The sequence below is a fragment of the Halomonas sp. PBN3 genome, from assembly GCF_000475415.1.
Classification (GTDB): Bacteria; Pseudomonadota; Gammaproteobacteria; order Pseudomonadales; family Halomonadaceae; genus Halomonas; species Halomonas shengliensis.
The window spans coordinates 1-40,665 of sequence record NZ_AXCA01000068.1 but is presented as its reverse complement, the minus strand read 5'-3'; the positions used below and the strand labels follow the sequence as shown (position 1 = coordinate 40,665).

Sequence of the window (40,665 nt, the reverse complement as noted above, 5' to 3'; positions counted from 1 at the left end):
TGCTCCTTGCTCCTTGCTCCTCGCGCGAAGTGCGGTCAGTGCCGCCCGTGATGCCCCTCGAAGCGCTGCACGTTGGAGAGCTTCGGGTTGGCCCGGGGGTTTCTGCGGTAGAGCAGCGCCATCTTGCCGATCTTCTGGACCAGCTCGGCGCCGCTGGCGGTGACCAGCTCGTCGAGCATGGCGCCGCGGTCGTCGCGCTCCGGCAGGGCGAGCTTCACCTTGATCAGCTCATGGTCGGCCAGGGCCCGCTCGAGCTCGGCGAGCACGCCCTCGGAGATGCCGTTCTCGGAGACCGTGACCACCGGGTTGAGGTGGTGGCCGATGCTGCGGAATGCTTTCTTTTGTGCCTGTGACAAGCTCATGGTATCTTGCGTCTTCCCGGTTGCGCGCAGCCGCCCATGGTACGCGGAAAACGCCGCGTCGGAAAAGCCATCGGCGCGACATCTGCGCAGGTCGCCTCGGTCGAGGCATACCCCCCGGCACCCCGCTCTCGCCCCGTTCGTTCCCGTTCCACCCCAGGTGATGCCGTGGCTCGTTCCCGCAACCCGTCTCCCGATGACGCCAGGCGCTCCGCCGGCAAGTCCAGTCCCTCCAGCAAGACCAGCAAGGGCTGGCTGAAGGAGCACTTCGACGACCCGTACGTGCAGCGCTCCTGGCAGGAGGGCTATCGCTCGCGGGCCAGCTACAAGCTGCTGGAGCTGGACGACAAGGATCGCCTCTTCAAGCCCGGCATGACGGTGATCGATCTCGGCGCGGCCCCCGGCGGCTGGAGCCAAGTGGCAGCGGAGAAGGTCGGCCCCGAGGGGGTGGTGATCGCCTCCGACATCCTCGAGATGGACGCCCTGGCTGGCGTCGACTTCATCCAGGGCGACTTCACCGAGGAAAGCGTGCTTGCGGCGATCCTCGATGTGCTCGGCGAGCGCCCGGTGGACCTGGTGATGTCCGATATGGCCCCCAACATGAGTGGCATGGCCGCCATCGACCAGCCCCAGGCGATGTACCTGGTGGAGCTGGCGCTGGACCTGGCCGGCCAGACCCTGCGCCCCGGCGGCAGCTTCCTGGCCAAGGTGTTCCAGGGCGAGGGTTTCGACGACTATCTCAAGGCGCTGCGCAGCGCCTTCACGCGGGTGGTGACCCGCAAGCCCGGCGCGTCGCGGGCGCGCTCCCGCGAGGTCTACCTGCTGGCACAGGGCTTCCGCGGTTGAGTCGACGGCGCAGCATGGCCGTGATAGCCCTGGCCTACCAGGGCGATGGGCGGACAGCGCCGAGCGTGGTGTGCCAGAGTGTCTGCTGCGGTGATCTGCCCGGCGGGCGGTGGCCGAACGCGGCCGGCTCCTGTAGTGTCCAAGGTGCCAGGCCCAGGCGGCCGACAGATTTCAGATATTGAGGGTAGTCCCTTGAACGACATGGCGAAGAACCTGATCCTGTGGTTGGTCATCGCGGCGGTGCTGCTGACGGTGTTCAACAACTTCAGCGTCGACAGCTCACCCCAGGCGATGAGCTACTCCCAGTTCGTCCAGCAGGTGCAGAACCAGCAGGTACGTAGCGTCACCATCGATGGCTACACCATCAGCGGTGAGCGCACCGACGGCTCCCAGTTCCAGACCATCCGCCCCGCGGCGGAGGATCCCAAGCTGATGGACGACCTGCTCTCCAACAACGTCACCGTGGTGGGCAAGGAGCCCGAGCAGCAGAGCCTGTGGATGCGCCTGCTGATCGCCAGCTTCCCGATCCTGCTGATCCTGGCCATCTTCATGTTCTTCATGCGCCAGATGCAGGGCGGTGGCGCCGGCAAGGGCGGGCCCATGAGCTTCGGCAAGTCCAAGGCCAAGCTGCTCTCCCAGGATCAGATCAAGACCACCTTCGCCGACGTCGCCGGCTGCGACGAGGCCAAGGAGGAGGTCGAGGAGCTGGTCGACTTCCTGCGCGACCCCACCAAGTTCCAGCGCCTGGGCGGCACCATTCCTCGCGGCGTGCTGATGGTGGGTCCCCCGGGTACCGGTAAGACGCTGCTCGCCAAGTCCATCGCCGGCGAGGCCAAGGTGCCGTTCTTCTCGATCTCCGGCTCCGACTTCGTCGAGATGTTCGTCGGCGTGGGCGCCTCCCGCGTGCGTGACATGTTCGAGCAGGCCAAGAAGCAGGCGCCCTGCATCATCTTCATCGACGAGATCGATGCCGTGGGCCGCTCCCGCGGGGTCGGTATGGGCGGCGGCAACGACGAGCGCGAGCAGACCCTCAACCAGCTGCTGGTGGAGATGGATGGCTTCGAGGCCAACGAGGGCATCATCGTGATCGCCGCCACCAACCGCCCGGACGTCCTCGACCCGGCGCTGCTGCGCCCCGGCCGCTTCGACCGCCAGGTGGTGGTGCCGCTGCCCGACATCCGCGGCCGCGAGCACATCCTCAACGTGCACCTGCGCAAGGTGCCGCTGGCCGACGACGTCAAGCCGTCGCTGATCGCCCGCGGCACCCCGGGCTTCTCCGGCGCCGACCTGGCCAACCTGGTCAACGAGGCGGCGCTGTTCGCCGCGCGGCGCAACAAGCGCCTGGTGGGCATGGAGGAGCTGGAGCTGGCCAAGGACAAGATCATGATGGGCGCCGAGCGCCGCTCCATGGTTATGACCGAGAAGGAGAAGCTCAACACCGCCTACCACGAGTCGGGCCACGCCATCATCGGCCTGGTGATGCCGGAGCACGACCCGGTCTACAAGGTCACCATCATCCCCCGCGGCCGTGCCCTGGGCGTGACCATGTTCCTGCCCGAGCAAGACCGCTACAGCCTGTCGCGCCAGCAGATCATCAGCCAGATCTGCTCGCTGTTCGGCGGCCGCATCGCCGAGGAGATGACCCTGGGGCCGAATGGCGTGACCACCGGAGCCTCCAACGACATCAAGCGCGCCACCGAGCTGGCCCACAACATGGTCGCCAAGTGGGGCCTCTCCGAGGAGATGGGCCCGATCATGTACGACGAGGACGAGTCCCACCAGTTCCTCGGCGGCCCGGGCCAGGGCGGCGGCAAGCTCAAGTCCGGCGAGACCATCTCCAAGCTCGACAAGGAGGTGCGCAAGGTCATCGACGAGTGCTACGAGAAGGCGCGGGTCATCCTCGAGGAGAACCGCGACAAGCTCGACGCCATGGCCGAGGCGCTGATGAAGTACGAGACCATCGACTCCACCCAGCTCAAGGACATCATGGAGGGGCGCGAGCCACGCCCGCCGGAGGGCTGGGATGACCCCGGCGGCGGTGCACCCACCGGCGGCAGCGAGCCCGAGCCGGTGAGCGACGCCGACACTTCGGAGCCGGTCGACGGCGACCCGGACGACGACGAGGAGCCACGTCGCCGCCCCTCCGACCCGCTGGGCGGCCCCGCCGGCTCCTGAGCTCGCCGTATCACCTGACGCCAGGCGCCCCCGCGGGGGCGCCTTCGCCATTGTGGCCCCTTGTTCCTGCCAACCACACGAGCGACGATGACTCCCCATCCCTCTACCCTGATGTGCGGCCGACACCGGCTCGACCTCTCCTTCCCCCGCGTCATGGGGATCCTCAACGTCACCCCCGACTCCTTCTCCGACGGCGGCCGTCATGTGGTGCTGGATGACGCCCTGCGCCATGCCGAGCGCATGCTCGCCGAGGGCGCGACGATCATCGACGTCGGCGGCGAGTCGACCCGCCCCGGCGCCGACCCGGTCTCCGCGGACGAGGAGCTCGAGCGCGTGGCGCCGGTGGTGGAGGCGCTGGTGCGCGAGCTGGATGCCCTGGTCTCGGTGGATACCAGCTGCCCCGAGGTGATTCGCGAGTCGGCCGCCCTCGGCGCGGGGATGATCAACGACGTGCGCTCCCTGGAGCGCGACGGCGCCCTGGCCGCGGCGATCGGTACGGGGCTTCCCGTGTGTCTGATGCACCGCCAGGGGGAGCCTCGCGACATGCAGCACTCGCCCCGCTATGATGAGCCCATCGAGGAGGCGGTGGCCGGCTACCTCGCCTCCCGGGTCGCCGAGTGCGAGGCCGCCGGCCTGCGTCGCGAGCGCCTGCTGCTCGACCCGGGCTTCGGCTTCGGCAAGACCGTGGAGCACAACCTGCGCCTGCTCCATCGCATGAAGCGCCTCACCGAGCTCGAGCTGCCGCTGCTGGTGGGGATGTCGCGCAAGAGCATGATCGGCAAGGTGCTGGAGCGCCCGGTGGAGGAGCGCCTGCCCGGCGGCCTGGCGCTGTCGACCCTGGCCGTGGAGCGCGGCGCCCGCATCCTGCGCGTCCATGACGTGGCCCCCACCGTGGACGCGGTGAACATGACCTGGGCCGTACTCAAGGAAGGTTGCTGATGACACGACGCTATTTCGGAACCGACGGGATCCGCGGCACCGTGGGCGAGCCGCCCATCACCGCCGACTTCATGCTCAAGCTGGGCTGGGCCACCGGCCGCGTGCTGGCGGCGCGCAACCCCAAGCGCCGCCACCGGGTGCTGATCGGCAAGGACACCCGCATCTCCGGCTACATGTTCGAGTCGGCGCTGGAGGCGGGGCTCTCCGCGGCCGGCGTCGACGTGGCCCTGCTCGGCCCCATGCCGACCCCGGGCATCGCCTACCTGACGCGCACCTTCCGCGCCGACGCCGGCATCGTCATCTCCGCCTCGCACAACCCCTTCGCCGACAACGGCATCAAGTTCTTCTCCAGCGCCGGCGCCAAGCTCGGCGATGACGTGGAGGCCGAGATCGAGGCGATGCTCGACGAGCCGCTGGCCACCGTGGCCCCCGACAGGCTGGGCAAGGCGGCACGAATCGACGACGCCCCCGGCCGCTACATCGAGTTCTGCAAGTCCACCATCCCCGATCGGGTCAGCCTCGGCGGCCTCAAGGTGGTGCTCGACTGCGCCCACGGCGCCACCTACCACATCGCCCCCAGCGTGTTCCGCGAGCTGGGCGCCGAGGTCAGCCTGATCGGGGCCAGCCCCGACGGCCTCAACATCAACCACGAGGTGGGCTCGACCCACCCGGCGGCGCTGCGCGCCGCGGTGATCCAGCAGGGCGCCGACCTCGGCGTGGCCTTCGACGGCGACGGTGACCGGGTGCTGCTGGTGGACAGCGAAGGCCGCGAGATCGATGGCGACGACATCCTCTACCTGATCGCCCGGGACCGCCAGGTCCGCGGCGAGCTGGGTGGCGGCGTGGTGGGCACCCTGATGTCCAACTTCGGCCTCGCCGCGGCACTCGAGGCGATGGACGTGCCCTTCGAGCGCGCCAAGGTGGGCGACCGCTACGTGATGGAGCGCCTGGCCGCCAACGGCTGGCAGCTGGGTGGCGAGTCCTCCGGCCATATCGTCTGTGGCCATGTCCAGACCACCGGCGACGGCATCGTCTCGGCGCTGCAGGTACTGGCGATCATGGTGCGCGAGGAGAAGCCGCTGAGCCGCCTGCTGGCGGGGCTGGAGAAGGCGCCCCAGGCGCTGGTCAACGTGCGTCTCACCCCGGGCAGCGACGCCCGGGCGGTGATGGCGATGCCGGCGCTCCGGGAGACGGTGAGCGAGGTCGAGGCCGAGCTCGGCGAGGAGGGGCGGGTGCTGCTGCGCCCGTCCGGCACCGAGCCGCTGATCCGGGTGATGGTGGAAGGGCGTCCGCACCTGGACGTGGACGGCCTGGCGCGGCGCCTGGCCGAGCGCGTCGAGGCGCTGCTCGAGGGATAGGGGCGGTGGGCCGGCCGGTTGTCTTGACAGGGCCTCTCCTATACCATTTCGCTCCACCTTGAAAGAGGGCATCCCATGCGTACCCCGCTGATCGCCGGCAACTGGAAGATGAACGGTTCTGCCGAGCTGGTGGCGTCCTTCGGCCGCGCCTTCGCCGAGGCCGAGCTGCCCGGCGACCTCGAGGTGGCGATCTTCCCACCCTTCCCCTACCTGGAGGCGGCGCGCCGCGAGTTCGCCGAGACCCGGATCCGCCTGGGGGCCCAGACCCTCAACCCGCTCCACTCGGGGGCGCATACCGGCGAGGTCAGCGGGGGGATGCTACGCGAGTTCGGCGTCCAGTATGCGCTGGTGGGCCACTCGGAGCGTCGCCAGCTCTATCGCGAGAGCGACGAGCAGGTCTATGATCGCCTGCTCGCGGCGCTGAGCGTCGACATGACGCCGGTGCTCTGCGTGGGCGAGACCCTCGAGGAACGCGACGCCGGCCGCACCCGCGAGGTGGTGCTGCGTCAGGTGGGGCATGTCATGGCCCGCCTCGAGCCGGCCCAGCGCGCCCGCGTGGTCATCGCCTACGAGCCGGTGTGGGCCATCGGCACCGGGCGCACCGCCACGCCGGAGCAGGCCCAGGAGGTGATGGCCGCCATCCGCGCCTACCAGGCCGGTTTCGACCGCGACCTGGCGGCAGGCCTGAGGCTGCTCTACGGCGGCAGCATGAACGCGGGTAACGCGGCGGAGCTGCTTGCCCAACCCGATATCGACGGCGGCCTGGTGGGCGGTGCCTCGCTCAAGGTCGACGATTTCCTAGCCATCTGTCAGTCAGCAGGTTGATTCCATGCAAGTTGCCATTCTCATGATCCACGTGGCGATCGCCATCGCCCTGGTCGTCCTGATCCTGCTGCAGCAGGGCAAGGGCGCCGAGGCTGGCGCCGCCTTCGGCGGCGGTGCCTCCCAGACCGTGTTCGGTTCCCGCGGCAGCGGCGGCTTCCTCTCCAAGGCCACCGGCCTGCTGGCGGCCGCCTTCTTCGCCACCTCCCTGGCCCTGGCCTGGTTCGCCAGCCAGGCCGGCGAGGCGCCCGAGGCGGGCATTCCCGATGCGCGCCTGATCGAACAGCAGAATAACGTGCCGACCCTTGACGACGAGGGCTCGAGTATGGATAATGCTGCGCCAGTGCTGGAGGGCAGCGACGAGCAGTAAGCGTCGCTGCGCAGTGTCCAGCCTCCCCTGATGCCGAAGTGGTGGAATTGGTAGACACGCTATCTTGAGGGGGTAGTGGCCTTACGGCCGTGCGGGTTCAAGTCCCGCCTTCGGCACCATCTGATTCTTCGCGGCGCCCGAGACCACCGGCGTCGGCGAGCCTTCAGAAGCAGGATTGGCAACGCGGTGGTTGCCGCTTGACGACAGCGTCGGGTGCGCATAAAATCACCGACCTAGATTGATGCGGGGTGGAGCAGTCTGGTAGCTCGTCGGGCTCATAACCCGAAGGTCGTCGGTTCGAATCCGGCCCCCGCTACCATCTTCCGGCAGGTGCCTTTCGATCCCGGTTAACGAGCCGGCATCGAAGAACGAAGGGGCAGCCAGTTCGGCCGGAGTGGTCTACAGGTTTTATGTGAAAGCCCCTTCCTGTGAAGGGGCTTTTTGTTAGCAGCTTGCCCAGGGCGCCAGGCGCCGGGGCACTGTTCCGGGCAATGCCAATCAGCCACCTGACTTCCCTGTTCACTCCCGGCCAGGTGCCTGATGCAACGGCTGTAGGAGTCTATTCCGTGGCGACCAAGGATGCTGCACTACATGCTCTTGTCGAACCCGTGGTGACCGCCATGGGCTTCGAGCTGTGGGGCATCGACCATCTCTCTCAGGGCAAACACTCGCGCCTGGTGATCTACATCGATCACCCCGATGGCGTCAACGTCGACGACTGCGCGGACATCAGCCGCCAGGTGAGCGCCCTGCTCGACGTAGAGGACCCGATCCATGGCGAGTACCGCCTGGAGGTCTCCTCCCCGGGGATGGATCGTCCGCTCTACACCCTCGATCACTTCTCCCGCTACCGTGGCCACGAGGTGGCGCTGAAGCTGCGTGTGCCCTTCGAGGGGCGGCGCAAGTTCCAGGGCCTGCTGGCCGGCGTGGAGGGCGACGAGGTGCTGCTGCAGCTCGACGGCGAGGAGTACTGCTTCCCCGTCGACAGCATCGATCAGGCCCGGGTGGTACCGCATTTCGAGGATTAGCACCGCGGCTCAGGGAGCGAGCCCCGCAGGGGTGGCGTTTCGAGCATCGGCACGAGGACAGGTTTTCTGGCGAGGCAAAGGCATGAGTAAAGAGATTCTGGCGGTCGTCGACGCGATCTCCAACGAGAAGGGGGTTCCCCGCGAGGTGATCTTCGAGGCCGTCGAGGCGGCCTTGGCCAGCGCGTCACGCAAGCGCTTCGAGGACGAGGAAGCCAGCGTGCGGGTGCACATCGATCGCAGCACCGGGGACTACGAGACCTTCCGCCGCTGGGAGGTGGTCGAGGACGACGACTTCGACGGCCCCGACCACCAGATCAAGCTCAGCTTCGCCGAGCGTCGCGACCCGCCCCTGGGGCTGGGCGACGTGGTCGAGGAGCGCATCGAGAACGCCGACTTCGGCCGCATCGCCGCCCAGACCGCCAAGCAGGTGATCGTGCAGAAGGTGCGCGAGGCGGAGCGTGCCGAGGTGGTGCGCCTCTACGCCGACCGCGAGGGCGAGCTGGTCGCCGGCATCGTCAAGAAGACCACCCGTGACGGCCTGATCATCGACCTGGGCGACAACGCCGAGGCCTTCCTGCCGCGCAGCGAGATGATCCCCGGCGAGCGCTACCGCATGAACGAGCGGGTGCGCGCCCTGCTGATCAAGGTCGACCCGGAGGCCCGCGGCGCCCAGCTGATCCTCTCGCGCACCTGCCCGGAGCTGATCATCGAGCTGTTCAGCATCGAGGTGCCGGAGATCGCCGAGCAGCTCATCGAGATCAAGGGGGCCGCCCGCGATCCCGGCTCGCGCGCCAAGATCGCGGTCAAGACCAACGACCGCCGCATCGACCCGGTGGGCGCCTGCGTGGGGATGCGCGGCTCGCGGGTCCAGGCGGTCTCCTCGGAGCTGCAGAACGAGCGCGTCGACATCGTGCTGTGGGACGACAACCCCGCCCAGCTGGTGATCAACGCCATGGCGCCGGCGGATGTCGCCTCCATCCTGGTCGACGAGGATGCCCACGCCATGGACGTGGCCGTTGCCGAGGACAACCTGGCCCAGGCCATCGGCCGCAGTGGCCAGAACGTGCGCCTGGCCTCCGAGCTCACCGGCTGGCGCATCAACGTGATGACCGAGGCCGAGGCCGAGGCCAAGCGCGACCAGGAGATCGACAGCCTGGTGGAGCACTTCGTGCAGCACCTGGACGTCGACGACGATGTCGCCCGGCTGCTGGTGGAGGAGGGCTTCACCACCCTGGAGGAGATCGCCTACGTCCCGGTCGAGGAGATGCTCGAGATCGAGGAGTTCGACGAGGAGACCATCGAGGAGCTGCGCGCCCGCGCCAAGGACGAGCTGCTCAACCTCGCCATCGCCTCCGAGGAGGAACTGGACGGCGCCCAGCCGGCCGACGACCTGCTGGAGATGGAGGGCATGGAGCGCCACTTGGCCTTCATCCTGGCCAGCCGCGGGATCGTCACCATGGAGGATCTGGCCGAACAGTCCGTCGATGACCTGCTGGACATCGAGGGCATGGACGAGGAGCGCGCCGCGGCACTGATCATGACTGCTCGTGCGCCCTGGTTCGAAGACGACGAATAGCTCGAAGGCGACATGCGCCAGGCGCATCGCGCACAGACAGGGGTCCGATGCCAGGCGCTCGGACCGGCAGTATTCGAAGCGAACAGAATTGGGGTCACGGGCTCAGGAGGGTCTACATGTCAGACATGACCGTTAAGGATTTTGCAGCGAAGGTGGGCCGCGACGTGCCCCGCCTGCTGGAACAGATGAAGGAAGCCGGGCTCGGGCACAAGTCCGAGGGCGACGCGGTGTCCGAGGAGGACAAGCGCCAGCTGCTCGACTACCTGACCAAGAGCCATGGCGGCAGCGCCGAGAAGGCCGCGCCGAAGAACCGCATCACCCTGACGCGCAAGACGCGCAGCCGCATCAAGACCGGCGAGCGCGGCAAGACCATCGAGGTGCAGGTCCGCAAGAAGCGCACCTACGTCAAGCGTGAGGAGGAGAAGCCCGCCGAGGAGCCGCAGGCCCAGGATCACGGGCCGCGCCAGCTGGTGGGCGACATGGCCGAGGCGGAGGCCAAGCGCGAGGCGCGCGAGGCCGAGGAAGCCAAGGCGCGCGCCGCCGAGGAGGCCGCCCAGGAGGCCGCCGCCAAGCTCGAGGCGGCCAAGGCTGCCGAGGTGCCGGACATCCCGGTACCGGAGCTCGAGGAGTCGGCTCCGTCCGAGCAGCCGCCGGCGCCGCCCAAGGAGGGTCGCACCGACCGCCGCACCGCACCGCCCAAGAAGTCCTCGGCCAAGAAGGGGCGTCACGAGCGTGACGACGACGATCGCGGCGATCGCGAGGAGCGTCGTCGTGGCGGCAAGAAGGCCAAGCGCGCCGAGCGTCGTGGCGGTCGCCGTGGTGGCGGCAGCCAGGGCGGCGGCAAGCACGGCTTCCAGAAGCCGACCCAGCCGATCGTCCGTGAGGTCTCGATCCCCGAGTCGATCAGCGTCGCCGACCTGGCTGACAAGATGTCGATCAAGGCCAACGAGGTCATCAAGACCATGTTCACCATGGGCGCGGCGGTGACCATCAACCAGACCATCGACCAGGACACGGCGGCCATCGTGGTCGAGGAAATGGGCCACAAGCCCAAGCTGGTCAAGGACGATGCGCTGGAGGAGGAAGTCCTCGAGAGCATTTCCTACGAGGGCGAGGAGCTCATGCGTGACCCGGTGGTCACCGTGATGGGCCACGTCGACCACGGCAAGACCTCGCTGCTCGACTACATCCGGCAGGCCAAGGTGGCCACCGGCGAGGCCGGCGGCATCACCCAGCACATCGGTGCCTACCACGTCGCCGCCGACAAGGTGAACGGCGACCACGGTGTCACCTTCCTGGATACCCCCGGCCACGCGGCCTTCACCGCCATGCGTGCCCGCGGTGCCAAGGCCACCGACGTGGTCATCCTGGTGGTGGCCGCCGACGACGGCGTGATGCCCCAGACCATCGAGGCCGTTGAGCACTCCAAGGCCGCCGGCGTGCCGATGGTGGTGGCGGTCAACAAGATCGACAAGCCCTCGGCGGACCCCGACCGGGTCAAGAACGAGCTCTCCCAGCACGGCGTCATCTCCGAGGAGTGGGGCGGCGACACCCAGTTCGTCCACGTCTCCGCCAAGACCGGCGAAGGCATCGACGCGCTGCTCGAGGCGGTGCTGCTGGTCTCCGAGGTGCTCGAGCTCAAGGCCGTCCCCGAGGCGCCCGGCAAGGGCGTGGTGGTCGAGTCGCGCCTGGACAAGGGCCGCGGCCCGGTGGCCACCGTGCTGGTCCAGAACGGCACCCTGAAGAAGGGCGACATCGTGCTGGCCGGCCTGCACTACGGCCGCGTGCGCGCGCTGACCAACGAGCTCGGCAAGCAGGTCGATGAGGCCGGCCCGGCGATGCCGGTGGAGATCCAGGGCCTCGACGGCACCCCCGAGGCGGGTGACGACTTCATGGTGGTGGCCGACGAGAAGAAGGCCCGCGAGGTCGCCAACTTCCGTCAGGGCAAGTACCGCGAGGTGCGCCTGGCCCGCCAGCAGAAGGCCAAGCTGGAGAACATGTTCAGCCAGATGGGCCAGGAGGAGGCCGCCAAGCTCAACATCGTGCTCAAGGCCGATGTCCAAGGCTCCCTGGAGGCGATCAAGGGCGCGCTGGAGGAGCTCTCCACCGACGAGGTGCAGGTCTCCGTGGTCTCCTCGGGCGTGGGCGGCATCACCGGCACCGACGCCAACCTGGCGCTGGCCTCCGAGGCCATCGTCATCGGCTTCAACGTGCGTGCCGACGCCGCGGCCCGCGAGATCATCGAGCGCGAAGGCCTCGACCTGCGCTACTACAGCGTCATCTACCAGCTGATCGACGAGATCAAGCAGGCGATGAGCGGCATGCTGGCACCGGAGTGGAAGGAGGAGATCGTCGGCGTGGCCGAGGTCCGCGACGTCTTCCGCGCGCCCAAGATCGGCGCCGTGGCGGGCTGCATGGTGGTCGAGGGCACCGTCTTCCGCAACAAGAAGATCCGCGTGCTGCGCGACAACGTGGTCATCTACGAGGGCGAGCTCGAGTCGCTGCGCCGCTTCAAGGACGATGTCCAGGAAGTGCGCAACGGCATGGAGTGCGGCATCGGTGTGAAGAACTACAACGACGTCCAGGTCGGCGACAAGATCGAGGTCTTCGACCAGGTCAAGGTCGAGCGGACGCTCTGAGCGCCAGGAGCCTAGCATGCGCGAGTTCAAGCGGACCGACCGGGTAGCCGACCAGCTCCAGAAGGAGCTGGCGGTGCTCATCCAGCGCGAGGTCAAGGACCCGCGCCTGGGCATGGTCACGGTGAGCGGCGTCGAGGTCAGCCGCGACCTCGGCTACGCCGATGTCCATGTGACCCTGCTCGGCGAGGACAGCCCCGAGCGCATCCGGGAGAACCTCAAGGTTCTCAAGCAGGCGGCGGGCTTCCTGCGCGGGCAGGTCGCCCGGCGCATCAAGCTGCGCCACGTGCCGGAGCTGCGCTTCCACTACGACGAGAGCGTGGTGCGCGGCCAGCGCCTCTCCTCGCTGATCGACGAGGCGGTGCAGAGCGATCGCGCCCGCCACGCCGATGACGCGGGGAGCGACGATGAGGGCGAGCGAGACTGATGGCACGCCGGCGTCGCGGCCTGCCGGTCGACGGGGTGCTGCTGCTGGACAAGCCCCGGGGCCTCTCCAGCAACCACGCCCTGCAGCGCGCCCGGCGCCTGTTCCAGGCGCAGAAGGCGGGCCACACCGGGACCCTGGACCCCATGGCCACCGGGCTCTTGCCGGTGTGCTTCGGCGAGGCCACCAAGTTCTCGGCCCACCTGCTGGCCTCGGACAAGACCTACCGCACCCGGGTCGAGCTGGGGGCGGTGACCGACACCGGCGATGCCGAGGGCGAGGTGATCGAGCGCCTCCCGGTGCCGGCGCTGACCGCGGCCGACGTCGAGGGCGTGCTCGAGCGCTTTCGCGGCGAGATCGACCAGGTGCCGCCGATGTACTCGGCGCTCAAGCACCAGGGCCGCAAGCTCTACGAGCTGGCCCGGGAGGGCCGCTCGATCGAGCGTGCAGCCCGGCGCGTGACGGTGTATGATGCTCGGCTTCTCGCCTTTGCGGGCGACGCCTTCGAGCTCGAGGTGACGGTCAGCAAGGGCACCTATGTGCGCACCCTGGCCGAGGACATCGCCCGGGCGCTGGGCAGCGGCGGGCATATCAGCATGCTGCGCCGCCTGGCCACCGGGCCCTTCACCGCCGAGGGCATGCTGACCCGCGAGGCGCTGGAGGGCCTGCCCGACCAGGCCGCCCGGGAGGCCGTGCTGCTGCCGGTGGACGTGCTGGTGGCGCACCTGCCGCGCCTCGAGGTCGATGCCCCGGCGGCGCAGCGGCTCACCCACGGCCAGCGGGCCGGCGTCGACACCGCCGACCTGGCGCCGGGCGAGACGCCAAGACTCTACCGCGACGGGGCCTTCCTGGGCCTCGGCGTGGTGACGGCGCCACAGGAGGTGGCGCCGAAACGGCTGCTGAGCACCGCAGCCGACTAGGGAGCAACGCCGAGACTGCAAATATGCGTGGTCTCATCCATTCATCATTCAGGCATATTGCTTACTGGAGAGACAGATGGCACTGACAGCCGAACAGAAGGCCGCAATCGTCAGCGAATTCGGCCGTGGCGACAACGACACCGGTTCCCCCGAGGTTCAGGTGGCCCTGCTGAGCGCCAACATCGATGGCCTGCAGGATCACTTCAAGACCAACAAGCAGGATCACCACTCCCGTCGTGGCCTGATCCGTATGGTCAACCAGCGCCGCAAGCTGCTGGACTACCTGAAGCGCAAGGACTTCGAGCGCTATCAGGCACTGATCCAGCGTCTGGGCCTGCGTCGCTAAAGAAAAGGGTAATTCGCTACTGCGCTCGATATCCAGGCCGCCGGCGGTGCCGGTGCGCCGGCCCGGTCGTATCCTCAATGTAGCGAGCTACACTCCGGTTCCTGCGCGCCGGCGGCGACCAGCCTCTCAGCGCTCGTAACGCGAAATCCTCCTTTTCTTCAGCTTTTTCGAAACGGGTAGCTCCCTCAGGGGGCTGCCCGTTTTGCGTCTGGTGGGCGGAAATGTCGCCATCCGGTGGCCGCGGGGCGCGTCAACCCCTAAAATGGTCGCCGAGTCGAAACGACCCAAACACAGAAAAGTAGATATCGAAGGAAGTCGCCGTGAATCCGGTCAAGAAGACATTTCAGTACGGTCGCAGCACCGTCACCCTGGAAACCGGGCGCATCGCCCGCCAGGCCACCGGTGCCGTGATGGTCACCATGGACGACACCGTGGTGCTGTGCACCGTGGTGGCGAGGAAAGAGGCCAACCCCAACCAGCCGTTCTTCCCGCTCTCCGTCCACTACCAGGAGAAGACCTACGCAGTCGGCAAGATTCCCGGCGGCTTCTTCAAGCGCGAGGGGCGTCCCACCGAGAAGGAGACCCTCACCTCGCGGCTGATCGACCGCCCGATCCGCCCGCTGTTCCCCAAGGGGTTCATGAACGAGGTCCAGATCATCTGCTCGGTGCTCTCCGCCGATCGCAACCATGATCCGGACATCGCCGCCATGCTCGGTACCTCCGCCGCCCTGGCGATCTCCGGCGTGCCCTTCAACGGCCCCATCGGTGCCGCCCGCGTCGGCTTCGACGAGGAGAAGGGCTACTTCCTCAACCCCACCGTGGAGGAGCTGGTCAGCTCCGAGCTCAACATGGTGGTGGCCGGCACCGAGAAGGCGGTGCTGATGGTGGAGTCCGAGGCCAAGGAGCTGCTCGAGGACGAGATGCTCGGCGCCGTGCTCTACGGCCACCAGGAGATGCAGGTGGCGATCCAGGCCATCAATGAACTGGCCGCCGAGGCGGGCAAGCCCAGGTGGGACTGGCAGCCTGCCGCCGAGAACGCCGCGCTCAAGGCCGCCATGGCCGAGGGCTTCGAGGCGAAGGTCGGCGAGGCCTACCGTATCACCGACAAGATGGCGCGTCAGGATGCCCTCTCCGCCCTCAAGGAGCAGGCCGTCGAGCAGCTCGCCGGCGAGGAGGAGGGCAAGTTCGACGCCGACGAGGTCAAGGGCGCCTTCGCCGGCCTCGAGAAGCGGGTGGTGCGCTCCCGGGTGGTCAAGGGCGAGCCGCGCATCGACGGCCGCGACCACAAGACCGTGCGTCCGCTCTCCATCGAGGTGGGCACCCTGCCCAAGACCCATGGCTCGGCGATCTTCACCCGCGGCGAGACCCAGGCCATCGTGGTGGCGACCCTGGGCACCCTGCGCGACTCCCAGCTGATCGAGTCGCTGGAGGGGGAGCGCAAGGACCGCTTCCTGCTGCACTACAACTTCCCCCCCTACAGCGTGGGCGAGGCCGGCTTCATGGGCGGCCCCAAGCGTCGCGAGATCGGCCATGGTCGCCTGGCGCGCCGCGGTGTGCAGGCGATGCTGCCGGACGAGGCGGAGTTCCCCTATACCATCCGCGTGGTCTCCGAGATCACCGAGTCCAATGGCTCCAGCTCCATGGCCTCGGTGTGCGGTTCCTCGCTGGCGCTGATGGACGCCGGCGTGCCGATGAAGGCCCCGGTGGCGGGCATCGCCATGGGCCTGGTCAAGGATGACGACGGCTTCGCCGTGCTCACCGATATCCTCGGCGACGAGGACCACCTCGGCGACATGGACTTCAAGGTGGCCGGCAGCGCCGAGGGCGTCACCGCCCTGCAGATGGACATCAAGATCGAGGGCATCAACGAGGAGATCATGGAGCAGGCGCTGCAGCAGGCCCTCGAGGCGCGCCTGAACATCCTCGAGCAGATGAACGCGGTGATCGCCCAGAGTCGCGCCGAGGTCTCCGAGAACGCGCCCTCCATGGCCACCATCAAGATCGACCCGGACAAGATCCGCGATGTCATCGGCAAGGGCGGCGCCACCATCCGTAAGATCTGCGAGGACACCGGCGCCTCCATCGACCTCGACGACGACGGCACCGTGCGCATCTACGCCGAGGACAAGAAGGCGGCCAAGGCGGCCATCGACACCGTGCTGGCGATCACCGCCGAGCCCGAGATCGGCAAGCTCTACCGCGGCAAGGTGGTGCGCATCGCCGACTTCGGCGCCTTCGTCAACATCATGCCCGGCACCGACGGCCTGGTGCACATCTCCCAGATCGTGCCGGAGCGGGTCAACGACGTGCGCGACTTCCTCAACGAGGGCGACGAGCCCATCGTCAAGGTGCTCGACATCGACAACCGCAACCGGGTGAAGCTGACCATCAAGGAGATCACCCCGGAAGAGAAGGCGGCATTCGAGGCCGAAGAGGCCGCCGAGCCGGAGCTGTAACCGACCGCCTTCGGCGAGCCGCAAGCGCCAAGGCGCAAGGAAAACCGCCCCCGCAGCATGGCTGCGGGGGCGGTTCTTTATTTCTGGCTTAGAGGAGGCGCTGATTCATGTCGCGAGCGATGAGAGGCTGATCGTCGCCGGAGCGCAGGAACCGGAGTGTAGCTCGCTACATGAGGATTCCGAGCACCGCCGGCGGTCAGGATATCGAGCGCAGCAATGAATCAGTGTTTCCTCAGCGCTCGATGGCGAGCGCCACCCCCTGCCCGCCGCCGATGCACAGCGTCGCCAGGCCCTTCTTGGCGTCCCGGGCGATCATCTCGTGCACCAGGGTCACCAGGATGCGGCAGCCGGAGGCACCGATGGGGTGGCCGATGGCGATGGCACCGCCGTTGACGTTGACCTTGCTGACATCCCAGCCGAGCTCCTTGTTGACGGAGAGCGCCTGGGCGGCGAAGGCCTCGTTGGCCTCGATCAGGTCGAGGTCGTCCAGGCTCCAGCCGGCCTTCTCCAGGCAGCGGCGGGTGGCCGGGGCGGGGCCGATGCCCATGATGCTCGGGTCGACGCCGGCGTTGGAGTAGGCGGCGATGCGCGCCAGGGGCTCCAGGCCCAGGGCCTTGGCCTTCTCGGCGGTGCACAGCATCACCACGGCGGCGCCGTCGTTGATGGAGGAGGCGTTGCCGGCGGTGACGCTGCCGTCCTTCTTGAAGGCCGGGCGCATGCCGGAGAGCTTCTCGGCGGTCACCTCGCGGGGGTTCTCGTCGGTGTCGAACACCACCGGGTCGCCCTTGCGCTGGGGAATCTCCACCGGGACGATCTGGCCCTTGAAGCGGCCTTCCTTGATGGCGGCGGCGGCCTTCTGCTGGGAGCCGGCGGCGAACTCGTCCATCGCCTCGCGGGTGATGCCGTACTTCTCCGCCAGGTTCTCGGCGGTGATGCCCATGTGGTAGTTGTTGAAGGCATCCCACAGACCGTCGTGGACCATGGAGTCCACCGCCTTCCAGTCGCCCATGCGCTGGCCGTTGCGGGAGTTGGGCAGCACGTGGGGCGAGGCGGACATGTTCTCCTGGCCGCCGGCGATGATCAGCTCGGCGTCGCCGCAGCGGATCGCCTGGGTGGCCAGGTGGAGCGCCTTGAGGCCGGAGCCGCACACCTTGTTGATGGTCATGGCCGGCACCGCGTCGGGCAGGCCGGCCTTGATGGCCGCCTGGCGAGCCGGGTTCTGGCCGACCCCGGCGGTGAGCACCTGGCCGAGCAGCACCTCGTCCACCTGATCGCCGGCGACGCCGGTGGAGGCCAGGATATTCTTGATCACCAGGGCGCCCAGGTCGCTGGCGGGGATGCCGGCCAGGGAGCCGCCGAAGGCGCCGACGGCGGTGCGGCGGGCGGCAACGATTACCACTTCTTGCATGGGAGCACTCTCCTCGCTGGAAAGACGGGCTTGCGGCCTTGTCGCGACTGCCGGACACGACCGGGGTCTCTCAGCATAGGGGACTCTTGTGCGCAGCGGCAATGCCTGGATAACGGCCATTGGTGGTACGGGCCGTGAGGGCGGCGGGGATCAGGCCATCTGGACGGGGATGGCGTGACTGGTGTGGCTGACCACGTTGCCTTCCTGGAGGTAGACCAGGGCCGGCTGGTGGCTGTCGAGCTCGGCGTCGCTGTAGTGGGCGTAGCTGCAGATGATCACACGCTGGCCTTCGCTGGCCAGGTGGGCGGCGGCGCCGTTCACCGAGATCACCTTCGAGCCCTCCTCGGCGCGGATGGCATAGGTGGTGAAGCGCTGGCCGTTCTCGACGTTGTAGATCTGGATCTGCTCGTTCTCGCGGATGCCGGCCATGTCGAGCAGCTCGCCGTCGATGGCGCAGGAGCCCTCGTAGTTGAGCACGGCATGGGTGACGCGGGCCATGTGCAGCTTGGCCTTGAGCATGATGGTGTACATCGGGGCAGGGTCCTCCGGGTGGGCCGCGTCAGCGCGGCAGGGTCAGCGTGAGGTTGTCGATCAGTCGGGTGGGGCCGAGGCGTGCGGCGGCCAGCAGCACCGCCTCGCGGGTGGTGGCGGTGACCGGCCCCAGGTCGGCGGCGCGCAGCTCCAGGTAGTCCGGCGTGAAGCCGGCCTGGCGCAGGCGCGCGAGGCCCTCCACGAGGGTCGGGGCGACCTCGGCGCCGCCCGCCAGGGCGTCGCGCAGCGCGCACAGCGTGCGATGGAGCTCGGGTGCGGTGGCGCGCTGCTCGGGGCTCAGGTAGCCGTTGCGCGAGGAGAGCGCCAGGCCATCCTCGGCGCGCACGATGGGCACGCCGACGATCTCGATGGGGAAGTGCAGGTCGGCCACCATGCGGCGGATCACCGCCAGCTGCTGGTAGTCCTTCTCGCCGAAGCAGGCGAGGTCGGGCTGCACCAGGTTGAAGAGCATGCCCACCACCGTGGAGACGCCGTCGAAGTGGCCCGGTCGCGAGGCGCCGCACAGCCCCTCGGTGACCTCGGGGACCACGATGCGGGTCTGGGCGTCGAGGCCGCGGGGGTAGACGGTGGCGGTATCGGGGGCGAACAGCAGGTCGCAGCCGGCCGCCTCGAGCCGCGCCTGGTCATCCTCCAGGGTGCGCGGGTAGGCGTCGAGGTCCTCCCCCGCGCCGAACTGCAGCGGGTTGACGAAGATGGTGGCGATCACCACCTCCGCCCGCTCGCGGGCGGCGGCGACCAGCGCCAGGTGGCCGTCGTGTAGGTTGCCCATGGTGGGCACCAGGGCGATGCGGTCGCCGCGCCGACGGGCGTCGCCCAGCGCCTCGCGCAGGGCGGGAATCTCTCTCAGGGTACGCATGGCGAAGTTCCGGCTGGAAGCGGTCGTCGAACCGCGGTCAGAAACAGTGCTCCTCGGCGGGGAAGCGCCGAGCCTTGACGTCCTCGTGGTAGCGACGGAAGGCGCCGTGGATGTCCTCGGCCTCGGCCATGAAGTTCTTCACGAAGCGCGGCTTGCGCCCGGGGGTGACATCGAGCACGTCGTGCATGACCAATATCTGGCCGTCGGTGTCGGGCCCGGCGCCGATGCCGATCACCGGCACCTCCAGGGCCTCGCTGATGGCGCGGCCCAGGCTTGCCGGCACGCACTCCAGCAGGATCACCGAGGCGCCGGCCTCGACCAGGGTGCGGGCGTCCTCGAGGATCTGGCCGGCGCGCTCGGCCTCGCGGCCCTGCACCTTGTAGCCCCCCAGCTGGTAGACGGTCTGCGGGGTCAGGCCGAGGTGGGCGCATACCGGCACCCCGCGGCGGGTCAGCTCGCGGATGCCGTCGGCCATCCACGCCTCGCCCTCCACCTTGACCAGCTCGGCGCCGGCGCGCATCAGCTCGCCGGCGTTCTCCAGCAGCCGCTCGGTGCTGGCGTTGCCCATGAAGGGCAGGTCGACCATCAGCAGGCTCGCCCCCTTGCCGCGGGCGACACAGCGGGTGTGGTAGCAGATCTCCTCGAGGGTGACCGGCAGGGTGCTGGCGTGGCCCTGGAGGACCATGCCCAGGGAGTCGCCCACCAGCAGCACCTCGATGCCGGCCTCGCTGGCGGCCCGGGCGAAGGAGGCGTCGTAGGCGGTCAGGCAGCTGAAGGTCTCACCGGCGCGCTTGAAGGCCTGCAGCGTGCTCAGGGTGACGGGTTTCATGGCGTGCTCTCTCGGTTGTGGCGTCGGGACCCGGGCTGGACCGGCCCGTCTGACCCGCGATTGTTACCCGATTCGCCTTGCTGTGTCGATGGGTAACACTTTATCGAGCCTGGTGCTCGCTCGGTAACACTCGCAGCGTCCCCGGGGCGGGGCGCGCCGCCTCCAGGTCGGCCAGGCGGCGGCCGTCCGGGAGCCTGAGCTCGGGCGCCACCGCCAGCAGCGGCACCACCACGAAGGCGCGGCGGGCCATCTCCGGGTGCGGCAGGGTCAGGCGCGGCAGCGCGAGACGGCTGTCATTGAACAGTAGCAGATCCAGGTCGAGGGTGCGGGGGCCCCAGCGCCGGCCGCGGACCCGGCGATGGCGCTGCTCCAGGGCCTGCAGCTGGTCGAGCAGTGCCAGCGGCGAGAGGCGGGTCTCCAGGCAGGCCACGGCGTTGATGAAGTCGGGCTGGTCCTGGGGGCCGACGGGACGGCTGGCGTAGAGCCCCGAGGCGACCCGGCGGCGGGTCAGCGGCAGGCGGTCGAGGGCGTCGAGGGCCTGGATGACCTGCGCCTCGGGCGCCCCGAGATTGCTGCCCAGGCCAACCCAGGCGCGGTGCAGGCTCATGCGTCGGGGCTGCCGCCACCGTTGTCGCGGCGGGGCTTGCGGCGCCGCCGGCGCTTCTTGCGTCCGGGCTTGCCGCTGCCGGCGGGATGCGCGCCGACCTTGTCCAGCAGCCGGGCCTGCTCGTGCTCGTCGGCGTCCTGGAAGGCGGTCCACCAGTCGCCGAGGCCGGGGGCGATCTCGCCGGCGGCCTCGCGCAGCAGCAGCATGTCGTAGGCGGCGCGGAAGCGCGGGTGCTCGCGGGTCTGGAAGACGCGGCGGCCACGGCGCAGCGGCAGGCGCTGCTGGAGGTCCCAGATGTCGCGCATGGGCAGACTGAAGCGCTTGGGGATAGCGACATGCTGGAGCTGGCGCGAGACCACCTGCTGGGAGGCGGCCTGCAGCGCGGGGATCGGCGGCAGGCCCCTGGCCTCCTGCTCGGCCTGGCGCTGCACCACCGGCGCCCAGAGCAGGGCGGCGAACAGGAAGGCCGGGGTGACCGGGCGCTCCTCGTGGATGCGCCGGTCGGTGCTGGCCAGCGCCTCCTCCACCAGGCGCTCGGCCCAGGGCAGCTCGTCCATCGCCTCGGCGGCCTCGGGGAAGAGCATCGCGAACAGGCCGTAGTGGCGCAGCAGGCGGAAGGTCTCGACGCCGTGGCCGCCCATGAACAGCTTGAGCACCTCGTCGAACAGCCGCGCCGGAGGGATCTGCAGCAGCAGCGGGGCGAGCTCGCCGATGGGCGCCTCGGTGTCCGGGGCGAGGTGGAAGTCGAGCTTGGCGGCGAAGCGCACGGCGCGCAGCATGCGCACCGGGTCTTCGCGGTAGCGGGTCGCCGGGTCGCCGATCAGGCGCAGGGTGCGCGCCTCGATATCACGCACGCCGTCGGCGAAGTCGTGGATCGAGAAGTCGGCGATGCTGTAGTAGAGGGCGTTGATGGTGAAGTCACGGCGCAGGGCATCTTCCTGGATGTTGCCCCAGACGTTGTCGCGTAGCAGCAGGCCGTCGTCGGACTGCTGGGCGATGTGGTCGGCGTGGTCGTCGCTCGGCTTGCCGCGGAAGGTGGTGACCTCGATCACCTCGCGGCCGAAGCGCACGTGGACGATGCGGAAGCGGCGGCCGATGATCCGCGAGTTGCGGAACAGGTCCTTGACCTCCTCGGGCGTGGCATCGGTGGCCACGTCGAAGTCCTTGGGCATGCGCCCCAGCAGGGAGTCGCGGATGCAGCCGCCGACCAGGTAGGCCTCGAAGCCGGCGTTGTGGAGCCGGTAGAGCACCTTGAGGGCGGCGTCGCTGAAGTGCTGGCGCGAGACCGGGTGCTCCTGGCGGGGGATGATGCGCACCTCGGGCAGGCCGGCGGCAGCCTCGGTGCCGAACAGCGACTTCAGGCTCTCGCCGGGACTCTGCAGAAAACGGGTAAATCCTTTGAACATGCGGCGATATCGACTCGCAGGGCGGAAAAAGCTCGTGACAAGCGTAGGGCCGTGAGTGTAGCGGACCCCCGGGGGCTTGCATAGCGGCCGGCCCTTGCCGTCCGGTCGCCAGACGTAGAAGGGGGAGGCCGGATGGCCTCCCCCTCAAGCAGTGTGGCAGCGTCCGTGCTGCTGGTTCTTCTTCGTGATGGCACATCGCCTTGAATACGCACCACAGTCACCAAGGAGGTCAGGCAAGCAGTGTTGTTATCCTTGTTGGCGCTCCCGGTTGGTGACCGCCTCGTATTCAAAACAATAATCCAACCACGACGGCAGTGAGTCTGCCTCCCCCCGGCGTGTTGCTGTTGTTTCCAGGGGTGCGCCTGGCTGGGCCCGTTGTTGTTGTTCGTGGGCGTGTGGGCCGGCGCGTCGCGTCCTGTGTCTTCCGGAGCCTCGGTCGCTGCGGTTGTTGTTGTTGGGGTCGAATCTCGTCGACCAGGGCCGAGGGGCCGGGCACTCGATGCTGTTGTTGTTGTTCGGTCTGGTGCCGTATGGCGTGATCCGCCAGGGTTGTTGTTGTGGCGGCGGATCTGTGTCACCCGGGCTGCGCTGTTGTTGTTGTGGCGGGCAGCGGGCGACGCCGGAACTTGTTTTTCTTGCCCTGTTAGATAGCAGCCGGCGTGCCAGTCCTGTTTTATCCCTTTCATTACAGTGTCTTACATGGGTTAGGCGACGGGCGGCGCCGGAGGAGGCCGGCGAGTGTTACCCGAATGGCACCGGGATGGGGCACTGGCTGTGTGGGACGGTAACAAATGGGGCAGAGTGGGCCGGTAACACCGGCCATGGGGCCTCTCCGGAGGTCGGGGCGGGCCTCTAGCGCCATGGTCGCATGGACGTGGGGCGGGTCACTCGGCCTTGCGGCGCAGGCTCCGCTTGCGCGGGATGCCGAGGCGCTGACGGCGTTCCCACAGCGACTTGCGGCTGATGCCGAGCTTCTGGGCCAGCTCGGTCTCGCTCATGTGGTCCTGGTGCTCGAGGACGAAGTGCTGGAAGTAGTCCTCCAGCGACAGGTCGTCGTCGGGGGCGGTGGTGGCCTCGCCGGCAGGCGCGGGCTCCTCGTTCGGCGCGGTCGGCCGCCGCGGGGGGAGCGGGGCCTCGGAGAGCCCCAGGTCGTCGGGATGGATCAGGTGCCCCTCGGCGAGGATCACCCCGCGCTCCAGGGCGTTCTCCAGCTCGCGCACGTTGCCGGGCCAGGGGTAGTGGCGGATCTCGTCGCGGGCCGCCCGGGAGAGGCGTAGCCCCTCGCGGTCGTGGCGCCGGCAGGCCTTCTCCAGCAGGGCGTCGGCGATCAGCAGCACGTCCTCGTCGCGCTCGCGCAGCGGCGGCAGGTCGATCTGCATCACGTTGAGGCGGTAGTAGAGGTCGAGGCGGAACTCGCCGGTCTTGGAGAGCGCCTGGAGGTCGCGGTGGGTGGCGGCGATCAGGCGCACGTCGACGTGGCGGGTCTCCACCGAGCCGATGCGGCGGATCTCGCCCTCCTGAAGCACGCGCAGCAGGCGCGCCTGGGCATCCAGGGGCAGCTCGCCGATCTCGTCGAGGAACAGGGTGCCGCCGTCGGCGGCCTCCACCAGGCCGGTACGCGCCGCGCTGGCGCCGGTGAAGGCGCCCTTCTCGTGGCCGAACAGCTCCGACTCGATCAGGGTCTCGGGGATCGCCGCGCAGTTCACGCAGATCAGCGGCGCCTGGGCGCGCCGGCTCTGCTGGTGCAGGGCGCGCGCCACCAGCTCCTTGCCGGTGCCGGACTCGCCCTGGATCAGCACGGTGACGTCGGCCGGGGCAGTCTTGCGGATCCGCGCGTAGACCCGTTGCATCGCCTCGCAGTGGCCGATCATTGGTCGTGCCTGGCCGTCGGGCTCGGCGACGTCGGGGGGCTCGGCGCGGCGACTGGCCTGCTGGTGCAGCACCCGGGCCACGGTCTCCAGCAGCTCGTCGTGGTCGAAGGGCTTGGCCACGTAGTCCACCGCGCCCTGCTTCAGGGCCTCCACCGCCGAGCGCATGCTGGCATAGCTGGTCATGATCAGCACCGGCACCGGGGCGGCGCGCTGGATCAGCGCGGTACCCGGCTCGCCGGGCAGGCGCAGGTCGCTGATCACCAGGTCGAAGCGCTGCGGATCCCGGGCCATGGCCTCGTCCACCGCGCCAGCCTCCTCGACCCGGTAGTCGTGGCGCTCGAGCAGGCGGCGCAGGGCGCTGCGGATGATGGCTTCGTCTTCTACGATCAGGATCCGGCTCATCGGGGTGTCTCACCCTCCTTCTGGTGGCGCGGCAGCCACACCGAGATGCGGGTGCCGTGCGCGTGTCCCGGCGGCGGCGAGGCGACGTCGAGCCGGCCGTGGTGCTCGGCGACGATGGTGTAGACCAGCGGCAGGCCGAGCCCGGTGCCCTCGCCGGGGGGCTTGGTGGTGGTGAAGGGCTCGAACAGGCGGTCGCGCACGCCCTCGTCGATGCCGCTGCCCTGGTCGGTGACGTCGAGGCGCACGCCTGCGTCTTCGATGCGGGCCTCGATGGTCACGTCGTCGCCGGCGCTGCTGGCGTCGCGGGCGTTGCTCAGCAGGTTGACCATCACCTGCAGCAGGCGCTGGGCGTCGCCCTCCACGCTGGCCTCGGCCGGGCAGCGGTTGTCGAAACGGATATCGTCCCCCGAGCGGGCGAGGTGGATCAAGTGGATCGCCTCGTCCACCACCTCGGCCAGCAGGACCCGGTCCAGCGTGCGGTCGGGCAGGTGGCGACCGCCATGGGCGAAGCCCACCAGCGACGAGACGATGCGCGAGACGCGACCGGTGAGCTGCTGGATCTGCTCGGCGGTCTCCAGCACCTCGGGGTCGTCGGTGTCGTAGCGCAGGTTCTGGGCCAGCGAGGAGATGCCGGTGATGGGGTTGCCGATCTCGTGGGCGACCCCGGCGGCCAGCTGGCCGATGGAGGCGAGCCGCGCGGCGTGGACCAGCTCGTCCTCCAGCCACTTCATCTCGCTGTGGTCCTCCACCAGGATCACGCGCCCGCCGGGCTCGTCCTCCTCGCCGGCGAGCTCCGCCTGGTGCAGGCTCAGGTAGCGGGTGGTGCCCGCCAGGGTGACCGGCTGCTTGTAGAGCTGGGGCGCCTCGCTCTCGAGGATGCGCCCGAGCAGATCGCCCCAGGGGGCGGGCAGGCCGTCGCGTCGCGAGCCGATCACGCTGGCGCCCTCGATGCCCGAGAGACGGGCCAGGGCGTCGTTCCACATCAACAGCTCGCCATCCTCGCCGAAGGCGCACAGCCCCACCGGCAGCCGGGCCAGGGTGCGGCGGTGGTAGCGGCGCAGGCCGTCGAGCTCCCGGGCCAGGCCGGTGAGGCGCGAGCGGTAGGCCTCCAGGCGGCTCTCGACGAAGTGGATGTCCTCGGTGGCACCCGGCCCGCCCTGGCGATAGGGCAGGTAGCGGTCGACGATGTCCTGGGCCACCGAGGGCCCCATCAGCCCGGAGAGGTTGGCCTGCAGGCGGTCACGCAGGCGGCGCAGGGCGTAGGGGCGACCCTCCAGCGGGGAGAGGCCGAGGTCGTCCAGGGCGCGGTCGACCTCGCGGCTGGCCACCGACTCGCCCAGGGCGCGGGCCAGTCGCGCCTTGAACTCCTCGCCGTTGGCCGCCTCCAGGGGCAGGCGCTTGGGGCGGATCACGGCGTCCACCGAGCAGGCCTCGGCGGCGGCGCGCTCGCCCTCGGAGGTGGGGGTGGCCAGCGAGACGACGATGAACACCAGGGCGTTGGTGGCCAGCGAGACCAGGGTGACGACGTACCAGTCGGGCTCGCCGGCCAGCACCTCGAGGCCGGGGGGCAGCAACACCAGCGCGGGCAGCCCGGTGAGCAGCGGCAGCCACAGCCCGGCCAGCCACACCAGCACGCCGGCCACCAGCCCCGCGACCATCCCCTTGCGGTTGGCCCCCGGCCAGTAGAGCAGGGACAGCAGGCCGGGCAGGCACTGGGCCATGCCCACGAAGGCGGCCAGCCCCAGGCTGGTCAGGTCGTGGTTGAGGCCCACCACGCGGTAGAACAGCCAGCCGCCCAGCACCACCGCCAGCACCAGGCCGCGGCGCAGCCACTGCAGCCAGCGGTAGAGGTCCTGCTGGGCCTCCGGCGGGTGGGCCACCAGGAAGACGTGGTTGACCAGCATCCGCGACAGCGCCAGGGCGACCAGCAGGGTGGTGGCGCCGGTGGCGGCCAGGCCGGCCAGGAAGGCCAGGGCCTGCAGCGCCACCGCGTCGGAGAGGCCGAACGCCAGGTAGGCGACACCCAGCGGCGCCTCGGCCTCGAGCGCCTGGCCGGCCCACAGGATCAGCGGTACCGGCAGCGCCATCAGCAGCAGGAACAGCGGCAGAGACCAGCTGGCCTGCAGCAGGGTGTGGCGCGAGCGAGTCTCGGTGAACACCAGGTGGAAGATGTGCGGCATCATCAGGCCGGCGAAGAACAGCAGCAGCAGCGAGCGCCAGTGGGCGGGGTCGGTCTGCACCACGCTCGCCTGGTGCGCCTGGCCGGGGCCCTCGAGCCAGGCCTGGACGCTGGCCGGGCCGTCGAAGACCGCGACCAGGGCGAAGGCTCCCAGGCCGAGCATGGCGGCCAGCTTGATCAGCGAGGAGAGCGCCAGCACCGCCAGCAGGCTGTCGTGGCGGTCGTCGATGCGCCGGCGTCCGACGAACAGCATGTCGAACAGCGCCAGCAGCAGGCAGAAGGCCAGCGCCAGGGAGGCCGGCGAGGCGGCGCCGGTCATCAGGTAGATGGCGTTGCCCATGGTCTGCACCTGCAGTGCCAGCAGCGGCAGCACCGCCAGCAGGCTGATCAGGGTGACCAGGCTGCCGACCCAGCGCGAGCGGTAGCGGAAGGCGAAGAGGTCGGCCAGGGAGGCCAGCTGGTGGGTGCACACCATGCGCTGGATCGGCACCAGCAGCACCGGCGCCAGCAGGAAGGCGCCGGCCACCCCCAGGTAGTAGGTGAGATAGCCGAAGCCGGCGGTGGCGGCGAGTTCCAGGCTGCCGTAGATCGCCCAGGCGCTGGCGTAGACCCCCAGCGCCAGGGTGGTGACCAGCGGGTGGCGGGTGACCCGGGTGGGCACCAGGCCGCGCTCCACCGCCAGCGCGCAGAGCAGCAGCAGCACCAGGAAGCCGGCGCCCACGCCGAGCATGGTCACCAGGCTAGCGTTCATCGACTACCTCCTTCGGTTCCCGCCACGGGGCCAGGGCAATCGGCACCCCCCGGATGACCACGAGGAGCGGCGGTACCCGGCCGGCAGCCAGGCCGCTCGGGCTAGCGCTCATCGAGCTTCCTCTTCTGTTCCAGCCACAGGGTCAGGGCAATCGGCACCCCCCGGATGACCACGAGGAGCGGCGGTACCCGGCCGGCAGCCAGGCCACTCGGGCTAGCGCTCATCGAGCTTCCTCTTCTGTTCCAGCCACAGGGTCAGGGCGATCAGCACCCCCCAGATGATGAAGGGTCGGTACCAGGCGACGCCGGGGCTGCCCCAGCCGCTCATCATCAGCGGCGAGAGCAGGTAGCCGCCCAGCACCAGGAACAGCATCAGCCGATAGACATGCATGGCGGCTCCTTCAGGTCGGCGCCACGAGCGGGCGCTCGCGGTGCGGCTGGAGGCGCGCCACCGACCAGGCCGCCACGGCCTGCTCCAGCTGCTCGGCCACCGGGGCGCTGGCCAGCCCCGCCGGCGGGGCCTGGTCCAGGGCCATCAGGGCGGCGTGGAGCAGCGGGCGCACGGCAGCGTCGTCGGTGGGCAGCGCCGGTGCCAGGTTCTGCTTGGAGAGCTTCTGGCCGTTCTCGCCGACGATCAGCGGCAGGTGCAGGTAGCGCGGCTGGGGAACGCCCAGGGCGTGCTGCAGCTGGCGCTGCCAGGGGGTGTTGTCGAGCAGATCGAGGCCGCGCACCACGTCGGTGATGCCCTGATCGGCGTCGTCCACCACCACGGCGAGCTGGTAGGCCCACAGGCCGTCCTTGCGCCGCAGCACCACGTCGCCGAGCGTCGCCGGGTCGAAGCACTGGTGGCCGAACAGGCGATCCTCCCAGGTCACCGGGCGCAGTCCCAGGTCGCTGCGCAGCCGCCAGGCCACGGGCTTGCCGGGCTCGCGCACTCCCTCGCGGCACCAGCCGGGGTAGATGGGGTAGTCGCGCCACTGCTTTCGCGAGCAGCTGCAGGGGTAGGCCAGGCCCTGGTCGATCAGGCGCTCCAGGGCGGCCTGGTAGGCGTCGTCACGGTCGTGCTGCCAGAGCACCGGGCCGTCCCAGTGCAGGCCGAAGGCCTCCAGCTGGCGCTGGATCGCGTCGGCGGCGCCGGCCGGGCAGCGTGGCGGGTCGATGTCCTCGATACGCAGCCGCCACTCGCCGCCGGCATGGCGGGCGTCCAGGAAGCTGGCCAGGGCGGCCACCAGCGAGCCGAAGTGCAGTGGCCCCGAGGGGGTGGGGGCGAAGCGGCCGCGGTAACGGCTCATGGGCGCCTCCCGTCGCGGGCGTCAGACACGCAAACGGGCACCCTGGGGTGCCCGTCACGGATGGCCGGTGCGTGCATCGGCATGCTCGGCTCAGCCGCCCAGCTGCTTTTCCTTGAGCTCGGCCAGCGTCTTGCAGTCGACGCACAGGGTGGCCGTGGGGCGGGCCTCCAGGCGGCGGATGCCGATCTCGACGCCGCAGGCCTCGCAGAAGCCGTAGTCGTCCTCGTCGATCTTCTCGAGGGTCTCGTTGATCTTCTTGAGCAGCTTGCGCTCGCGGTCACGGGTGCGCAGCTCCAGGCTGAAGCCCTCCTCTTGGGTGGCACGGTCGGCCGGGTCGGCGTAGTTGTTCGCCTCCTCCTGCAGATGGCGTACGGTGCGGTCCACCTCTTCCATGAGCTCCTGCTTCCAGCCCAGCAGGATCTGTCGGAAGTGCTCCAGCTGCTTCTCGTTCATGTACTCTTCACCCGCCGCCGGCTCGTAGGGGGTGAATTTCTTGGGCGCTTCCGCTTTCTTGTCGGCTACTGGCATGGGACTGCCTCGTTACTTGAGTGACTGCTGATCAATACCCGCCGCGATGCAAGGTATCTCACGCCAAAGGGATGCTTGTTTAGCCCAAATATCGGGGCTTTGCAACCTCCTCCTCGCCCCTGGCTGCGCCCCTGCCACCAAAGTCGTTACACTGTGGCGACCATCAGCCCTTTGACCGCGCCGGGGGCGTCAGGCTCCCGGGTGCCCCATCCCCTGCCACAGGAGGCCCGCCATGGCGTGGAGCCCGCGTATCGATCGCATCGCCCCCTTCCGGGTCCTGAGCCTGCTGGAGACCGCCCAGGCCCGGGAGGCTGCCGGCCATGACGTCATCCACCTGGAGGTGGGCGAGCCCGACTTCGCCACCCCCGAGCCGGTGGTGGCCGCGGGGCAGGCGGCGCTGGCCGCGGGACACACCCGCTACACGCCGGCGGCAGGGCTGCCGGCGCTGCGCGAGGCGATCGCCGGCCACTATGCCGAGCACTTTGGCGCCGAGGTCGACCCGCGCCGCATCCTGGTCACCCCCGGCGCCTCCGGGGCGCTGCTGCTGGCCAGCCAGCTGCTGGCCGGGCCCGGCGACCGCGTGCTGATGGCCGACCCCAACTACCCCTGCAACCGCCACTTCATGGCCCTGGCCGGGGCCGAGGTGGACACGGTGCCGGTGGGGCCGGAAAGCGGCTGGCAGCTGGATGCCGAGCTCGTCGCGGCGCACTGGCGCGACGCCACCCGGCTGGCGATGCTGGCCACCCCCTCCAACCCCACCGGCCATATGCTCGATGCCGGGCGACTCGCGGCGGTGGCCGAGACGGTGGCGGCGAGGGGCGGCGCCCTGCTGGTGGACGAGATCTACCAGGGGCTCTGCTATGACCTCGCGCCGCTCTCGGTGGCGTCGGTCACGCCGGACGCCTTCGTGGTCAACAGCTTCTCCAAGTACTTCGGCATGACCGGCTGGCGGCTGGGCTGGCTGCTGGCGCCGGACGCGGCGGTGGAGCCGCTCACCCGGCTGGCCCAGAACGTCTTCCTGGCCGCCCCCACGCCGGCCCAGCATGCCGCCCTGGCGGCCTTCACCCCCGAGTGCCGTGAGATCCTCGAGGCGCGGCGTGCCGAGCTCGGCCGGCGCCGTGATGCCCTGCTCGGCGGGCTGGCGCGGCTCGGCCTGGCGCCTTCGCTGCCGCCCCAGGGCGCCTTCTACCTGTGGCTCGACATCTCCCGCTACAGCGACGACAGCCAGGCCTTCTGCCGGCGCCTGCTGGAGGAGGAGAACATCGCCATCACCCCGGGGATCGACTTCGCGGTGGCGGGCGGCGAGCGCCATGTGCGGATCGCCTTCACCACCGGGATCGCGCGCCTGGAGGAGGCGGTGGCCCGCCTCGAGCGTTTCCTGGCGCGCCAGTAGGCAGTGGCGTGGACTATCCCGACCTGGTGCCCGGCACTCTGCTGCGGCGCTACAAGCGCTTCCTAGCCGACGTGCGCCTCGACGATGGCCGCGAGGTCACCGCCCACTGCCCCAATACCGGCTCCATGCGGGCGGTCAATGTGCCGGGCTGCCGGGTGTGGCTCTCGCCGAGCGATAACCCGAAGCGTAAGCTGGCCTGGACCTGGGAGCTGATCGAGCTGCCCCAGCCCGACGGCACGCTGGCCATCGCCTCGGTGCAGACCGGCCGCGCCAACCGCATCGTCGAGGAGGCGCTGCGTGCCGGGTGGGTGCCCGGGCTTGCGGGCTATGCCGAGCTGCGTCGCGAGGCGGCGGTGGCTGCCGCGGGGGGGCAGGCCGCGCGACTCGACTTCCGCCTCGATGACCCGATACGCGGGGTGGCCTTCGTGGAGGTCAAGCAGGTCACCCTGAAGGAGCCGGACGGCCACGGCTACTTCCCGGACGCGGTGAGCGAGCGTGGCAGGAGGCACCTGGAGGTGCTCGCCGCGCTGGCGGAAGGGGGGCAGCGGGCGGTGCTGCTGTTCTGCGTGGCCCACGAGGGCATCGACGACGTGGCGCCGGCCGAGCACCTCGACCCCGCCTACGCCCGGGCCCTGCGCGATGCTGCCGGGCGCGGGATGGAGGTGCTGGCGCAGCGCTGCGAGATCCGGCGCGACGGGGAGCGGCCGGTGGCGATCCGCCTGGGGGAAGCCCTGCCGGTGGCGCTCGAGCGGCGCTTCTAGCCGCTATCTGTCGATATAGAAGCGCTGAATGAAGCTGACGCGGGCCGGCTCGGCGTTGCGGTCGTGGCGCACCTCGAGGTCGAAGCGCATGGGGGCGTCGTCACGGATGCGGAACACCGCCACCTGGGAGGGGGTGTCACCGATGCGCAGGGTGCGGAAGCTCAGCGGTTCGCCCTCCTCGTCGCCCACCTCGCCGACGCGGCCGTCGACCGTGGCCGGCACGCTGCGGGTGGTGCCATCCGCCTGCTCCTCGAGCACGCTGACGTTGAGCAGCGCCAGGGCGGGGTTGCGCTGGATGCGGTGCTCACGGGCCACCGCCTCCGGCAGGAAGCTGGTGCTTACCGCGCTGTAGTGGATCTGGACGTCGTCCACCTGCTCGAACTGCTGGGCGGTGGCGGCAGCGGCCAGCAGGGTCAGGGTGCCCGCCGTCAGGGCGGCCAGGATGCCTCGCTTCATCGTCTCCCTCGCATGTGTGGGCCCGGGGCGCCGGGTCAGCCACGGCTGACCCGGAAGATCGCGATCTCGCCGAACAGGTTGGGCCACAGCCGCGAGGTCCAGTGTCCCTCGTGGTCGCCGATGCCCACCGCCCGGTCGGTGATGATCAGACCCTTGTCGCGACAGAGTTGTTCAAAGTCGTTGAAGGTCGAGAGGTGGATGTTGGGGGTGTCGTACCAGGCGTGGGGCAGCGACTTGGAGACCGGCATGTAGCCGCGGATGCCGAGGTGCACCCGGTGGCGCCAGTAGGCGAAGTTGGGGAAGGTGATGATCGCCTCACAGGCGACGCGCAGCATCTCGTCCAGGGCACGGTCGGGGCGGCGCAGCGCCTGCAGCGCCTGGGTCATCACCACCAGGTCGCAGGCATCGTCGTCGAAGTTGGCCAGCCCCTCGTCGAGGTTCTGCTCGATGACGTTGACCCCGCGGGCGATGCAGGCGGTGATGCCGTCCGGGTCGATCTCCAGGCCGTAGCCGGTGACGTTCTTGTCACGGGCCAGGGCATCCAGCAGGGTGCCGTCGCCGCAGGCCAGGTCGAGGATATGGGCGCCGGCCGGGACCCAGTCGTGGATCAGCTTGAGGTCGGGGCGGGTCATGGGCGCTCCTCCAGGCCGAGGTCACGGGCCACGCGTGCCATGAAGGCGGCGAACACCGCCTGGTAGCGGGGCTCGGGCATCAGGAAGGCGTCGTGGCCGTGGGTCGAGTCGATGTTGACGTAGCTGACCGCCTTGCCGGCGCGGATCAGGGCGTCCACCAGCTCCCGGGAGCGCGAGGGCGGGAAGCGCCAATCGGTGGTGAAGCTGGCCACCAGGAAGGGGCACTCGGCCGGGGCCAGGGCGCGCGCCAGGTCGCCGCCGTGCACAGCCGCCGGGTCGAAATAGTCCAGCGCCTTGGTCATCAGCAGGTAGGTGTTGGCGTCGAAGGAGGTGGAGAAGGTGTCGCCCTGGTAGCGCAGGTAGGACTCCACCTGGAACTCCACGTCGAAGCCGAAGTTGAAGTCATCGCTGCGCAGGTCGCGGCCGAACTTGTGGCCCATGGCGTCTTCGGAGAGGTAGGTGATGTGGCCCACCATGCGCGCCAGCTTGAGCCCGCGCCGGGGGATGGCGTCGTGCTCGGCGTACCAGCCGTCGTGGAACTCGGGATCGGAGCGGATGGCCTGGCGGGCGACCTCGTTGAAGGCGATGTTCTGCGCCGAGAGCCGCGGGGTGGCGGCGATCACCGCGGCGCTGGCGACTCGCTCCGGGTAGCTCAGGGTCCACTGCAGCGCCTGCATGCCACCCAGGCTTCCGCCGATCACCGCGGCGAAGCGCTCGATCCCCAGGCGGTCGGCCAGGCGCGCCTGGCTGTGCACCCAGTCGCCCACCGTCACCACCGGAAACTCCGGCCCCCACAGGCGGCCGGTGGCGGGGTTGACGCTGGCCGGACCGGTGCTGCCGTGGCAGCCGCCGAGGTTGTTGAGCGAGACCACGAAGAAGCGGTCGGTGTCGATGGATTTGCCCGGCCCGATATGGGCGTCCCACCAGCCCGGCTTGCGCTCGTCCTCGGCGTGGTAGCCGGCGGCGTGGTGGTGGCCGGAGAGGGCGTGGCAGATCAGCACGGCGTTGGAGCGCTCGGCGTTGAGGGTGCCGTAGGTCTCGTAGACGAGGTCGTAGGCCGGCAGCGTCCTGCCGCAGGCCAGTTCCAGGGGGTCGTCGAAGTGCGCTGTCTGGGGCGTCACCAGGCCGACCGAGTCGCGTGCGATCTCGGGCATCAGTCGTTCCGTGTCCAGTCGTTCAGTCGTTGCGGGGGCGCACCGCCGGTGGCGTCAGAGGCCCACCAGGGCGCCGGCGATCCCGGCGGCGCGGGTCAGCGAGGTCACCACGATACCATCGATCAGGCTGATGGCGATGAACACGAAGATCGGCGACAGGTCGATCATGCCCAGCGGCGGGATCACCCGGCGTACCGGCGCCATGATCGGCTCGACCAGCTGCATCACCAGCAGCGCGCCGGGGTGGCTGGCGCTGGGGGCCACCCAGCTGAGGATGATCATCACGATCAGCGCGAAGAAGTAGATCTTGAGGATGGCATTGGCCAGCGCCGCCAGGGTGCCGATGGCAACCCCGCCCACCGGCGGCATGCCGAAGCCGGCGACCTGCAGGATCACCACGATGCTGATCGCCTTGATCACGAAGCCGGTGGCCAGGGTGGCCAGGTCGAAGCGGCCCATGACCGGGCCGAGGAAGCCCTGGAAGGGGCGCACGGCGGGCTGGGTCACCCTGACCACCGACTGGCTGATGGGGTTGTAGTAGTCGGCCCGCGACGCCTGCAGCAGGAAGCGCAGCATCAGCAGGAAGATGTAGATGTTGACCAGGGTGTTGACCAGCATCAGGCCGGCGTTGCCCAGTTGGCTGCCCATATGGTCCCTCCTCGGAAATGGGGTTCGTAGGGTCGCGGCGGCGTCAGTCGCTGCCGAGCTCGTCGGCCATCTCGCGGGCGCGCGCCGCGCAGGCCTCCATCGCCTCGGCCAGGGCGATGCGCAGGCCGGCCTGCTCGAGGTGCTCGATGGCGCGCTCGGTGGTGCCGCCGGGCGACATCACGTTGCGCTTGAGCTCGGCCGGCGGCTTGTCGCTGGCCATGGCCATCTTCGCGGCACCGAAGGCGGTCTGCATCGCCAGGCGGCGGGCGGTGTCGGCGGGCAGGCCCAGTCGGACGCCGGCCTCCTCCATGGCCTCGAACATCAGGAAGAAGTAGGCCGGGGCGCTGCCGGAGACGGCGGTGACGGCCTCCAGCAGGGCCTCGTCGTCGACCCACTCCACCAGGCCGACCGCCTCCATCAGCTCGGTGGCCAGTCGACGCTGGGCCTCGTCGACCCGCGCGTTGGCATACAGGCCGGCGGCGCCGGCGCCCACCAGCGACGGGGTGTTGGGCATGCAGCGCACCACCGGCAGCTCGCCCCCCAGCCAGCGCTCCAGGGTCTCGGCGGGCAGGCCGGCGGCCACCGAGACGATCAGCGGCCGGCGGGCCTGGACGGCGTCGCGCATGCCTTCGCACACCTGGCGCATGATCTGCGGCTTGACCGCCAGCACCACCACGTCGGCCTCGGCCACCGCGGCGGCGTTGTCGGTGGTGGTGTGGATGCCCAGGCGCTCGCGCAGCGGGGACAGGACGGCGTCATCGGGGGAGGTGGCGGTGATGGCCTCGGCGGTGAAGCCGCTCTCGATCATCCCGCCGATGATGGCGCCGGCCATGTTGCCGGCGCCGATGAAGGTGACTTGGCTTGCCATGGGCTCTGTCCTGTGTCGCTCGACGATAGGTGGCCGCCGGGGTGGCCACGGTGTGGGGTCAGGGGCGTGGCTCGCGGGCCCCGAAGATGGCGGTGCCCAGTCGCACCAGGGTGGCGCCCTCCAGCACGGCGGCCTCGAGGTCGTCGCTCATCCCCATGGAGAGGGTATCCAGCGGCGCCTCGGGGAACCGCTCACGGAGCGCCTCCAGGGCCTGGCGCAGGCGTGCGCAGGGCTCGCGCTGGGCGGCCAGCCCCTCGGCCGGGGCGGGGATCGCCATCAGCCCGCGCAGACGCAGGCGGGGCAGGCCCAGCACCGCCTCGGCCAGGGCGGGCAGCGCCTCGAGGCTCGCCCCGGACTTGGAGGCCTCGCCGCTGATGTTGACCTGCAGGCAGACCTGCAGGGGCGGCAGCGCCTCGGGGCGTTGATCGTTCAGGCGCCGGGCGATCTTCTCGCGGTCTACGCTGTGTACCCAGGCGAAGTGCTCCGCCACGTCCCGGGTCTTGTTGGATTGCAGCGGGCCGATGAAATGCCACACGATCTCCTCGAGGTCGGCCAGCACCTGCTGCTTCTCCAGCGCCTCCTGGACGTAGTTCTCGCCGAAGTCGCGTTGGCCCAGGTGCCAGGCCTCGCGGATCATCCCGGCGGGCTTGGTCTTGCTCACCGCCAGCAGGCGTGCATCGGCCACGGGACGGCCGGCGCGGCTCAGGGCATCGGCCAGGCGCTGGCGGGCGGCGGCGAGGGACTCGGCGAGCACCGGCCCCGTCATGTCACAAGCTCTGTCATACTGGACCTCACAAGACGCACCACCATCGGGAGCAGGGAAAACGCATGGATATTACCGAACTGCTGGCGTTCTCGGCAAAGCAGAAGGCCTCCGACCTCCACCTCTCGGCGGGCCTGCCTCCGATGATCCGCGTGGATGGCGATATCCGTCGGCTCAACGTGCCGGCCATGGAGGACCGCGAGGTCCGCAAGCTGATCTACGACATCATGGCCGACCGCCAGCGGCGCGACTACGAGGAGTTCTTCGAGACCGACTTCTCCTTCGAGGTGCCGGGCATCTCGCGCTTCCGTGTCAACGTCTTCAACCACGCCCGCGGTGCCGGGGCGGTGTTCCGTACCATCCCCACCGAGGTGCTGACCCTGGAGGACCTCGGCCTCGGCACCGTCTTCCGTCAGCTCTCCATGCTGCCCCGCGGCCTGGTGCTGGTCACCGGTCCCACCGGCTCGGGCAAGAGCACCACGCTTGCGGCGATGATCGACTACATCAACGACAACCGCTACGAGCATATCCTGACCATCGAGGATCCGGTGGAGTTCGTGCACCGCAGCAAGCGCTGCCTGATCAACCAGCGCGAGGTGCATCGCGATACCCACGGCTTCGCCCCGGCGCTGCGCAGCGCCCTGCGCGAGGACCCCGACGTGATCCTGGTGGGCGAGATGCGCGACCTCGAGACCATCCGCCTGGCACTCACCGCGGCGGAGACCGGCCACCTGGTGTTCGGCACCCTGCACACCACCTCGGCGGCCAAGACCATCGACCGGATCATCGACGTCTTCCCCGGCGAGGAGAAATCGATGGTGCGCTCGATGCTCTCGGAGTCGCTGCAGGCGGTGGTCTCCCAGGCGCTGCTCAAGCGTATGGGCGGCGGGCGGGTGGCGGCCCACGAGATCCTCATCGCCACGGCGGCGGTGCGCAACCTGATCCGCGAGGACAAGGTGGCGCAGATCTACTCGGCCATCCAGACCGGCGGCAACCTGGGCATGCAGACCCTGGACGCCTCGCTGGCCAAGCTGGTGGCCGACAACGTGGTGGCCCGCGACGAGGCCCAGGCCAAGGCCAAGAGCGTGCTGTGACCCGATCCCGGGCAGCGGCGACACGGCAGACAACGACACGACAATGAAGAGGGAGCAGGGAGATGACGGCTCAAGAGTGGCTCAACCAGCTGCTGGACATCATGGTCCAGAAGGATGCCTCGGATCTGCTGATCTCGGTGGCGGCGCCGCCGACCCTGAAGATGGCCGGCCGGCTGACCCCCATGGGGGAGCAGGGGCTCTCGGTGGCGCAGGTCGACGAGCTGGTGGCGGCCTCGCTCCCCGAGATGCTGCGTGAACGCTTCGCGGTGGAGCACGAGGCCAACTTCGCGCTCAGCCTCAAGGGCAAGGGGCGCTTCCGCGTCAGCGCCTTCCAGCAGCGCAACCAGAAGGCCATGGTCATCCGCCGCATCGGCCTCGAGATCCCGCACCTGGAGGAGCTCTCCCTGCCCCCCACCCTCGGCGAGCTGGCCAACATCAAGCGTGGCCTGGTGTTCGTGGTGGGCGGCACCGGCACCGGCAAGTCGACCACCCTGGCGTCGATGATCCAGCAGCGCAACGAGACCCTGGGCGGCCATATCATCAGCGTCGAGGACCCCATCGAGTACGTCCATCCGCACAAGAAGGCGATCGTCAACCAGCGCGAGGTGGGCATCGACACCGAGTCCTTCGAGGTGGCGCTCAAGAACACCCTGCGCCAGGCCCCGGACGTCATCCTGATCGGCGAGGTGCGCACCCGGGAGACCATGGAGCACGCCCTGACCTTCGCCGAGACCGGTCACCTCTGCCTGGCCACGCTGCACGCCAACAACGCCAACCAGGCGCTGGATCGCATCATCAACTTCTTCCCCATCGAGCGACACGCCCAGGTATGGCTCGACCTCTCCCTCAACCTGCGCGCCATTGTCGCCCAGCAGCTGCTGCCCACGCTGGATGGCGGGCGCTGCCCGGCCATCGAGATCATGCTCAAGTCGCCGCTGATCGGTGACCTGGTGCGCAAGGGGGAGGTCAGCGAGATCAAGAACGTCATGTCACGCTCCCGGGAGCTCGGCATGCAGACCTTCGACCAGGCGCTCTATGACCTCTACCGGTCGGGGCGGATCAGCGAGGACGTGGCCCTGGTGCATGCCGACTCCGCCAACGACCTGCGCATGATGATCAAGTTCGGCGGTGGCGAGGGCAGCGAGGGGGTTGGCCAGGCCAAGGAGGCGGCCAGCCAGCTTTCGCTGAAGCGCGACGACGACTTCTGAGGCGCGCGGTGGCGGTACTCAGGGGGCGTAGACGCCCCCCAGCACGCGAGGGCCGGCGGCACCGGTGACGCTTGGCAGGTTGCCCGGCAGGCCCGCCAGGCGACGCTGGGCCAGCCAGGCGAAGGCGCCGGCCTCCAGCCAGTCGGCGGGCCACCCCCACTCGGCGGCGTCGGCCAGGCGTGCCTCGGGCAGGCGGCGAGCCAGCCGCGCCAGCAGGTCGCGGTTGTGGGCGCCGCCCCCGCAGGGAATTAGGCGCTCGGGGGAGGGCGCCTCGAGCTGCTCCCGCGCCATCTCCACCGCCAGGGCGACGCTGGTCGCCGTCAGCTCGGCCAGGGTCGCCTGCACGTCCTCGGGCCGCTCATCACCGCGCAAGCGATTCGCCAGCCAGCCGAGATGGAACAGCTCGCGCCCGGTGCTGCGCGGCGGCGGCCGGTGGAAGAAGGGCTCCTCCAGCAGGCGCGCCAGCAGGGCCTCGTCGACCCGCCCTGAGGCGGCCCAGGCGCCGTCGGTGTCGAAGGCGCCGCCGCGGTGGCGCGCATGCCAGGCGTCGAGCAGGGCGTTGGCCGGCCCCGAGTCGAAGCCCAGCGGCGCGCGCGGGTCCTCGAGCGGCGGCAGCAGGGTCAGGTTGGCGAAGCCGCCGAGGTTGAGGACCAGCCGCCATTGCCCAGGGGCGCGGAACAGCGCCTGGTGGAAGGCCGGCGCCAGGGGCGCGGCCTGGCCGCCGGCCGCCAGGTCGCGGCGGCGGAAGTCGGCCACCACGGCGATGCCAGTGAGCTCCGCCAGGCGGCTGGGGTTATCGAGCTGCAGGGTGTAGGCGGGCCCGCCGGCATGCCCCCCCGTCGCATGACCATAGGGGGCGTGCTCGATGGTCTGGCCGTGGCTGCCGATGGCCGCCACCGTCTCCCTGGGGGTGTGGCTCCCGGCCAGCAGGGCAGCCACCGCTGCGGCCTGGAGGCCACAGAAGGCCTCCTCGGCGGCGGCCAGGTCGGCGAAGCGGGCGGCGTCGGCATGGCACAGCGCCCACAGCCGCTCGCGCAGCGGGGCAGGCATCGGCTCGGCGTGGTGTGCCAGCAGCCGCGGGGTACCGGCCTCCCCGGGGATCTCCACCAGGGCGGCGTCGATTCCGTCCAGGCTGGTGCCTGACATCAGGCCGATGAAGAGGGGCATGGCGGTCTCCGGGTCGGTGGGGCGTCAGCGCGCAGCGTCGTCTCATGCTACCATCCCGCCCCATTGCGTGGCCCTCGGGCCGGACAACCTGATACGTGGAGTAGGCGACGATGAGTGACGTGGCAAGCGCACTGGCGCTGCTGAAGCGGGGGACCCAGGAGATCCTGCTGGAGGAGGAGCTGGTCAAGAAGCTGGAGTCCGGGCGCAAGCTGCGCATCAAGGCGGGCTTCGACCCCACGGCGCCGGACCTGCACCTGGGCCACAGCGTGCTGCTGACCAAGATGCGCCAGTTCCAGGACCTGGGCCACGAGGTGGTCTTCCTGATCGGCGACTTCACCGGCCGCATCGGCGACCCCACCGGCAAGAACGTCACCCGCAAGCCGCTCACCGAGGAGGAGGTCAAGGCCAACGCCCAGACCTACAAGGAGCAGGTGTTCAAGATCCTCGACCCCGCGAAGACCGAGGTACGCTTCAACTCCGAATGGTTCACCGCCATGAGCGCCGCCGACATGATCGAGCTGGCCGGGCAGAGCACGGTGGCGCGCATGCTCGAGCGGGATGACTTCGAGAAGCGCTACCGGGGTGGCCAGTCGATCTCCATCCACGAGTTCCTCTACCCGCTGGTGCAGGGCTACGACTCGGTGGCGCTGGAGGCCGACGTGGAACTCGGCGGCACCGACCAGAAGTTCAACCTGCTGATGGGCCGCGAGATCCAGAAGCACTTCGGCCAGGCTCCCCAGGTGGTGATCACCATGCCGCTGCTGGAGGGGCTCGACGGGGTGCAGAAGATGTCCAAGTCGCTGGGCAACTACGTGGGCGTGGACGAGTCCCCGGGCGCGATGTTCAACAAGCTGGTCTCGATGCCGGACAGCCTGATGTGGCGCTACTTCGAGCTGCTCTCGCTGAAGCCCAACGAAGAGATCGAGGCGCTCAAGCGCGATGTCGAGCAGGGCGCCAACCCCCGGGACATCAAGATGACGCTGGCCCGCGAGCTGATCGGTCGCTATCACGGCGAGGAGGCGGCGGCCAACGCCCACCGCTCCGCCGGCAACCAGCTTGCCGAGGGCGAGCTGCCCGAGGACCTGCCCGAGGTGGAGGTGGACTTCGAGGGCAGCGAACAGGCGCCCATCGCCGCCGTGCTCAACCGCTCCGGGTTGGCCAAGAACAGCGCCCAGGCCAAGGACATGCTGGGCAACGGCCGGGTCAAGGTCGACGGTGAGGTGGTCGAGCGTGACCATATGCTCGAGACCGGTAAGAGCTACGTCATCCAGGCGGGCAAGAAACGCTATGCCCGCGTGATCCTCGGTTGAGGCGCGTCTCTCCCTCGCCCGAGTCCGTCCGGCTGCCCTGGTCACGACGCCCGCCCTGCGCGGGCGTTCGTGTCTCTGGCCGCCGGCGCATCTATCCACACCCGGCCGCCGCCGAAAGGCGCTGTGGATAAGCTGCCCTCGGCCTCCTGGCCACGCTCGCGACACGTCCCCGACATTTTTCTTCACGAAGGCCTTGCACGGTCCCCGGGAAATCCGTAAAGTACGCATCCGCTGCCGGCGACGGGCTAACGTTGTAGGCGGTGGAGGTGGCAGAAG

The 40,665-nt window shown here is 69.5% G+C and carries 38 protein-coding genes and 2 tRNA genes; 20 read left to right on the top strand and 20 right to left on the bottom strand.

The genetic code is table 11. The annotated features are described in order from the left end of the window. Nucleotides 1–35 precede the first annotated feature (35 nt). A complete protein-coding gene (gene yhbY / locus Q673_RS23110; RefSeq protein WP_023005024.1) occupies nucleotides 36–362 on the bottom strand; it encodes a ribosome assembly RNA-binding protein YhbY in 327 nt (108 codons plus the stop codon). A gap of 165 nt (nucleotides 363–527) precedes the next feature. Between yhbY and rlmE the strand changes: the two genes are divergently transcribed. The 15 genes from rlmE to pnp all read left to right on the top strand — a co-directional run bounded on the left by rlmE (nucleotide 528) and on the right by pnp (nucleotide 16,255). Next, the gene (rlmE, locus tag Q673_RS23105; protein WP_023005023.1) at nucleotides 528–1,205 is read left to right on the top strand and encodes a 23S rRNA (uridine(2552)-2'-O)-methyltransferase RlmE; all 678 of its coding nucleotides are present in this window, start codon (nucleotides 528–530) and stop codon (nucleotides 1,203–1,205) included. 192 nt (nucleotides 1,206–1,397) lie between these two features. Beyond that, the gene (ftsH, locus tag Q673_RS23100; RefSeq protein WP_023005022.1) at nucleotides 1,398–3,380 is read left to right on the top strand and encodes an ATP-dependent zinc metalloprotease FtsH; all 1,983 of its coding nucleotides are present in this window, start codon (nucleotides 1,398–1,400) and stop codon (nucleotides 3,378–3,380) included. An 87-nt stretch (nucleotides 3,381–3,467) separates the two neighbouring features. Further along, nucleotides 3,468–4,319, top strand: a complete 852-nt coding sequence (gene folP, locus Q673_RS23095; protein ID WP_023005021.1) for a dihydropteroate synthase — start codon at nucleotides 3,468–3,470, stop codon at nucleotides 4,317–4,319. Beyond that, entirely contained in the window at nucleotides 4,319–5,677 is a 1,359-nt protein-coding gene (gene glmM / locus Q673_RS23090) for a phosphoglucosamine mutase (protein ID WP_023005020.1), read from the top strand. Before folP ends, glmM begins: the two co-directional genes overlap by 1 nt. A 75-nt stretch (nucleotides 5,678–5,752) precedes the next feature. Further along, complete coding sequence (gene tpiA, locus Q673_RS23085) at nucleotides 5,753–6,502, top strand: triose-phosphate isomerase (protein ID WP_023005019.1); 750 nt, start codon at nucleotides 5,753–5,755, stop codon at nucleotides 6,500–6,502. Between the two features lie 4 nt (nucleotides 6,503–6,506). Next, the gene (gene secG, locus Q673_RS23080; RefSeq protein WP_023005018.1) at nucleotides 6,507–6,869 is read left to right on the top strand and encodes a preprotein translocase subunit SecG; all 363 of its coding nucleotides are present in this window, start codon (nucleotides 6,507–6,509) and stop codon (nucleotides 6,867–6,869) included. A gap of 32 nt (nucleotides 6,870–6,901) precedes the next feature. Beyond that, nucleotides 6,902–6,988: transfer RNA gene (locus Q673_RS23075), tRNA-Leu, on the top strand. A gap of 123 nt (nucleotides 6,989–7,111) precedes the next feature. Beyond that, nucleotides 7,112–7,188, top strand: a tRNA-Met gene (locus Q673_RS23070). A 247-nt stretch (nucleotides 7,189–7,435) separates the two neighbouring features. Then, entirely contained in the window at nucleotides 7,436–7,897 is a 462-nt protein-coding gene (rimP, locus tag Q673_RS23065) for a ribosome maturation factor RimP (RefSeq protein WP_031217657.1), read from the top strand. 82 nt (nucleotides 7,898–7,979) lie between these two features. Next, entirely contained in the window at nucleotides 7,980–9,473 is a 1,494-nt protein-coding gene (gene nusA / locus Q673_RS23060) for a transcription termination factor NusA (protein ID WP_023005016.1), read from the top strand. Between the two features lie 116 nt (nucleotides 9,474–9,589). After that, complete coding sequence (infB, locus tag Q673_RS23055) at nucleotides 9,590–12,112, top strand: translation initiation factor IF-2 (protein ID WP_031217656.1); 2,523 nt, start codon at nucleotides 9,590–9,592, stop codon at nucleotides 12,110–12,112. 16 nt (nucleotides 12,113–12,128) lie between these two features. After that, nucleotides 12,129–12,536 (top strand): 30S ribosome-binding factor RbfA, encoded by a 408-nt coding sequence (gene rbfA, locus Q673_RS23050; RefSeq protein ID WP_023005014.1) that lies wholly within the window; start codon nucleotides 12,129–12,131, stop codon nucleotides 12,534–12,536. Next, nucleotides 12,536–13,453 carry a tRNA pseudouridine(55) synthase TruB gene (gene truB, locus Q673_RS23045; protein WP_023005013.1) on the top strand — a complete coding sequence of 306 codons (918 nt, stop codon included), beginning with the start codon at nucleotides 12,536–12,538 and terminating at the stop codon, nucleotides 13,451–13,453. The genes rbfA and truB overlap by 1 nt, the downstream gene beginning before the upstream one ends. 76 nt (nucleotides 13,454–13,529) lie before the next feature. Next, nucleotides 13,530–13,799 carry a 30S ribosomal protein S15 gene (gene rpsO / locus Q673_RS23040; protein ID WP_023005012.1) on the top strand — a complete coding sequence of 90 codons (270 nt, stop codon included), beginning with the start codon at nucleotides 13,530–13,532 and terminating at the stop codon, nucleotides 13,797–13,799. 320 nt (nucleotides 13,800–14,119) lie between these two features. Then, the gene (gene pnp, locus Q673_RS23035; protein WP_023005011.1) at nucleotides 14,120–16,255 is read left to right on the top strand and encodes a polyribonucleotide nucleotidyltransferase; all 2,136 of its coding nucleotides are present in this window, start codon (nucleotides 14,120–14,122) and stop codon (nucleotides 16,253–16,255) included. Between the two features lie 232 nt (nucleotides 16,256–16,487). Here pnp and Q673_RS23030 read toward each other — a convergent pair whose 3' ends face one another. The 12 genes from Q673_RS23030 to dksA all read right to left on the bottom strand — a co-directional run bounded on the left by Q673_RS23030 (nucleotide 16,488) and on the right by dksA (nucleotide 28,935). Further along, on the bottom strand, nucleotides 16,488–17,663 hold the full coding sequence (locus Q673_RS23030) for an acetyl-CoA C-acetyltransferase (protein WP_023005010.1): 1,176 nt from the start codon (nucleotides 17,661–17,663) through the stop codon (nucleotides 16,488–16,490). Nucleotides 17,664–17,813: 150 nt separating this feature from the next. Next, nucleotides 17,814–18,194, bottom strand: coding sequence for an aspartate 1-decarboxylase (panD, locus tag Q673_RS23025; protein ID WP_023005009.1), 381 nt, complete (start codon nucleotides 18,192–18,194; stop codon nucleotides 17,814–17,816). A 28-nt stretch (nucleotides 18,195–18,222) separates the two neighbouring features. Next, the gene (panC, locus tag Q673_RS23020; protein ID WP_023005008.1) at nucleotides 18,223–19,071 is read right to left on the bottom strand and encodes a pantoate--beta-alanine ligase; all 849 of its coding nucleotides are present in this window, start codon (nucleotides 19,069–19,071) and stop codon (nucleotides 18,223–18,225) included. A gap of 37 nt (nucleotides 19,072–19,108) precedes the next feature. Beyond that, a complete protein-coding gene (panB, locus tag Q673_RS23015; RefSeq protein WP_023005007.1) occupies nucleotides 19,109–19,900 on the bottom strand; it encodes a 3-methyl-2-oxobutanoate hydroxymethyltransferase in 792 nt (263 codons plus the stop codon). Between the two features lie 100 nt (nucleotides 19,901–20,000). Further along, complete coding sequence (gene folK / locus Q673_RS23010) at nucleotides 20,001–20,507, bottom strand: 2-amino-4-hydroxy-6-hydroxymethyldihydropteridine diphosphokinase (RefSeq protein WP_023005006.1); 507 nt, start codon at nucleotides 20,505–20,507, stop codon at nucleotides 20,001–20,003. Continuing rightward, nucleotides 20,504–21,913 carry a polynucleotide adenylyltransferase PcnB gene (gene pcnB, locus Q673_RS23005; protein WP_023005005.1) on the bottom strand — a complete coding sequence of 470 codons (1,410 nt, stop codon included), beginning with the start codon at nucleotides 21,911–21,913 and terminating at the stop codon, nucleotides 20,504–20,506. The genes folK and pcnB overlap by 4 nt, the downstream gene beginning before the upstream one ends. Before the next feature lie 884 nt (nucleotides 21,914–22,797). Further along, nucleotides 22,798–24,186, bottom strand: coding sequence for a sigma-54-dependent transcriptional regulator (locus Q673_RS23000; RefSeq protein ID WP_023005004.1), 1,389 nt, complete (start codon nucleotides 24,184–24,186; stop codon nucleotides 22,798–22,800). Next, the gene (locus Q673_RS22995) at nucleotides 24,183–27,116 is read right to left on the bottom strand and encodes an ATP-binding protein (RefSeq protein WP_023005003.1); all 2,934 of its coding nucleotides are present in this window, start codon (nucleotides 27,114–27,116) and stop codon (nucleotides 24,183–24,185) included. The genes Q673_RS23000 and Q673_RS22995 overlap by 4 nt, the downstream gene beginning before the upstream one ends. Nucleotides 27,117–27,217: 101 nt before the next feature. Continuing rightward, nucleotides 27,218–27,340 (bottom strand): hypothetical protein, encoded by a 123-nt coding sequence (locus Q673_RS37070; protein ID WP_023005002.1) that lies wholly within the window; start codon nucleotides 27,338–27,340, stop codon nucleotides 27,218–27,220. After that, a complete protein-coding gene (locus Q673_RS36815; RefSeq protein WP_023005001.1) occupies nucleotides 27,330–27,506 on the bottom strand; it encodes a hypothetical protein in 177 nt (58 codons plus the stop codon). Before Q673_RS36815 ends, Q673_RS37070 begins: the two co-directional genes overlap by 11 nt. Nucleotides 27,507–27,516: 10 nt before the next feature. Beyond that, nucleotides 27,517–28,407, bottom strand: a complete 891-nt coding sequence (gluQRS, locus tag Q673_RS22985; RefSeq protein ID WP_023005000.1) for a tRNA glutamyl-Q(34) synthetase GluQRS — start codon at nucleotides 28,405–28,407, stop codon at nucleotides 27,517–27,519. A gap of 90 nt (nucleotides 28,408–28,497) precedes the next feature. Then, entirely contained in the window at nucleotides 28,498–28,935 is a 438-nt protein-coding gene (gene dksA / locus Q673_RS22980; protein ID WP_023004999.1) for an RNA polymerase-binding protein DksA, read from the bottom strand. A 232-nt stretch (nucleotides 28,936–29,167) separates the two neighbouring features. Here dksA and Q673_RS22975 point away from each other — a divergent pair, with 232 nt between their 5' ends. Together Q673_RS22975 and sfsA are read left to right on the top strand one after the other, a co-directional pair. Beyond that, complete coding sequence (locus Q673_RS22975; RefSeq protein ID WP_023004998.1) at nucleotides 29,168–30,328, top strand: pyridoxal phosphate-dependent aminotransferase; 1,161 nt, start codon at nucleotides 29,168–29,170, stop codon at nucleotides 30,326–30,328. An 8-nt stretch (nucleotides 30,329–30,336) separates the two neighbouring features. Beyond that, a complete protein-coding gene (gene sfsA / locus Q673_RS22970) occupies nucleotides 30,337–31,089 on the top strand; it encodes a DNA/RNA nuclease SfsA (protein ID WP_023004997.1) in 753 nt (250 codons plus the stop codon). Nucleotides 31,090–31,092: 3 nt separating this feature from the next. Here the strand turns inward: sfsA and Q673_RS22965 are convergent, their stop codons facing one another. Genes Q673_RS22965 through Q673_RS22940 form a run of 6 tightly spaced genes read right to left on the bottom strand, consistent with a single transcriptional unit; the run spans nucleotide 31,093 to nucleotide 35,613 of the window. Next, on the bottom strand, nucleotides 31,093–31,545 hold the full coding sequence (locus tag Q673_RS22965) for a DUF4426 domain-containing protein (protein WP_023004996.1): 453 nt from the start codon (nucleotides 31,543–31,545) through the stop codon (nucleotides 31,093–31,095). Between the two features lie 35 nt (nucleotides 31,546–31,580). Then, nucleotides 31,581–32,177 (bottom strand): methionine biosynthesis protein MetW, encoded by a 597-nt coding sequence (metW, locus tag Q673_RS22960; RefSeq protein WP_023004995.1) that lies wholly within the window; start codon nucleotides 32,175–32,177, stop codon nucleotides 31,581–31,583. Beyond that, on the bottom strand, nucleotides 32,174–33,331 hold the full coding sequence (metX, locus tag Q673_RS22955) for a homoserine O-succinyltransferase MetX (protein ID WP_023004994.1): 1,158 nt from the start codon (nucleotides 33,329–33,331) through the stop codon (nucleotides 32,174–32,176). The genes metW and metX overlap by 4 nt, the downstream gene beginning before the upstream one ends. A 54-nt stretch (nucleotides 33,332–33,385) precedes the next feature. After that, nucleotides 33,386–33,979: a YggT family protein gene (locus Q673_RS22950; protein WP_023004993.1), complete on the bottom strand. Its 594-nt coding sequence runs from the start codon at nucleotides 33,977–33,979 to the stop codon at nucleotides 33,386–33,388. A 43-nt stretch (nucleotides 33,980–34,022) separates the two neighbouring features. Further along, nucleotides 34,023–34,847, bottom strand: a complete 825-nt coding sequence (gene proC / locus Q673_RS22945; protein ID WP_023004992.1) for a pyrroline-5-carboxylate reductase — start codon at nucleotides 34,845–34,847, stop codon at nucleotides 34,023–34,025. 58 nt (nucleotides 34,848–34,905) lie between these two features. After that, on the bottom strand, nucleotides 34,906–35,613 hold the full coding sequence (locus Q673_RS22940; RefSeq protein WP_023004991.1) for a YggS family pyridoxal phosphate-dependent enzyme: 708 nt from the start codon (nucleotides 35,611–35,613) through the stop codon (nucleotides 34,906–34,908). Nucleotides 35,614–35,675: 62 nt separating this feature from the next. On the opposite strand from Q673_RS22940, the gene Q673_RS22935 reads away from it, so the two are divergent. Both Q673_RS22935 and Q673_RS22930 read left to right on the top strand, forming a co-directional pair. Further along, nucleotides 35,676–36,704 (top strand): type IV pilus twitching motility protein PilT, encoded by a 1,029-nt coding sequence (locus tag Q673_RS22935; protein ID WP_023004990.1) that lies wholly within the window; start codon nucleotides 35,676–35,678, stop codon nucleotides 36,702–36,704. A gap of 62 nt (nucleotides 36,705–36,766) precedes the next feature. After that, entirely contained in the window at nucleotides 36,767–37,912 is a 1,146-nt protein-coding gene (locus Q673_RS22930) for a PilT/PilU family type 4a pilus ATPase (RefSeq protein WP_023004989.1), read from the top strand. An 18-nt stretch (nucleotides 37,913–37,930) separates the two neighbouring features. Here the strand turns inward: Q673_RS22930 and Q673_RS22925 are convergent, their stop codons facing one another. Beyond that, nucleotides 37,931–39,079, bottom strand: coding sequence for an anhydro-N-acetylmuramic acid kinase (locus Q673_RS22925; protein WP_023004988.1), 1,149 nt, complete (start codon nucleotides 39,077–39,079; stop codon nucleotides 37,931–37,933). A gap of 110 nt (nucleotides 39,080–39,189) precedes the next feature. Here Q673_RS22925 and tyrS point away from each other — a divergent pair, with 110 nt between their 5' ends. Then, the gene (gene tyrS / locus Q673_RS22920) at nucleotides 39,190–40,389 is read left to right on the top strand and encodes a tyrosine--tRNA ligase (protein ID WP_023004987.1); all 1,200 of its coding nucleotides are present in this window, start codon (nucleotides 39,190–39,192) and stop codon (nucleotides 40,387–40,389) included. Nucleotides 40,390–40,665: the final 276 nt, after the last annotated feature.

Excerpts from the sequence above, each read along its gene's own strand:
- rbfA (WP_023005014.1), top strand. The coding sequence starts at position 12,129 with ATGCGCGAGTTCAAGCGGACCGACCGGGTAGCCGACCAGCTCCAGAAG.
- proC (WP_023004992.1), bottom strand. The coding sequence starts at position 34,847 with ATGGCAAGCCAAGTCACCTTCATCGGCGCCGGCAACATGGCCGGCGCC.
- Q673_RS23030 (WP_023005010.1), bottom strand. The coding sequence starts at position 17,663 with ATGCAAGAAGTGGTAATCGTTGCCGCCCGCCGCACCGCCGTCGGCGCC.
- Q673_RS22925 (WP_023004988.1), bottom strand. The coding sequence starts at position 39,079 with ATGCCCCTCTTCATCGGCCTGATGTCAGGCACCAGCCTGGACGGAATC.
- Q673_RS22965 (WP_023004996.1), bottom strand. The coding sequence starts at position 31,545 with ATGAAGCGAGGCATCCTGGCCGCCCTGACGGCGGGCACCCTGACCCTG.
- Q673_RS23000 (WP_023005004.1), bottom strand. The coding sequence starts at position 24,186 with ATGAGCCGGATCCTGATCGTAGAAGACGAAGCCATCATCCGCAGCGCC.
- Q673_RS36815 (WP_023005001.1), bottom strand. The coding sequence starts at position 27,506 with ATGCATGTCTATCGGCTGATGCTGTTCCTGGTGCTGGGCGGCTACCTG.
- pcnB (WP_023005005.1), bottom strand. The coding sequence starts at position 21,913 with ATGTTCAAAGGATTTACCCGTTTTCTGCAGAGTCCCGGCGAGAGCCTG.
- Q673_RS22940 (WP_023004991.1), bottom strand. The coding sequence starts at position 35,613 with ATGACGGGGCCGGTGCTCGCCGAGTCCCTCGCCGCCGCCCGCCAGCGC.
- Q673_RS22995 (WP_023005003.1), bottom strand. The coding sequence starts at position 27,116 with ATGAACGCTAGCCTGGTGACCATGCTCGGCGTGGGCGCCGGCTTCCTG.
- panC (WP_023005008.1), bottom strand. The coding sequence starts at position 19,071 with ATGCGTACCCTGAGAGAGATTCCCGCCCTGCGCGAGGCGCTGGGCGAC.
- infB (WP_031217656.1), top strand. The coding sequence starts at position 9,590 with ATGTCAGACATGACCGTTAAGGATTTTGCAGCGAAGGTGGGCCGCGAC.
- metW (WP_023004995.1), bottom strand. The coding sequence starts at position 32,177 with ATGACCCGCCCCGACCTCAAGCTGATCCACGACTGGGTCCCGGCCGGC.
- rpsO (WP_023005012.1), top strand. The coding sequence starts at position 13,530 with ATGGCACTGACAGCCGAACAGAAGGCCGCAATCGTCAGCGAATTCGGC.
- tyrS (WP_023004987.1), top strand. The coding sequence starts at position 39,190 with ATGAGTGACGTGGCAAGCGCACTGGCGCTGCTGAAGCGGGGGACCCAG.
- panD (WP_023005009.1), bottom strand. The coding sequence starts at position 18,194 with ATGTACACCATCATGCTCAAGGCCAAGCTGCACATGGCCCGCGTCACC.
- Q673_RS22950 (WP_023004993.1), bottom strand. The coding sequence starts at position 33,979 with ATGGGCAGCCAACTGGGCAACGCCGGCCTGATGCTGGTCAACACCCTG.
- folK (WP_023005006.1), bottom strand. The coding sequence starts at position 20,507 with ATGAGCCTGCACCGCGCCTGGGTTGGCCTGGGCAGCAATCTCGGGGCG.
- glmM (WP_023005020.1), top strand. The coding sequence starts at position 4,319 with ATGACACGACGCTATTTCGGAACCGACGGGATCCGCGGCACCGTGGGC.
- tpiA (WP_023005019.1), top strand. The coding sequence starts at position 5,753 with ATGCGTACCCCGCTGATCGCCGGCAACTGGAAGATGAACGGTTCTGCC.
- nusA (WP_023005016.1), top strand. The coding sequence starts at position 7,980 with ATGAGTAAAGAGATTCTGGCGGTCGTCGACGCGATCTCCAACGAGAAG.
- Q673_RS37070 (WP_023005002.1), bottom strand. The coding sequence starts at position 27,340 with ATGAGCGCTAGCCCGAGTGGCCTGGCTGCCGGCCGGGTACCGCCGCTC.
- Q673_RS22935 (WP_023004990.1), top strand. The coding sequence starts at position 35,676 with ATGGATATTACCGAACTGCTGGCGTTCTCGGCAAAGCAGAAGGCCTCC.
- Q673_RS22975 (WP_023004998.1), top strand. The coding sequence starts at position 29,168 with ATGGCGTGGAGCCCGCGTATCGATCGCATCGCCCCCTTCCGGGTCCTG.
- folP (WP_023005021.1), top strand. The coding sequence starts at position 3,468 with ATGACTCCCCATCCCTCTACCCTGATGTGCGGCCGACACCGGCTCGAC.
- truB (WP_023005013.1), top strand. The coding sequence starts at position 12,536 with ATGGCACGCCGGCGTCGCGGCCTGCCGGTCGACGGGGTGCTGCTGCTG.
- panB (WP_023005007.1), bottom strand. The coding sequence starts at position 19,900 with ATGAAACCCGTCACCCTGAGCACGCTGCAGGCCTTCAAGCGCGCCGGT.
- secG (WP_023005018.1), top strand. The coding sequence starts at position 6,507 with ATGCAAGTTGCCATTCTCATGATCCACGTGGCGATCGCCATCGCCCTG.
- dksA (WP_023004999.1), bottom strand. The coding sequence starts at position 28,935 with ATGCCAGTAGCCGACAAGAAAGCGGAAGCGCCCAAGAAATTCACCCCC.
- Q673_RS22930 (WP_023004989.1), top strand. The coding sequence starts at position 36,767 with ATGACGGCTCAAGAGTGGCTCAACCAGCTGCTGGACATCATGGTCCAG.
- metX (WP_023004994.1), bottom strand. The coding sequence starts at position 33,331 with ATGCCCGAGATCGCACGCGACTCGGTCGGCCTGGTGACGCCCCAGACA.
- gluQRS (WP_023005000.1), bottom strand. The coding sequence starts at position 28,407 with ATGAGCCGTTACCGCGGCCGCTTCGCCCCCACCCCCTCGGGGCCACTG.
- yhbY (WP_023005024.1), bottom strand. The coding sequence starts at position 362 with ATGAGCTTGTCACAGGCACAAAAGAAAGCATTCCGCAGCATCGGCCAC.